Origin of the sequence: Desulfuromusa kysingii, assembly GCF_900107645.1 — a bacterium.
Lineage (GTDB): Bacteria > Desulfobacterota > Desulfuromonadia > Desulfuromonadales > Geopsychrobacteraceae > Desulfuromusa > Desulfuromusa kysingii.
The window spans coordinates 1-57,671 of sequence record NZ_FNQN01000010.1 but is presented as its reverse complement, the minus strand read 5'-3'; the positions used below and the strand labels follow the sequence as shown (position 1 = coordinate 57,671).

Annotated in this window: 52 protein-coding genes (1 of these 52 running past the window's edge); 14 read left to right on the top strand and 38 right to left on the bottom strand. The window is 47.4% G+C overall.

Translation table 11 applies throughout. The features are described 5' to 3' along the window. Nucleotides 1–615, top strand: the 3' portion of a protein-coding gene (locus BLU87_RS14610) for a sulfite exporter TauE/SafE family protein (RefSeq protein ID WP_175498413.1). The gene continues 129 nt to the left of window position 1, outside the view; only the last 615 of its 744 coding nucleotides appear in the window; its start codon lies off the left edge, out of view; it ends in the stop codon at nucleotides 613–615. Between the two features lie 227 nt (nucleotides 616–842). Then, nucleotides 843–1,175: a YegP family protein gene (locus tag BLU87_RS14605; RefSeq protein WP_092350141.1), complete on the top strand. Its 333-nt coding sequence runs from the start codon at nucleotides 843–845 to the stop codon at nucleotides 1,173–1,175. 154 nt (nucleotides 1,176–1,329) lie between these two features. Here the strand turns inward: BLU87_RS14605 and BLU87_RS14600 are convergent, their stop codons facing one another. The 13 genes from BLU87_RS14600 to BLU87_RS14540 form a co-directional block, all read right to left on the bottom strand. Then, a complete protein-coding gene (locus tag BLU87_RS14600) occupies nucleotides 1,330–1,830 on the bottom strand; it encodes a tetratricopeptide repeat protein (RefSeq protein ID WP_092350139.1) in 501 nt (166 codons plus the stop codon). Between the two features lie 411 nt (nucleotides 1,831–2,241). Beyond that, nucleotides 2,242–3,747 (bottom strand): sodium:proton antiporter NhaD, encoded by a 1,506-nt coding sequence (nhaD, locus tag BLU87_RS14595; protein WP_092350137.1) that lies wholly within the window; start codon nucleotides 3,745–3,747, stop codon nucleotides 2,242–2,244. 464 nt (nucleotides 3,748–4,211) lie between these two features. Next, entirely contained in the window at nucleotides 4,212–4,424 is a 213-nt protein-coding gene (locus BLU87_RS14590; protein ID WP_092350135.1) for a 4Fe-4S binding protein, read from the bottom strand. Nucleotides 4,425–4,513: 89 nt separating this feature from the next. Next, nucleotides 4,514–5,293: an enoyl-CoA hydratase gene (locus BLU87_RS14585; RefSeq protein WP_092350133.1), complete on the bottom strand. Its 780-nt coding sequence runs from the start codon at nucleotides 5,291–5,293 to the stop codon at nucleotides 4,514–4,516. Between the two features lie 103 nt (nucleotides 5,294–5,396). Further along, on the bottom strand, nucleotides 5,397–6,338 hold the full coding sequence (locus BLU87_RS14580; RefSeq protein ID WP_092350131.1) for an MBL fold metallo-hydrolase: 942 nt from the start codon (nucleotides 6,336–6,338) through the stop codon (nucleotides 5,397–5,399). Between the two features lie 113 nt (nucleotides 6,339–6,451). Next, complete coding sequence (locus BLU87_RS14575; RefSeq protein ID WP_092350129.1) at nucleotides 6,452–8,230, bottom strand: acyl-CoA dehydrogenase family protein; 1,779 nt, start codon at nucleotides 8,228–8,230, stop codon at nucleotides 6,452–6,454. Between the two features lie 32 nt (nucleotides 8,231–8,262). Further along, complete coding sequence (locus tag BLU87_RS14570; RefSeq protein ID WP_092350127.1) at nucleotides 8,263–9,435, bottom strand: thiolase family protein; 1,173 nt, start codon at nucleotides 9,433–9,435, stop codon at nucleotides 8,263–8,265. A gap of 91 nt (nucleotides 9,436–9,526) precedes the next feature. Next, nucleotides 9,527–11,914: a 3-hydroxyacyl-CoA dehydrogenase/enoyl-CoA hydratase family protein gene (locus BLU87_RS14565; RefSeq protein ID WP_092350125.1), complete on the bottom strand. Its 2,388-nt coding sequence runs from the start codon at nucleotides 11,912–11,914 to the stop codon at nucleotides 9,527–9,529. Continuing rightward, nucleotides 11,901–13,781, bottom strand: a complete 1,881-nt coding sequence (locus BLU87_RS14560; RefSeq protein ID WP_092350123.1) for an AMP-dependent synthetase/ligase — start codon at nucleotides 13,779–13,781, stop codon at nucleotides 11,901–11,903. Before BLU87_RS14560 ends, BLU87_RS14565 begins: the two co-directional genes overlap by 14 nt. A gap of 235 nt (nucleotides 13,782–14,016) precedes the next feature. Continuing rightward, nucleotides 14,017–16,350: an efflux RND transporter permease subunit gene (locus BLU87_RS14555; protein ID WP_092350121.1), complete on the bottom strand. Its 2,334-nt coding sequence runs from the start codon at nucleotides 16,348–16,350 to the stop codon at nucleotides 14,017–14,019. Nucleotides 16,351–16,371: 21 nt separating this feature from the next. Then, entirely contained in the window at nucleotides 16,372–17,343 is a 972-nt protein-coding gene (locus tag BLU87_RS14550; RefSeq protein WP_092350119.1) for a WD40/YVTN/BNR-like repeat-containing protein, read from the bottom strand. Between the two features lie 76 nt (nucleotides 17,344–17,419). Next, nucleotides 17,420–18,781, bottom strand: a complete 1,362-nt coding sequence (locus tag BLU87_RS14545; RefSeq protein WP_092350117.1) for a DUF1329 domain-containing protein — start codon at nucleotides 18,779–18,781, stop codon at nucleotides 17,420–17,422. A 22-nt stretch (nucleotides 18,782–18,803) separates the two neighbouring features. Then, nucleotides 18,804–20,825: a DUF1302 domain-containing protein gene (locus BLU87_RS14540; protein WP_092350115.1), complete on the bottom strand. Its 2,022-nt coding sequence runs from the start codon at nucleotides 20,823–20,825 to the stop codon at nucleotides 18,804–18,806. 475 nt (nucleotides 20,826–21,300) lie between these two features. Between BLU87_RS14540 and hemL the strand changes: the two genes are divergently transcribed. Continuing rightward, entirely contained in the window at nucleotides 21,301–22,584 is a 1,284-nt protein-coding gene (hemL, locus tag BLU87_RS14535; protein ID WP_092350113.1) for a glutamate-1-semialdehyde 2,1-aminomutase, read from the top strand. A gap of 126 nt (nucleotides 22,585–22,710) precedes the next feature. On the opposite strand, the gene mltG is transcribed toward hemL, so the two are convergent. From mltG to BLU87_RS17360, 4 genes are all read right to left on the bottom strand, one after another. After that, nucleotides 22,711–23,709, bottom strand: a complete 999-nt coding sequence (gene mltG, locus BLU87_RS14530) for an endolytic transglycosylase MltG (protein WP_092350111.1) — start codon at nucleotides 23,707–23,709, stop codon at nucleotides 22,711–22,713. Nucleotides 23,710–23,717: 8 nt separating this feature from the next. Next, nucleotides 23,718–24,305 (bottom strand): glycerol-3-phosphate 1-O-acyltransferase PlsY, encoded by a 588-nt coding sequence (gene plsY / locus BLU87_RS14525; protein WP_092350109.1) that lies wholly within the window; start codon nucleotides 24,303–24,305, stop codon nucleotides 23,718–23,720. Between the two features lie 5 nt (nucleotides 24,306–24,310). Continuing rightward, entirely contained in the window at nucleotides 24,311–24,688 is a 378-nt protein-coding gene (locus tag BLU87_RS14520; protein ID WP_092350107.1) for an iron-sulfur cluster assembly scaffold protein, read from the bottom strand. Between the two features lie 183 nt (nucleotides 24,689–24,871). Continuing rightward, nucleotides 24,872–25,018 (bottom strand): hypothetical protein, encoded by a 147-nt coding sequence (locus BLU87_RS17360; RefSeq protein WP_175498412.1) that lies wholly within the window; start codon nucleotides 25,016–25,018, stop codon nucleotides 24,872–24,874. 112 nt (nucleotides 25,019–25,130) lie between these two features. On the opposite strand from BLU87_RS17360, the gene BLU87_RS14515 reads away from it, so the two are divergent. The 3 genes from BLU87_RS14515 to BLU87_RS14505 all read left to right on the top strand — a co-directional run bounded on the left by BLU87_RS14515 (nucleotide 25,131) and on the right by BLU87_RS14505 (nucleotide 28,410). Then, nucleotides 25,131–26,087: a LysR family transcriptional regulator gene (locus BLU87_RS14515; protein ID WP_092350104.1), complete on the top strand. Its 957-nt coding sequence runs from the start codon at nucleotides 25,131–25,133 to the stop codon at nucleotides 26,085–26,087. Between the two features lie 25 nt (nucleotides 26,088–26,112). Continuing rightward, nucleotides 26,113–26,535, top strand: coding sequence for a hypothetical protein (locus BLU87_RS14510; protein ID WP_092350102.1), 423 nt, complete (start codon nucleotides 26,113–26,115; stop codon nucleotides 26,533–26,535). A 138-nt stretch (nucleotides 26,536–26,673) separates the two neighbouring features. Further along, nucleotides 26,674–28,410, top strand: coding sequence for a cation:proton antiporter domain-containing protein (locus tag BLU87_RS14505; protein ID WP_092350100.1), 1,737 nt, complete (start codon nucleotides 26,674–26,676; stop codon nucleotides 28,408–28,410). 60 nt (nucleotides 28,411–28,470) lie between these two features. Here the strand turns inward: BLU87_RS14505 and ybgF are convergent, their stop codons facing one another. From ybgF to queC, 8 genes are all read right to left on the bottom strand, one after another. Then, nucleotides 28,471–29,268 carry a tol-pal system protein YbgF gene (gene ybgF, locus BLU87_RS14500; protein ID WP_092350098.1) on the bottom strand — a complete coding sequence of 266 codons (798 nt, stop codon included), beginning with the start codon at nucleotides 29,266–29,268 and terminating at the stop codon, nucleotides 28,471–28,473. A gap of 78 nt (nucleotides 29,269–29,346) precedes the next feature. Beyond that, entirely contained in the window at nucleotides 29,347–29,907 is a 561-nt protein-coding gene (gene pal / locus BLU87_RS14495; RefSeq protein WP_092350096.1) for a peptidoglycan-associated lipoprotein Pal, read from the bottom strand. A 121-nt stretch (nucleotides 29,908–30,028) separates the two neighbouring features. Then, a complete protein-coding gene (tolB, locus tag BLU87_RS14490) occupies nucleotides 30,029–31,336 on the bottom strand; it encodes a Tol-Pal system beta propeller repeat protein TolB (protein ID WP_092350094.1) in 1,308 nt (435 codons plus the stop codon). Next, on the bottom strand, nucleotides 31,333–32,238 hold the full coding sequence (locus BLU87_RS17355; protein WP_175498411.1) for an energy transducer TonB: 906 nt from the start codon (nucleotides 32,236–32,238) through the stop codon (nucleotides 31,333–31,335). Before BLU87_RS17355 ends, tolB begins: the two co-directional genes overlap by 4 nt. Before the next feature lie 10 nt (nucleotides 32,239–32,248). Continuing rightward, nucleotides 32,249–32,671: a protein TolR gene (gene tolR / locus BLU87_RS14475; RefSeq protein ID WP_092350088.1), complete on the bottom strand. Its 423-nt coding sequence runs from the start codon at nucleotides 32,669–32,671 to the stop codon at nucleotides 32,249–32,251. Then, the gene (gene tolQ, locus BLU87_RS14470) at nucleotides 32,672–33,346 is read right to left on the bottom strand and encodes a protein TolQ (RefSeq protein WP_092350312.1); all 675 of its coding nucleotides are present in this window, start codon (nucleotides 33,344–33,346) and stop codon (nucleotides 32,672–32,674) included. Between the two features lie 292 nt (nucleotides 33,347–33,638). After that, on the bottom strand, nucleotides 33,639–34,409 hold the full coding sequence (gene folE2, locus BLU87_RS14465) for a GTP cyclohydrolase FolE2 (RefSeq protein WP_092350310.1): 771 nt from the start codon (nucleotides 34,407–34,409) through the stop codon (nucleotides 33,639–33,641). Nucleotides 34,410–34,437: 28 nt separating this feature from the next. Continuing rightward, on the bottom strand, nucleotides 34,438–35,109 hold the full coding sequence (gene queC, locus BLU87_RS14460; RefSeq protein ID WP_092350086.1) for a 7-cyano-7-deazaguanine synthase QueC: 672 nt from the start codon (nucleotides 35,107–35,109) through the stop codon (nucleotides 34,438–34,440). 193 nt (nucleotides 35,110–35,302) lie between these two features. Between queC and BLU87_RS14455 the strand changes: the two genes are divergently transcribed. Beyond that, entirely contained in the window at nucleotides 35,303–37,705 is a 2,403-nt protein-coding gene (locus tag BLU87_RS14455; protein ID WP_092350084.1) for a penicillin-binding protein 1A, read from the top strand. A 25-nt stretch (nucleotides 37,706–37,730) separates the two neighbouring features. Here BLU87_RS14455 and BLU87_RS14450 read toward each other — a convergent pair whose 3' ends face one another. The 7 genes from BLU87_RS14450 to BLU87_RS14420 all read right to left on the bottom strand — a co-directional run bounded on the left by BLU87_RS14450 (nucleotide 37,731) and on the right by BLU87_RS14420 (nucleotide 44,248). After that, a complete protein-coding gene (locus BLU87_RS14450; RefSeq protein ID WP_092350082.1) occupies nucleotides 37,731–38,087 on the bottom strand; it encodes a hypothetical protein in 357 nt (118 codons plus the stop codon). Next, complete coding sequence (locus tag BLU87_RS14445) at nucleotides 38,087–38,548, bottom strand: DUF302 domain-containing protein (protein ID WP_092350080.1); 462 nt, start codon at nucleotides 38,546–38,548, stop codon at nucleotides 38,087–38,089. Before BLU87_RS14445 ends, BLU87_RS14450 begins: the two co-directional genes overlap by 1 nt. Before the next feature lie 74 nt (nucleotides 38,549–38,622). Then, nucleotides 38,623–40,764 (bottom strand): FAD-dependent oxidoreductase, encoded by a 2,142-nt coding sequence (locus tag BLU87_RS14440; RefSeq protein WP_092350078.1) that lies wholly within the window; start codon nucleotides 40,762–40,764, stop codon nucleotides 38,623–38,625. A 115-nt stretch (nucleotides 40,765–40,879) separates the two neighbouring features. Further along, nucleotides 40,880–41,545 carry a TVP38/TMEM64 family protein gene (locus BLU87_RS14435; RefSeq protein ID WP_175498410.1) on the bottom strand — a complete coding sequence of 222 codons (666 nt, stop codon included), beginning with the start codon at nucleotides 41,543–41,545 and terminating at the stop codon, nucleotides 40,880–40,882. A gap of 52 nt (nucleotides 41,546–41,597) precedes the next feature. Further along, nucleotides 41,598–42,521: a radical SAM protein gene (locus BLU87_RS14430; protein ID WP_092350074.1), complete on the bottom strand. Its 924-nt coding sequence runs from the start codon at nucleotides 42,519–42,521 to the stop codon at nucleotides 41,598–41,600. Further along, nucleotides 42,502–43,161 carry a ferredoxin--NADP reductase gene (locus BLU87_RS14425; protein ID WP_092350072.1) on the bottom strand — a complete coding sequence of 220 codons (660 nt, stop codon included), beginning with the start codon at nucleotides 43,159–43,161 and terminating at the stop codon, nucleotides 42,502–42,504. Before BLU87_RS14425 ends, BLU87_RS14430 begins: the two co-directional genes overlap by 20 nt. A 256-nt stretch (nucleotides 43,162–43,417) precedes the next feature. Further along, nucleotides 43,418–44,248 carry a DUF547 domain-containing protein gene (locus BLU87_RS14420; RefSeq protein ID WP_217637527.1) on the bottom strand — a complete coding sequence of 277 codons (831 nt, stop codon included), beginning with the start codon at nucleotides 44,246–44,248 and terminating at the stop codon, nucleotides 43,418–43,420. Between the two features lie 186 nt (nucleotides 44,249–44,434). Here BLU87_RS14420 and BLU87_RS14415 point away from each other — a divergent pair, with 186 nt between their 5' ends. The 3 genes from BLU87_RS14415 to tsaA all read left to right on the top strand — a co-directional run bounded on the left by BLU87_RS14415 (nucleotide 44,435) and on the right by tsaA (nucleotide 47,044). Further along, complete coding sequence (locus BLU87_RS14415; protein WP_092350070.1) at nucleotides 44,435–45,115, top strand: Crp/Fnr family transcriptional regulator; 681 nt, start codon at nucleotides 44,435–44,437, stop codon at nucleotides 45,113–45,115. Between the two features lie 281 nt (nucleotides 45,116–45,396). Next, nucleotides 45,397–46,305, top strand: a complete 909-nt coding sequence (locus tag BLU87_RS14410; protein WP_245706597.1) for a DMT family transporter — start codon at nucleotides 45,397–45,399, stop codon at nucleotides 46,303–46,305. A 13-nt stretch (nucleotides 46,306–46,318) separates the two neighbouring features. Next, the gene (gene tsaA / locus BLU87_RS14405; RefSeq protein WP_092350304.1) at nucleotides 46,319–47,044 is read left to right on the top strand and encodes a tRNA (N6-threonylcarbamoyladenosine(37)-N6)-methyltransferase TrmO; all 726 of its coding nucleotides are present in this window, start codon (nucleotides 46,319–46,321) and stop codon (nucleotides 47,042–47,044) included. Here the strand turns inward: tsaA and BLU87_RS14400 are convergent. The 3 genes from BLU87_RS14400 to BLU87_RS14390 form a co-directional block, all read right to left on the bottom strand. Continuing rightward, the gene (locus BLU87_RS14400; RefSeq protein WP_092350068.1) at nucleotides 47,038–47,373 is read right to left on the bottom strand and encodes a hypothetical protein; all 336 of its coding nucleotides are present in this window, start codon (nucleotides 47,371–47,373) and stop codon (nucleotides 47,038–47,040) included. The genes tsaA and BLU87_RS14400 overlap by 7 nt on opposite strands. A gap of 87 nt (nucleotides 47,374–47,460) precedes the next feature. Next, nucleotides 47,461–48,819, bottom strand: a complete 1,359-nt coding sequence (locus BLU87_RS14395) for a multiheme c-type cytochrome (RefSeq protein WP_092350066.1) — start codon at nucleotides 48,817–48,819, stop codon at nucleotides 47,461–47,463. Nucleotides 48,820–48,841: 22 nt separating this feature from the next. After that, the gene (locus tag BLU87_RS14390) at nucleotides 48,842–49,408 is read right to left on the bottom strand and encodes a cytochrome c3 family protein (protein WP_092350063.1); all 567 of its coding nucleotides are present in this window, start codon (nucleotides 49,406–49,408) and stop codon (nucleotides 48,842–48,844) included. A 287-nt stretch (nucleotides 49,409–49,695) separates the two neighbouring features. Here BLU87_RS14390 and BLU87_RS14385 point away from each other — a divergent pair, with 287 nt between their 5' ends. The 3 genes from BLU87_RS14385 to BLU87_RS14375 are packed head-to-tail and all read left to right on the top strand — an operon-like array spanning nucleotide 49,696 to nucleotide 52,925. Next, nucleotides 49,696–51,249, top strand: coding sequence for an ATP-binding protein (locus BLU87_RS14385; protein WP_092350061.1), 1,554 nt, complete (start codon nucleotides 49,696–49,698; stop codon nucleotides 51,247–51,249). After that, on the top strand, nucleotides 51,246–52,592 hold the full coding sequence (locus BLU87_RS14380) for a sigma-54-dependent transcriptional regulator (RefSeq protein ID WP_092350060.1): 1,347 nt from the start codon (nucleotides 51,246–51,248) through the stop codon (nucleotides 52,590–52,592). Before BLU87_RS14385 ends, BLU87_RS14380 begins: the two co-directional genes overlap by 4 nt. 57 nt (nucleotides 52,593–52,649) lie before the next feature. Then, nucleotides 52,650–52,925, top strand: a complete 276-nt coding sequence (locus tag BLU87_RS14375; protein WP_092350058.1) for a YciI family protein — start codon at nucleotides 52,650–52,652, stop codon at nucleotides 52,923–52,925. 185 nt (nucleotides 52,926–53,110) lie between these two features. Here BLU87_RS14375 and BLU87_RS14370 read toward each other — a convergent pair whose 3' ends face one another. From BLU87_RS14370 to BLU87_RS14360, 3 genes are all read right to left on the bottom strand, one after another. Beyond that, nucleotides 53,111–53,614 carry a PaaI family thioesterase gene (locus BLU87_RS14370; protein WP_092350056.1) on the bottom strand — a complete coding sequence of 168 codons (504 nt, stop codon included), beginning with the start codon at nucleotides 53,612–53,614 and terminating at the stop codon, nucleotides 53,111–53,113. Nucleotides 53,615–53,635: 21 nt separating this feature from the next. Further along, nucleotides 53,636–54,256 carry a LysE family translocator gene (locus BLU87_RS14365; RefSeq protein WP_092350054.1) on the bottom strand — a complete coding sequence of 207 codons (621 nt, stop codon included), beginning with the start codon at nucleotides 54,254–54,256 and terminating at the stop codon, nucleotides 53,636–53,638. Nucleotides 54,257–54,802: 546 nt separating this feature from the next. Next, nucleotides 54,803–56,020 carry a Fic family protein gene (locus BLU87_RS14360; protein ID WP_245706595.1) on the bottom strand — a complete coding sequence of 406 codons (1,218 nt, stop codon included), beginning with the start codon at nucleotides 56,018–56,020 and terminating at the stop codon, nucleotides 54,803–54,805. Nucleotides 56,021–56,590: 570 nt separating this feature from the next. Between BLU87_RS14360 and BLU87_RS14355 the strand changes: the two genes are divergently transcribed. Further along, nucleotides 56,591–57,671: IS256 family transposase (locus tag BLU87_RS14355; RefSeq protein ID WP_092350052.1), on the top strand; the 1,081-nt coding region annotated here is incomplete at its 3' end.

Below are 57,671 nucleotides of genomic sequence, written 5' to 3'. Positions count from 1 at the left end.
CTCAAGACGGCAACTCCTCTCGTGGCCTTAATCGCCTTTACTATCGCCACCATCATCCTACTTAGTACCTGGAGGAGTCTGAAAGTCAGATCAGCTTTTCGACTCATTATCTCAACGATGGTGGGGATACCACTGGGCATTGTCCTCTTAAAAGGGGTGGATGAGAGGATTATGCAATTTCTGCTGGCCTGCGTGCTCCTGCTGTTTTCAGGTTTTAACCTCTCCAACCTTGTCGTGCCTAAGTTAAAAAGCGAAAAAAGTTCCTATCTTTTCGGCTTTGTCGCTGGGCTCCTTGGTGGGGCCTATAATACCAATGGACCTCCGGTCGTCCTCTTTGCCTCCATGAGGGATTGGCCTCCTGCCGAGTTTCGCGCTACCCTCCAAGGATACTTCTTCGTCACAGGATTCATGCTGCTAAGCGCCCACGCTCTAGGTGGCCTTTGGAATCAGCGAGTCTTTACCCTCTACGGGTTATCACTGCCGGTCGTCATCATCTCTATTTGGCTCGGATCGAAGCTTCACAAAAAGGTTTCTCCTGAGAAATTCCGTAAGGCAATCCATATCCTCTTAGTTCTCATAGCTGCTATGCTGTTGTTCAAAGCGCTTTCAGGATAATCAGTAGCAAAAAAAGCCAACCGTTACACCGCCAATCATGATGTAACCGAAAAGATTGGGCAAATGACAGATGGAGCCATGACTGATCTCCCTTCAAAACGGAGCATCTCTCAGCCAACAAAAAATCTTTTCCTGTTTGACATTTTCACCGTTTTGACGATAATTGACCATATTGGTCATATATTACAGAAATACGAATTGATTTATAAATCATGAGGAGAAAAGTTATGGCAGGCAAATTTGAACTCAAAACAGCTAAAGACGGGCAAATAATGTTCAACCTTAAGGCGGCAAACGGTCAGGTGATCCTCACCAGTGAACGCTATAAGCAAAAAAGCAGTGCGGAAAAAGGGATTGAATCTGTCCGCAAGAACGCCAACCGTGATGGCGCTTTTGAGGTGAGAGAGAATTCCAAGGGAGAACCCTATTTCATCCTAAAAGCTACAAACGGCCAGGAGATAGGGCGCAGTGAATACTACTCTGCAAAAGCAGCGATGGAAAACGGGATTGAATCGGTAAAAAAGAATGCTGCAGATGCAAAAGTTGATGACGCAACCTGAGAGATGACCGAGGAGTCCTCTTCTGAAAGGGCTCCTCTTTCTCCCCAGTGCTGATCCCTTTTTGGTAGCCCTCTTCATGGATGCAGCACATCGCCATCAGTCCATGCTGTGTTTTGCGTAAGACCTGAAACCTTAACACTGCTTCAACGTAACGTTACCGGCTTTCGATTTCGTTCAGCTTGATACGAGCCAGTTCATTATCAGGATCCTCTTTGATGGCCAGAACCAGCTCATCAATCGCTTTATCTCTCATCCCCTTGCGGTAATACTCCATGGCCTGATGATAATGAGAACTGGTCATCTCTTTTTCCCGATTTCTGGCGGTAATATATTTATCATGGGCTTCAGTGTTGGCAGGATCAATTTTAATCGCCACCTGATAAAAGAAAATCGCATCGTCAATTTCATCCTTATTGAAGTAGGTATCGCCAACCTTCATGGCGTCCATTGAGTCTTCAATGTTCCATTCTTTCATCCGATCCCGTTCCCGTTGCTGCAGTTCAAAATCAAAATCCTTCATTTTATTGACTTCATCGGCAACACCGGTTCGATCGTGTTTGAAGATGATATTGGTGTCCTCACCGCTAACCGGCCCAGCAATCAGAAAAAGGGCCAATAGGCTGATAATGATCAAATTTGTTTTTTTTATGTTCATTCGTCTCTCCACTATTTTAAGCCAAGGTCAATAACCATCCAGCTGTTGAGGTCAGCACTGTATACCTCCTCAAAATTTTCCCATACTTCATAGAGTTGAGTCTACATTTTTGCGGTCAATCAACGACCAAACGGTTGTCCAGGAAAGACAATCTGCAGAAATAACTGTTGAATCAGAATTGAGTCCAGAAGTTCTTTTACGCTAGTAAATTTATTTGCTCAAGCATCATGCATCAATACTTGTTATCTCCTCCTGCAGTCACCCCCGATCACTTTAGGCATACAACGTTTACCTCAATCACTTACACGCAGACCCAGTTGAAATCGAAGCGGAAGGAGATAACTATAAACTAAAAATGCCCCCTGAAGACAGAGGGCATTTTTAGTTTGCTACTTAAATGTTAAGACAGAATCAGAAATGGCTCGCATTGATATAAATATGAGCGATAATACTTGCTGCATAGCCAAGAGCGATAGCCCAGGTCCATTTGAGGTGAGATCCAAAGGTATAGATTCCACGAGCAGAGCCCATCAGAGCAACGCCTGCGGCAGAGCCAATTGATAACAAGCTGCCACCGACACCGGCAGTGAGGGTGACCAACAACCACTGCCCGTGTGACATATCTGGATTCATGGTTAAAACAGCAAACATAACCGGGATATTGTCAACGATCGCAGAAAGCGCACCAACCAGAACGTTTGCACTGGTAGCTCCCAAACCTTCATACATCGCGTGTGATGCCATAGCTAAATAACCAAATTGCCCGAGTCCGCCAACACAGAGGATGACTCCATAGAAAAACAACAGCGTATCCCACTCGGCACGGGCTATCTTACGGAAGAGATCGAAACCAATCACACTACCATGGCCGTTGGATACTGGTGCTTTGTGATCATCGGGGTTGTGACCGATCATATCAAGAGGGTGGTCACCTGTACCACGACGATGCTCCTGACCTTTCAACCAGTAACCAAAGAAGCCCAGGTAACCGAGGCCAAGCATCATCCCAGCTGCGGGTGGCAGATGGAGAAAGTTATGAAATGAGACTGCGGTGGTGATGGTGCAAAGAAACAAGAAGATCACCCGTTTGCCACCAAGCTTCATTTTAATATTTTCATCCAAAGCCTCTGGTCGCTCTTTACTCACAGTCATACTCATGATCGCTGCCGGGATTAACCAGTTGATAAGGGACGGGATAAAAATCGCGAAGAATTCGGCAAAGTCAACCATCCCCTTTTGCCAGACCATCAAAGTTGTAATATCGCCAAAAGGGGAGAAGGCACCACCGGCATTGGCTGCGACAACAATATTGATACAAGCAACGACCATAAACTTTTTGTTGGTACCACCAACAGCCATTGCGACTGCACCCATGAGTAAGGCGGTGGTCAGGTTATCTGCCAGGGGGGAGATCAGGAAAGCCAAAAGACCGGTGACCCAGAACACTGCTCGTAAAGTGAATCCGCGACCGACCAACCATGAACGTAGGGATTGAAAGACGTTACGTTCATCCATGGCATTGATATAGGTCATTGCTGCCAGGAGAAACAGAAATAACTCTGCATATTCAATCAGGTTATGTTTGATGGCATCGTGGGCGGTATGGGTATCTCCGATACCAATATAAGCAAGTGCAACAAGAACCCAGATAATTCCCGCTGCCAGCATGACTGGCTTGCTTTTACGTAAGTGGAGTTGTTCCTCAAAAATAACCAGAGAATACGCAGCGACAAAAAGTATTAATGCAAATATGCCGTAAAAGGTCCCGGTCATATTTTGTGGTTCGCTGCTTGCAGCTGCAGAAGCAAAGGCGGATGTCACAGGAGCGCTCAGGATAAAGATGCTGAGAAGGAGATACTTGATCCAGGGATAGCTCTGCAGTTTGTAGCTAAGAAACGTTCTCTTCTGGGAATTCATTGCATCAGACTCCAATATAAGGTTTGATTGCTCTCGGGTTAATTTACGGGAAATCTCACATTAAAGGTGAAAACCTCGCATATGTAGCATGAGCGTGACCTCATGGTCAACCGCTTCGATCATTAAAACGCTGTTTTTTTCAAGCAAATAAATTCCCCTTAAAAGCGGATTGAATACTCAATTTAAAAGTGAGCGGTAACAAAGGATTAGGCCCCTGTTAGATCCAGAACATATCAGAGAAAGGCCAGTGATTCACTAAACTATTAATCATAATTCCGATCAAGCATACGTGAGTATATAATCTCTGAAATTTTTATCCAGATGAATTTTAACCATCGCCTCTTGAGGAGCAAGAAAAGCAACAAAAAGTGCTTAAAAAATAGCAGGTTGGTCAGTAGCATAAATCTAAAAATTTTGTGGGAAGCAAGTGCAAAGTAACAACACTTTGATTATAGCGAGCGACTTTATTGCTTTTGTTGGGGCAGGAAAACCAGCGCCAGATGCGGACAAACGGAAATACAATTGCCACAGATGTGACATTTTTGCTTATTGACGATCGCCCGTTTACAGCAGAAACCATTGGCGTGTTCGGCTTCCAGCGTCAGCGCAGATAGTGGGCAGCTGGCCACACAGGCGCCACAACCAGTGCATTTATTCAGGATAACTACAGCCGCCATACACTCACCGGGTCAAAACAATAATTTCTGTCATTATCATAATAATCGATATCAAAAGGCTCTGCCATCAAACAGTAAACACGCATTCATCAGGAAAAGCGTGAAAAGTCGGCTGGCCTTTTTTCTGTAAAAGCCTTAATCGCTTCTTGTGCCTCAGGTTTAGCAAGCTGCTGGAGGAATAATGCTCCTTCTTTACTCATCACCTCGGCCACTTGCTGAGCTTGACTTTCTCGCAGTAAGGATTTGGTCAGGCGAACCGAGGCAGGGGGTTGTTTCGCCAGTCGCAGGGCCTTATCCATAACATGTTGCCGCAATTTATCTTTGGGAAAAACTTGATTGACCAATCCAAGCAACTCAGCCTTTTCAGCATTGATGCATTCCCCCAGCAGCAATATCTCAGATGCACGTAAAAAACCCACTAGCTTTGGCAGCAGATAACTTGAAGCCGCCTCGGGGCAAAGGCCAAGGGGGACAAAGGGGAGTTGAAAGTTGGCGGTTTGATCAGCATAAACCAGATCACAGTGAAGGAGCATGGTGGTACCGATACCCACGGCAGCACCACTGACCATGGCAATAATCGGCTTATTGGCCTGACTGATCGCGCGGAGAAAGTGGAAAACTGGGCTCTCTTCCCCTTGCGGGGGATGCGTGGCAAAATCATTTAAATCATTACCGCTGGTAAAGCACCCCTCTGCTCCGCACAACAGAATGACCCGGATTGCAGTATTCATCTCCGCCTCGTCCAAAGCTGTTGTCAGGGCAGTATACATAGCCAATGTCAGGGCATTCTTCTTTTCCGGTCTGTGAATGGTAATTTGTAAAATTCCCCGATCTATTTTGGTTCTCACTAACTCGGTTCTATTTTTCATATTTTAGTCCTTGTAGTCACAGAGATTCTGAACAGCAGACCAGCCGCATCTGGAGCAAATCAACAGCGGAAAAAACTGAGTGCATGCCCCAAAACTTAGACCATCATGTGATGGCATAAGTAAAGCTATCTGCTACCTGCGGATATAGACCGATCTCAATCAGGGTTGCCTTTAACCGTTCAGGATGAGCCATAAAATCCTGTAAAAAAACAATTTCAGAGGCTTTTAGATAACTGACAAAGGGATGCTTAGTGTCATCGTTTAAATGATTAATGACAATGTCTGCGGCGTTCATGTTCAACAACAGGTTTTTAATTCGCCCTGCCCGCACCAGCAGTTTGCGGAGATAAAAAAGGAGGCAACTGTCCACGCTTTCAATAGTCTCCCGATGGCCCGGTAGGATGATTTTATCCCGCAAGGTGACCAGTTTTTTTAAACTTTCACAGTAGGCTGCATAGTTGTGAAAACGCTCTCCAGTCAACAGGTCAACGTCAAGCAACGGGGTCTGAAAAATCGCTTGTAACATCACATCCCCGGTAATCGCCCAATCTGCGGTAGTGAAAACCATATCGCTTTGAGAATGTCCAGGGCAGGACTGAGCGGTTAACCCCAGTTCTGGCGGCAATCCATCTTCAATAATCTTAAATTTTTCTGGTAATGGCGGGAAAACTGTTCCATCCCCCATATTGGCGCGAAAGCGATCTAAAAAGTCAGGTGCAAAGCCAATCTGCAAGATCAGGTCGTACATCAGCTCTAACCGCTCCGCATGCCGGGTAATTTTTAGATGATCCCGGAACGGAAGGTAGATGGTGGCATCGGTCTGCTGACTCAGCCAGTTGGCTAACCCATAGTGATCAATGTGACAATGGGTAATAATGACATGTTGCAGACGCTCAAACTGAAGATTGCTTTGCAGATATCGTTTAGCTTCATCGGATGGTGGCCCGGTATCAAAGAGAACCAGTTGGCCATTGATTTCGCTACTGTAGCAATGGACCGGGCCAACGACATAGGCGGTATTGATGGTGTGCTGTATCGGTGTCATATAATATGATTGCCTAAAACGAAACGCGGGAGCCCACAGAGAGGCTCCCCCAACACAATAAATAGTCAATGACGTTAAGAACGGGTCTCTGTCCCCGTTGCGAATGTCCAGAATCAGAAAATATACTTTTCCACCTCGATAGCTGCCTGAGCAAGGGTGCGCTTGGCTTGCAATAACCCGGTGGCGTCATATTTGGTGAAACGACGTACCCCGGAGAGGATCATGGTTAGGGTATCACCTTCCTCGACCATATAGGCGCCTTTTTTTGCAGCGCTGGCGGCGATTTCGGTGGCGTTAAAGGTGGCAACCTTGACCGCAGCACGGAGTTGCTCCTGCTTGGCCGGGCTCAGCGAGTCAATAATCTTTTCTGCCCGGAGAACCGCACTTTCCATGGCAAAAATCTGGATAGCAATGTCGGCTGCAGCCATGAGGATTTCCTGTTCATCGGCCAATTTGTCCATGTATTTCTGCACGCCAGCACCGGACAGGATCAGGAACAGGGTTTTCAGGTTTTGGATCGTGGTTTTCTCGGCAATAAAAGGGATCGAATCATCGACGTCTTCAAACGAAGGGGTCATCAATGCTTCAAATGCCTTCATGGATTCTGCCTGTAAAGGGAGTTCACCCTTCATAGCCCGTTTGAGGATCATCCCCGAGGTTAACAATCGATTGATTTCATTGGTCCCTTCAAAAATCCGATTGATCCGTTCATCCCGATAATAGCGCTCAGCAGGGTATTCGCTGCAGAACCCATAGCCGCCGTGAATCTGGACAACTTCATCGACGGTTTTGGCCAGCACATCGCTACAGAAAACCTTGGAGATACCACACTCGGGAGCATATTCCTCTATCCCTTTGAGATATTGCTCATAGTAGTCATCGGCTCCCTTTTCGATGGTTGCAAGTTTATCATCAAGGAGACCCGCCAGGCGGTAAACTAAAGATTCCGACGCATAGATCGAGGCCGTTAAATCGGCAATTTTTTCTTGTATTGCACCAAAGGAAGAGATCTGCCGACTGAACTGTTTACGTTCATTGGCGTAACGAATCCCTTCAGCGAGGGCCATTTTCGCTGCACCTGTAACCCCCGCACCAAGTTTGAACCGACCGATATTCAAGGAATTAAAGGCGATTTTATGGCCTTTGCCAATGTCTCCGAGAACGTTTTCAACAGGGACTTTGCAGTTATCAAGGATAATCTGCGTAGTTGAACTCCCTTTGATCCCCATTTTTTTCTCTTCGTTGCCAACGACCAGACCTGGGAAACTTTTTTCTACCAGAAAGGCGGTAAAGTGTTGCTTGTCAACCTTGGCAAAAATGGTAAAGAGTTCGGCAAAACCACCATTTGTAATGTACTGCTTGGTGCCATTGAGGATGTAATGTGTCCCGTCTTCGGAAAGAATGGCAGAGGATTGTGCCCCCAGGGCGTCGCTCCCCGATCCGGGCTCTGTCAGACAATATGCCGAACACCATTCACCGGTAATTATTTTTTCCAGATATTTTTTCTTCTGCTCTGCGGTTCCGTAATAGATCAGAGGCAGAGTGCCGATTCCAGTGTGGGCGGCAAAAGCGACAGAAAAGGAGCCGCTGGTGGAAATCTTTTCGCCCACCAACATGCTGGTGGCTTTGTCCAGTTCCAATCCTCCCTCTTCTTCCGGAGCATCCATCATTAACAGCCCGAGTTCACCACATTTGCGCATCCCATCGATAACGTAATCGAAGTTTTGCGCTTCAATCTCATCCTGATGGGGGATGATTTCATTCTCGACAAATTGTTCTGTTGTTTCAGCTATCTGCCGCTGCTCATCAGTAAAGTCTTCCGGAGTAAAAATATCCTGACAGTCGGTTTCGACAATTAGAAATTCGCCACCTTTCATAATTTTTCCAGCCATAATCTCACCTCCTCTTATCTAAAGAATTAAATTTAAATCTTTTCAAAAATTCCGGCAGCCCCCATACCACCGCCGATACACATAGAGACCATGCCGTAGCGCAATTCACGCCGCTGCATTTCGTGCAATAGAGTTGCTGTCAATTTCGCTCCTGTGCAACCCAGCGGATGTCCAAGGGCGATCGCGCCTCCGTTGACATTGAGGGTCTCCGTATTTAAGCCGAGTTCTCTGATAACCGCTAGCGATTGTGCTGCAAAGGCCTCATTCAGCTCAATCAGACCAATATCGCCAAGTTGCAGTCCCGCGAGTTTTAGAGCTGCAGGGATGGCCTCAATAGGGCCAATTCCCATAATTTCAGGTGGGACCCCTTTAACCGCGAAAGCAACAAAGCGGGCCAGTGGTTCACCACCGATTTGTTTGATAAAGTCTTCAGAGACCACCAGAGCTGCCGCAGCGCCATCGGTCATTTGTGACGATGACCCTGCGGTGACTGACCCCCCTTGCTTAAAAGGGGTTTTAAGTTTGGCCAACCCTTCAAGGCTAGTGTCGGCGCGAACGCCATCATCGATGTCAACAAGTTCAGTTGTTTTCTGAATCTTCCCTTTAACAATGGCGGTTTTTTCAATCTCTACAGGGATAATTTCATCACTGAAACGTCCTGCTGCGATCGCTGCAGCCGCTTTTTGATGGCTTGCGACCGAAAAAGCATCCTGATCCTGACGGCTGATTTGATATTTTTCCGCGACTAATTCAGCGGTGACTCCCATAGAGGCGAAGGTTTCAGGCCACTGTGATACCAGTCCGGGGTTGGCACTGTATTTATTGCCTCCCATAGGAACCGTGGTCATGGATTCGGTCCCTCCGGCAATGATGCAGTCGGCAAATCCTGCCATGATCCGTTCTGCTGCCAGGGCAATACTCTGTAGACCAGAAGAGCAGAAGCGGTTAATTGTCTGAGCCGGCACCTGGTAAGGGATCCCTGCTTTCAGCGCAGCGACCCGGGCAACATTCATCCCTTGTTCCCCTTCCGGAAAAGCACAGCCGAGGATCACGTCATCAATCCGCATAGGGTCAATCTTGGTCCGTTCAATCAAGCCGGCCAAGGCCGCTGCAGCCAGATCATCGGGACGCATATCTTTGAATTTGCCTTTGTTGGCGCGACAGCCAGGGGTGCGGTAGGCGGCAAGTATATAAGCTGTTTTCATCGTTTATTCTCCGTCTGTAGGAGCGCATCTGTGTGTACGCCCTTGCGTATGGCAGGACAGACACCGAAGTCTGCCCCGACAAAGATTTCATTTAATTGCGCAGCGGTTTGCCTTTTTTCAACATATGTTGAATCCGCTCGGCGGTCTTCTTATTGCCACACAATTTGAGAAACGCCTGCCGTTCCAGTTGCAGGAGATACTCTTCTGAAATCGGCGTCCCCGGAAGAACATCTCCGCCGGTAATGACATCGGCAATAACGCCACCCATTTCAGCTTCGTATGCAGTGACAAAACCACCCATCTTCATATTCCACAGCTGACTTTTGATGCTGGCAGCGATGCTCCGGCCAGGGGCGGGGACATCTTCCGCAGGTCGTTGAGGTCGATAGTTGGTTGCCAGCGCCAGAACCTTCTGTTTCGCATCAGCAAGAAGACGATCAATATCCATACTAATACTATCGCCGTTGCGCATATACCCCATTCCCTTGAGTTCAGCGGCTCCCATGGAGACTTTGGCCATGCCGATCTGCTGAAAGTTTTTGAAGATAAAGGGGGTGACATCGGTATCATATTGGTTGGCTAATTCCACAGCACGGAGACACATCTCCTTAGTCCCGCCGCCTGCTGGAATGAGCCCCACACCAATCTCAACCAGCCCCATGTAGGTTTCTGCGGAGGCGTTGATGGCATCAGCATGGAGTGAGAATTCACAACCTCCACCCAGAGCCATACCGAAAGGGGCAGCAACAACAGGGACTTTGGCGTATTTCACTGCCATGGTGGCTTTCTGGAAGGCGCGGACACTTAAATCAATATCTTCATAAGCCCCTTCAGCCAGAGCAACCGCCAACAACATCAGATTGGCACCGACCGAAAAATTGCTCCCTTGATTGCCGATCACTAGCCCAACACCCTCTTCTTCCGCCCGTTTTATGGCCTTGTGGGTCATGGCCAGAATGTCACCACTGATAGAGTTCATCTTCGAATGAAATTCCATCCCGAAGACACCATCGCCCAGATCGACCACTGAACAGTTTGCCGTTTTCTCTACCACTCCCGAGGTTTTCTTAAGAATTTGCAGATTGATCTGCCCCTCTTTTTGCGCCATCAGATGGTAGTTTTTTGCTTGTAAGTCGTAGTATTCCTGCTGTCCGGAATCGTTGTAGCGGTAGAAGCTGGTGACCCCTTTCAAGCTTTCAGGAACCGCGACGCCATCTTTTTCTGCCCGTTTGACAAAACTTTCAACACCAATGGCGTCAAGCATTTCAAAGGGACCGATTTCCCAGTTGAAGCCCCACTTCATGCCATTATCGATATTGACAATGTCGTCAGCAATTTCAGGGATACGGTTGACGGTATAGATCAGTGAATCACGCAAGGAACGCCAGGCAAACTCAGCCCCTTTGTCCTTGCCATTGACCACCATCTTCACCTTTTGCGCCGGATCATCAACCATCTTGACGGCGACGACGGATGGGAATTTCGGTTTTTCTGCAAGTTTATATTCACCGCTGGTGTAATCGTAGTAATAGATCTGTCGCTGACCGTCACGTTGCTCTTTCTTGTAAAAGCCCTTTTTGCTTTTATTTCCATGCAGTCCTGTGTCCACCATCTGTTGCATAAATTCAGGAATCTGGAAGGTTTCACGACATTCATCGTCAGGAAGTAACTCATAAGTGTTTTTACAGATGTGCACCAAAGTGTCGATGCCGACCAGATCACTGGTGCGGAAGGCAGCAGATCCCGGTCTGGCCGTAGCTGGTCCAGCGACACTGTCGACCTCTTCAACCGTCATCTCCAGATCGAGCATGTGTTTAATGCCATTGAAAATGGAGAAAACCCCAATCCGGTTGGCGATAAAGTTGGGGGTGTCTTTAGCGTAGACAATCCCCTTACCCAGTTTGCGGCTGATGAAATCGGCCAACTCAGAGACAATAGCCGGATCGGTATATTGGCTGGGGACAATTTCCAGTAAACGCATGTAACGCGGAGGATTAAAAAAGTGGGTGACAAGAAAATTCTTCCGCATCTCTGCAGGGAGAACTTCGGCCATTTCATTCACCGAAAGACCGCTGGTGTTGGTTGAAAGGATGGCCCCAGCCGCTAAATTCGGAACCAATTTTGACAGCAGATCTTTTTTGATCGGCATGTGCTCAATAACAACCTCAATAACCCAGTCACAGTCCTTCAGCTTTGCCAGATCATCATCCAGATTTCCGGTGCTGATCTGTTTCGCGTATTGCTGTAGATAAAACGGTGCTGGCTTCATTTTTAACAGTTGTGCCAGACCGGCATTGGCGATGCGGTTACGGACTTGGGGGGATTGCAGGTTCAGCCCCTGTGCTTCCTCTTCGCTGGTGAGTTCTCGCGGGACGATATCCAACATCAGAACTTCCAGACCCGCATTGGCAAGATGGGCCGCGATAGTGGCGCCCATAACGCCGGCCCCAAGCACGGCAACACGATTAATTTGCCTCATTTTTTCCTCCATTTTCAGATTGTGGCTGGGAGTTTTGCCCCTCACCATTGTGCTGATAGAGTTGTTCGATTTTATCTTTATAGGTTTTATAGATCTCTTTGCGTTTCAGTTTCATCGTCGGGGTTAATTCCCCACCCTCTGTCGAAAATTCACGGGGGAGCAAGATGAATTTTTTGATCGTCTGATAGGACGCAAGGTTTTTATTGAATAGCGCTATCCGTTCAGCAAACAGTTGTTTCACCTGTTCATTAGCGACTAAATCGTCAACACTGAGATAGTTGATGTGTTTTTCGTGCCCGAATTCAATCAGTCGTTCAAAATTCGGGGTTAATATCGCGATCAAGTAGGGTTTAGTGTCCCCATGGATATAGGCTTGAGAAATATATTTGTCGAGCTTTAAAGTGTTTTCCAGAGGTTGAGGGGCGATATTTTTCCCCCCAGCAGTGACAATAATCTCCTTTTTCCGATCAACAATATAAACATAACCCTGTTCATCAATATGGGCGATATCTCCAGTTTTAAACCAGCCGTCGACAAATGCGTTAGCGGTCGCTTTTTGGTCCTGATAATACCCGCGCATCACTGCCGACCCTTTGACCAGCAGTTCACCATCCTCTAACAGTTTAAACTCGGTGTCACCCAACGCTTTGCCGACAGAGCCAAAACGATTTTCATGCAGACTGTTCAAGGCAATCGCAGGGCTGGTTTCGGTCAGACCGTAGCCTTCAAAAACCGGAATACCGATAATCCACATAAATTCATTGATGGTTTTATCTAGAGGGGCACCCCCACAAATAAAGAATTTCAGCTGGCCACCAAAACGGGAACGAATTTTACGAAAGACCAACCGATCATATATCTTGTATTTGAGGCCGAGGAGTCCTATGGATTGGTGCCGAATATATTTGGCGTGGATATATTTGTGTCCTGTGGCGATGGCACTATGAAAAAGTTGCCGTTTAACCGGGCCCAACAGGTGGATATTTTCATAAATCCGCGAATAAATTTTTTCAAATAGGCGCGGGACACTGATCATGGCTGAGGGTTTGACCTCAAGGATGTTTTCAACCACTTTATTCACATCTTCAGCAAAAGCGATATGCCCGCCACCCATCAACACAGCATAGTATCCAGCGGTCCGTTCCAGAACATGGCTCAAAGGGAGAAAACTTAAAAACGTTCCGGTCATTTGTGCTTCACCTGCCCGCTGGATACCATCCCATGCGTTGATTGCCATGTTATGCTGGGTCAACATCACCCCTTTGGGGATTCCTGTGGTTCCAGAGGTGTAAATAACAGTGATTAGGTCGGTTGAATCAATCGACGCTATCTGCTCTTCAATCTGTTGTTTTTCTTTATCTTGGATAGGATAAGAAATTTCAGACAGCTGGTAAAGAGTATGGACTGGCAGATTTCGCTCCCCAAGAAAACGCTCAAACGAGAAAACCATCTCCACTTGGGGAATTTGATCGCGGACGGCAAGCAGTTTTTCGTATTGGCTGCGATCAGAAACAAAAACGATTTTAGAGCCACTATGGTTAATAACATATGCAGCCTGCACCCCGGTATTGGTCGCGTAGACTGGAACGCTGATCCCGAGAGCGGCTTGAATCCCCATATCTGCGATAACCCAGCCGGCCCGGTTTTCAGAAAAAATCGCCACCCTGTCACCAGCTTGCATCCCCGCTTTACGCAACCCGCGGGCTGTCATTAGAATCCGGGAATAGAACTGTTGATAGTTCAGAGTGATGTATCCGCCCCCTTTTTTAAAACTGATCGCTGGCCGGTCAGCATATTTTTCTGCGTTGACCTGCATCATTTGCGGAATGGATCGATAGGGAAGTTTTTTGGCTCTGGCTTCAGTCATCGTCATTTCCCTTTTAACCAGGTTAGGTCAATTAATGATAATGTCTTTTCGACTATCTGCAACCCAAGCTGCGATTAAGATTTATTTTAAAGATAGAGTCTATATTCTACTTACTTTTACGTTCGGGTCAACCTAAAATATAAAATTGTTCTATTTTTGAAGCTATGGAGAAGAGAGTCGTTCTTGGGCCATCTGTTGACAGATGGCCCTAAGTAAAAAGGTGCTGATACAAGGGTTATTTCGAGAAGATATTTCTCGATTTTGGCAGTAAAAAGCAGGCTAAGGCGGGAAGCAGCAAGATAGCTCCAAGCATGTTGACCAGAAACATAAAGGTCAGCAGGATTCCCATATCGGCTTGAAATTTAAGTGGTGAAAAAATCCAGGTCGCAACGCCGATAGCGAGGGTTACCCCGGTAAACACAACCCCGTTTCCAGTAATCGCCAAGGTGTGCAAGTAGGCTTCCTGCAAAGTCTGACCTTTGCGCAAGTAGCTGCGTAAACGGCTAAAAATATAGATACCGTAATCAACCCCAACCCCAACCCCCAAAGCAACAACCGGGAGAGTGGAGACTTTTAAGCCAATCTCCAGAATACTCATCAAGGCATAGGCCAGCAGAGATACCAGCGCCAAAGGTAAGATGATACAAAGGACCGCCCTTATGGAACGGAACTCATAGAAGCAAAGGAGGGTCACAGCACCAAAAACATAGAGGAGGATGGGAAACTGTGCAGCGGAGACTTCTTCATTGGTTGCTGCCATCACCCCGACATTACCGGAAGCCAGTCTGAAGGTGACATTCTCAGAAACATGCTGTTCACGGTAACTTTTGACTTCTGCAACAATATTGGCGATGGTTTCTGCTTTGTGGTCTTTCGTGAAGATGGCCACCGGCATAACACTGCAATCGGAGTTCAACAAACCGCTACTGGTTGGGATATAACCAACGGCCTGAACCATGGTTGCTTGATTCCGTGGCAAAACCTGCCACTTTAAGCTCCCCTCATTCCATCCGGCATTAATAATTTTGGCAATACCGGGAAGTCCGATGACCGACTGGACACCATCAACATTGTTCATATGCCAGGCAAAGCGATCAATAGCGGTCATAATATCGTAATCAATACAGCCGTCTGGTTTGGTTTCAACAATGACGGTAATCAGATCGACACCGATAGAAAAGTTTTCAGTGATGACCTTACTATCCTGGTTATAACGGGAATCGGTCCGCAACTCAGGGACGCCGCGGTGCATGTCTCCCATCTTGATATCGGACCCTTTCCAGAGGCCAAAACCGAGAAGAATGATGGCGATCGCGATAATGACTGTCGCAAACTTGGGTTCTGCGGCCCGTTCAAAGAAATTCCAGATCGGTTTCAGCGTTCGGGTCTGCTCATCGACCCGGCGTTTGTAACGGCGCCCGGTTTTGACATAAGAGAGGAGGATTGGCAGCAGGATCAGATTGCTGAGAATAATGACAGCAACACCTAAGCTTGCAGTAATCGCCATCTCCTGGATGACCTGGATTTCAATCAACTGAATCGTAATGAAACCAATGGTATCGCTGGCCAGAGCGATAAAGCCGGGAATCAGCAGTTGCCGAAAGCAGGCTTTGGCCGCTTCCAGACGGTCTGCTCCAGCACGCACTTCAGCAGTGTTGGCTGTGATCATCTGTACTGCGTGACTGACCCCGATTGCAAAAATCAGAAACGGCACCAACAATCCCATCGGATCGATACCATAACCGAGAATTGGTAAGAGCCCCAGTTGCCAGATAACTGCAATCAAGGAGCAACCTATGGGAATCAGGGTGAGGATGAAAGAGCGGGTGTAGAGGAAAACCAGCAAACTGGTGATCGCAAAGGCAATGCAGAAAAACAGGATAACCCGTTGTGCCCCATCGGCAATATCACCAATGACCTTGGCAAAGCCAATGATATGAACGCTGACCTGATCGCTCTGATACTTATCCCTTATCCGTTCTTCAAGCAGATGTGAGACCTTGATCAGGTCGAGCTTTTCACCGGTTGCCGGATCGACATCCAGCAATTGTGCACTGATTGCCGCCCCGCTAAAGTCATTGGCGACCAGGCGTCCGAGAATCCCCGCTTTGAGGATATTTTTGCGGACTTTCTCCAACCCCTCTGAGGTCGGCTCAAAGTCTGCAGGAACAACATTGCCTCCAGAGATGCCATCCTCAACGACTTCGGTAAAACGGACGTTGGGAGTAAACAATGATGTCACCTGGGCACGATCGACTCCAGGGATAAAGAAGACATCATCTGTGGCATTTTGCAAGGTGGTGAAGAATTCGGGGGTGAAAATATCCCCCTGCTTGGACATCAGTGCAATCAAAATCCGGTTGGCACCGCCAAACTCCTTGCGGTGTTCAACGTAGGTTTGCATATACTCGTGTTCAAGCGGCAGCAGTTTGTTGAAGCCCGCGTCGATGCGCAGGCTGGTGAGAGAATAAGACATAAGCAGGGTGACCAGGATAAAAAAGCCCAGCAAAATACGCCGATTGTTAAAAATGAGCTTTTCAAGCCCCGTTCTGAAGGCATTCAGTTTCATCTAAATCTCCTGCTTTTTCCGCTACTTAATCATAAAAATTTGTTGGGAAAGCTTGGTTACACCAAAATTACCGATTGCGATAATAGTCTCGTCTGCTGCTTGTAATAATTGACTGAAGCCTTTGCGCTCCGGATCTTGATGGAGAGCAAAGGTAGAGCCATTGTCGTGACTGGTTAAAATCACCCCGGCGAGACCGGTTATGACGATGGAGCCATCGTCAAGCCGGATGCCACTGGTTAAACTCGCCTCTGTGCCTGTGGTCGTAGTCGACCAGGTTTCCCCGGCGTCATCAGAGAGAAACAGATGTCCACGCAGGCCGAATAACAGGAGTCGGTTATGCTCGGCAGGGAAGATCGCAAAAAAGGATCCCTGATAGTCAGGGTCCAGCAGCGTCCAGTTTTGCCCCTGATCATCGGAGCGATAGGCAAAACCGGCTTCAGCTGCAATAAACAGCTGGTCTCCGACTGCAACGATCTGGTTTAAATGGAAATCATCCTCACTGATCCAGCGCCCCTCCCAACTGCTGCCAGCATCAAAAGACTCCAGGAATTGTCCATATGCACCAATGGCATAGCCGTGGTTGTCATCAAGAAAAAGGATGTCTAACAAAGGGCTTTGGGCTTCCGGATTTTCATAAACAAGCTTCCAGCTGCTGCCACCGTCTCTGGTTCGCAGGATAACCTGATCATGACCGACCACCCAACCATTTTGACGATCAATAAAATAGACCGCGGTCAAGGTGGCACGTGTCGGGACCTGACATTGCATCCAACTGCTGCCATTGTCTTCACTGATGAGAATATGGCCACGCTCACCAACGACGACCAGGGTATCGTCGATGCGTTGACCATCAAGCAGCAATGACTGGGTTGCCAGTGGAGCAATCACTGCGGTATCAGCGCTAATAACTGGGGAAGCACTATAGAAAATGACCAGCAGGCTGACGCTGATAGCGAGGGCAAGGTCGCTGAATTGTGCAAAAATTTTTATCATATCCAACACTCAGAAAAGGCATAAAAAATGGCCGAGCCGTTGCCGACTCGGCCAAGACTAAATGGTTGAAGACCTATTAACGACGGCCAGCCCGACGCAAAGCCCCGGGAGAATAGTCCTGATCGGTCCGTTTGATACTAAAATCGTACATTTCCGCTTCATTGTCCAGCCCAAGAGCCAGATAGCGTCCAGATTGCAGGTCGTAATGGGTTTCTAGCGTTGTCCAGAAGGTTGGAACTTCGTAGTAATTGATGGAATGACCTTCAGAAACCCGCCACAGTTGGTCACGGTTATCGTAATGTTCGGCAACCATAATCTGCCAGGAGTCTTCATCAATATAGAAAACTCGCTTTTTATAGAGGTGACGGGCCCCTTCACGCAACGTGGCTTCAATCACCCAAACCCGATGGAGTTCATAGCGTAAATAATCCGGGTTTGCATGTAATGGGGTGAGGATATCTTTATACTTCAATTTATCGCTGTGAAGCAGGTAGTTATTGTAAGGAATATAGAGTTCTTTTTTGCCAATCAACTTCCAGTTGTAGCGGTCAGGTGCGCCATTGAACATGTCAAATTGATCCGCCGTCCGCAAGCTGTCCGCAGCTGTCCCCGGGTTGTCGTAAGCAACATTCGGAGCTCTGCGAACCCGCCGTTGACCAGGATTGTATACCCAGGCAGCACGTGGTTCAGTGACTTGATTCATGGTTTCATGAACCAGCAAGACATTACCTGCCAACCGCGCTGGTGCTGTCACCTCTTGACGAAACATCAGAATCCGGTTTTTTAATTCTTCTTCAGTCATCCCTTCTTGTGAATAACTCAGGCTGAACTCATCATCAAACTTAACCAGGGTATAACTTCCACCACGGGTCATCGGTGCCTGGGCAATTTTACGTGACGCGGCATCACCCCGATAACGCAGCATGTGGTTCCAGAGAACCTCAATCCCGGATTCAGGAATGGGAAAGGGGATGCCGTTCACGGTACCTTTGACTCCATCACCACCATTAATCAGTTCGGCGGTTTGGGAGACTTTTTTGGTCATGTCATAGATGCGTTGTGGCGATGAGGCGCTACGATGTGTTGGGTAGATGTTCATCTTGAAGCTATCGTAGGTTTTAAGCATGGCCTGATGTCCGGCGGTCAACCTGTTCTTATACTGATCCATGTTGGCAGCAGTAATGGTCACCAGAACTTTATCATCAGCATAGGGGTCAGGGTGATGCATCCCCTTGGTATAACCTTCAGGTGGAGTGGTGATGCCACCGTCCCAGGCGGGAATGGAACCATCCGAGTTTCCCGCTTTTTCAGCGCCGACCGGAGTCAGGTCTTTACCCAGACGGGCGGCTTCATCAGCAGTAATGGCGGCAAAAGAAAGCCCTGCCAATGCCGTGATCAGTAATAGGGCAAAGGCCCCAGCTAATGCGTTTTTCAGCATAATATTTGCTCCCTGTATCAATTTAGAATGAATATTTGATGTTAAATGCCAAGAAATCCCGATCATTGATCAGATTATATCGGCCTGCACCAAAAAAATCGGTATAGCTCAAATCAGCAGTCCACTGATTTTGATAGTTAGCTTCGAGCCCTAAAGTGACAGTCTTCCGACCATCAATGAAATTACCACCGGGGCCAGGGGTGGTACCGTTGACATCATGGGCCCAGGCAACCCGCGGTGACAGAGTGACAGCGCCGATAGCGTTGTTGAAGTCGAGCTTGGCAACCAGACGGTAGCCCCAGGAAGTGGCATCGGCAAAAGCTGATGAGGATTCAGTTTCATCATAGTGGGAGCTTGCAAGAAGCGCATTACCACTGATTGGGGTTCCTACTCCATCCATACGTAAATCGTCTTTATCCGGCATCCCATGAACATGCGTCAAGCCAACTTCCCCAACCAGGACAAATTGATCAGCGCCAAAAGTGGGACCGAGAAGTTTGGTTGCTGTTATCTGGGCCTGAGTGACGTCCAGGCGTTTGTACCCCTGAATATAATATTCATACTGTCCCGTCGCATCGTAAATTTGGTTGTATGTTGCCAATCCCGGACTTATCGGCCCAAGGGCCGCAAAGATAAGCTCAATATCATCCATCTGCAAGGGAACATCCAATCTGTGGGACACTTCTCCCTGCAGGGCAATACCACTGGCAGGCAAGGTGGTGTTAAAGCTGACCCCAAACAGTTGAATGTCTTCAGGGTACTCAATCATGTATTCGGCGGTCTGGGCATATTCATTGACCGCATATGCAGAGGCTAAGGCACTTCCCCCTGCGGTTGCTGCATTTATGGCACCGGTCGCAATAGCTTGAGCTTCAGCGACATCAAGACCACCCGTTACGCCAGTTGTTGTTCCAGCCGTTACCCCCGCAGTTATGGCAGCTGTTGCCGACGTAGGGTCTTGAGGATCGTAGAGTGCCGCAAATGTTCCAGCAGCCGTAGCTGCTGTTGTCGCTTTAAGCGCACCAACTGCAGAACCAGTTCTCGCGCTGAGAACTGGAAGGCGACTATGGTAGTTCATGTAATAAAAACCGAATTCAGTATCATTCAGGTTGGCGGCATAGACACGCATGGCGACACCATATTGACCATCATCATCGGCGTAGACATTTGATCCACGGGGGACCATATTAAATCTTTCATCTGAATCTTCGTACAATGCCCCTGTCCAACTTTCACCTTGATCGGACCACTGCCCAAAACCGAGCATAACCTGATCGCCACCCTCACCAGCGAAATCATTCGTGCTCCAGTAAGAGCCTGGCGGATCAATCTTCACCTCTTGCCAATCGTACTGGTAAAAACCTTCAAAAGTTATATTTTCCGTTGGGCTGATAGAGGCAGACACCATGCCGACAGGGATTAAGCCTTCCTTCAACTCCGCCCCGGCAACGCGTAGCTTGCTGACATCGAAAGGGTTGATGACATTGATACCATTTTGGATAAAAGTACTTTCTCCCCAGCTCAAAACCTGGCTACCAACGCGAATCTGGGCCGGCATTTGCGCAACATCAAAATCCCAGGTGATGTAGGCATCAAGAAGTTCAGCGTCTTTGCCGACCATATCCAAAGTTTCGTCGCTAAGATCGGTTCTGGCACGGTCACCATCATTGTTTTCAAAATCATAAAAAGCGCTACCGCGCACGAAAAGACCAAAACTTTTATACTGAAGACCAAGTTCACTAGTAATTTTTGCAGTATTGTTGATCAGATCCCCTTTATCATAATTAAGATCGCCATCATCAAAGTTCAGGGAATAGGCATTCCCACCATTGGCAACACCTATCAAGTCGGAATCCTGATCGGCCATCCGCCAGGCAAGACCATAAGAGAGGGTCGAGTCAAAGCTACCGGTGAGATCTCCAGATCCAAACTGAAAGGCAAAAGATGGTGCTACAAAGGTAGCAGTCAATACCAAAGCCAGCAGGGTTAGGCAAGTGCTTCGTACCCTTAATTTAAATTTTATTTTCTTCATTCTGATTCCCATGTGTCCTCCTTGGAGCGCGTGATTTAATCAACAACCTCAGTAAACAAGTCAACTCGTCGGCATTGCGTAGAAAAAATCAACAGAAATCGATATGGGGTTCATAGCAAGTTCTGTCTGCCGATTTATGAATTTTTTGTCGATACTAGCTCCGACCTGTCTTGATCGCAAGAATAAAAAGGTGTTTTGAGCATTTCCAAAACGTATTTATTCTTCTCTTGGTAAATTTTATCCTTTTGTTTCAAGGAGAATCGCTGATTTGTTTTTAAGAAACATGATATCAATCTCTTTTTATCGTACCTTTACGCGAAGGTCAATCTTATTTTATAACACTGTTCGTTTTTCGCGCCTAGAGCTGAGAGACAATAACAAACATTCTATTCATTTTTGCGAGTGGCGTATCTATGCTATATAATGACTTGTTTGTAAATATCGATATTCCTTTTAACCGCTTCTTTCAAAGGAGTCAGCAACCGCTATGAATCATACAAAATCTGAAGAGTTATTTGTCAAGGCAAAAGCGATTATACCCGGTGGAGTGAACAGCCCTGTCCGGGCTTTTAAATCGGCAGGCTGCAATCCAATTTTTATTGCTAAAGCCGCTGGAAGCAAGATTTACGATGTCGATGGCAATGAATATATCGACTACGTTGGATCGTGGGGACCGATGATACTGGGGCACTGTCACCCCAAGGTTGTGGAAGCGATTCAAAAGACCGCAGCAAGTGGTGCTTCTTTTGGAGCCCCAACACCATTAGAAACCGAACTTGCTGAGATCGTATGTGAGGCTTATCCGAATATCGAAAAAGTACGCATGGTTTCATCGGGGACCGAAGCAACCATGAGTGCCATCCGCTTGGCGCGTGGTTATACCGGTCGCGATAAAATCCTCAAGTTTGATGGCTGTTATCACGGTCATGCGGATTCCCTCCTGGTTAAAGCCGGCAGTGGCTTAGCAACATTTGGGGTACCAACCTCACCAGGGGTTCCTGCGGATTTTGCCAAATATACCTTAACGGCAAACTACAATGATCTGGCTAATGTTCAGGAGCTCGTCGCTGCCAACAAAGGAGAAATTGCTTGTATTATCCTGGAAGCGGTTGCTGGAAATATGGGCTGCGTCCCTCCGGTTAAAGGCTTCCTTCAGGAGTTGCGGGATCTCTGTACTGCTGAGGGGATCATTTTGATCATTGACGAAGTGATGACTGGATTCCGGGTCGCATACGGTGGAGCACAGGAACGCTTTGGCGTGCGTGGTGACTTGGTCTGTCTCGGTAAAATCATCGGTGGTGGATTACCTGTAGGGGCCTTTGGTGGCAAGCGCGAAATCATGGATAGCCTTTCACCGGAAGGTGGCGTTTATCAGGCAGGGACGCTATCGGGTAACCCTCTAGCGATGAGCGCAGGGATTGCGACGTTGAAACTTCTCCAGCAAGAAGGCTTTTATCAGCAGTTAGAGGAGAAAGCTGCTTACCTGGAAAAAGGGGTACAGCAGGTCGCAGGTAACAGTCCGATTGCAACATGCTGGCAGCGCGTCGGCGGCATGTTCTGTACCTACTTTCAAGAGGGACCGGTCAATAACTTTGACGCTGCATTGGCAAGTGATACTGAGGCCTTTGGTCGTTACTTCCGGAGTATGCTAGATCAAGGGATAAATCTGGCCCCAGCACAATTTGAAGCTGGATTTATAAGCATTTCGCACTCAAAGGAAGATCTGGATAAAACTATCGCTGCACTAGAAAAAGCGTTAGCTACGGTTTAAGAATATCCGGTGGGGCAGGTTTTCATTACCTGCCTCACCTCCCGATACAGATATTAATCATACTGACATTTCCCCTCAACTCGCTTACATCCCCCTTCTCCCGACTGAAGAAGGATTCAACCTACATTATTTCCGTTTGCGCAATTGATACTTCCGTACCGCAGCATTATGTTCCTTGAGTGTTTTTGAAAACTGGTGACTCCCATCGCCTCTGGCGACAAAATAAAGCAGTTGTGTGATTGCTGGGTGCGCTGCGGCATCAAGGGCCGAAAGTCCAGGATTGGCAATCGGTCCCGGCGGTAGCCCTTTGGTCGTATAAGTATTGTAGGGGGTTGGTGTTTTCAGATGCTTACGGGTGATGTTGCCATCGAAGTCATCAATCCCATAGATGACTGTAGGATCTGTCTGTAGTGGAATATTGCCTCTGAGCCGGTTGTGAAAAACCGAGGAGATCAAAGGCATCTCGGTAACGATTCCCGTCTCCTTTTCAATGATCGACGCTAAGGTGACCCACTGATGCTGGCTTAGTCCTAATTTTGCAATATCCGCCTTGAATTTTGATCCAGTGTGATCAAAAAACTGGGAGACCATCATCGTCAACAGCGCCTTTTCATCAATCCCCGGTGCAAACAGATAGGTTTCAGGGAACAGATACCCTTCCAGACTATTGGCTTCAATCCCTAAAGATTGAATAAATCCTTTGTCTGTCGCCAGCCTCTGCAGGCGTTCACTTTGACCGAAACCCTTTTCTGCAATTCTGGCGATGACCTGCTTCAGAGTAAACCCTTCAGGGACTGTCAGGCTGACTTTTTCAACATCTCCTTGAACCAGACGATCAAGAACTTTTTCCGCAGATGCCGGATTTTTAAAAACATAGTGCCCTGCTTGAATCTGACCCGTCTGTTGTTTCCAGCGAGCTAGCAATTTGACAGCCAAGGCATTACGAACCACCCCTGTCTTTTGCAGACTTGCGGCAACCTGATTGAGACCAGTGCCCGGTTGAATTTCGAACTGGACGGGACTTTCCGGGGTCTTAGGGCTGAAAAGGAGAGCATAGGAGACGAAGGCAACGACAGGAATAAGGAGAATGAGGAGACTAACAAAGGATAAGAGATATCGACGCATAGGTTTTCTCAGACCTTGAATTTACTTTCTGTGCCATTGCGAAGTCGTTCAATGTTGGCTCGGTGTCGCCAGATGACAATCGCCACAATAATCAGGGCTGTCACAAACAGAGGATAAGAACGCTCAAAGAACAGAACCGGCAGGGGAATTGCCGCAGCAGCCGAAAGCGAGGCCAGAGAAATATAGCGCCAGATGCTGAGAGCCAAAATGAAAATGAGAAGGACACAAAGAACAGAAAGGGGAGACAAAACCAGAAAAATCCCTAATGCCGTGGCAACTCCTTTGCCACCTTTAAATCCGAGATAAACCGGGTAACAATGACCAATAAATGCTGCCAGTGCGACCAGAGCAATTCCCTGCTCTGAAAGATGGAAACCATGCTGGGCTATCAACAGCGGAACGACCCCCTTCAAACAATCACCAAACAAGGTGACAATTCCGAGTTTGCGCCCTGCAATTCGATAAACATTGGTTGCACCGATATTACCGCTACCGGTATTGCGGATATCGTGGTTCCCAATCAAGCGGGTGAGAATAACTCCCGTTGGGATGGCCCCGATAAAATAGGCAAGGATAAGAAGCAAGTAGAGGGTCATGCAGACTATGCCCTTTTTAATGCGGACTTACGGTATTCGTTGATGGCTCCGCGCAAAGCTCCTGCGGCTAAGTTTGAGCAATGGTTTTTCTCTCCCGGAAGGCCTCCAAGCGCCTTAGTGATCGCTTTCTCATCAATCTTTAAGACCTCATTGAGGGTTTTTCCCATGGCCATTTCACTGGCAATCGAAGAGGTCGCAATCGCGGCAGCACAACCATAAACCTTATACTTTATATCAACGACCCGATCTTTTTTAATCTTTAGAGATAAAAGTAGGGTGTCTCCACAATCAGGATCACCAACTTGAATAATCGCAGTTGGATTTTCTATGACTCCGATATTACGTGGATTTTTGAAATGCTCCATCACTGTCTCAGTGTACACTGTTTACTTCCCTTTCTCTTTTGAAACTGGTCATCGCGGTGCTACGATTCGCTAGTGTACAGCTGCTTAAAGGTTGAGGGCAAATGTAAATTTGCTTTTAACTTATCCTCAACGCAAAAAAGCAGCCGTTAACGGCTGCTTTATAAATTAAGTCAATATCATTGCTTCTGTGCGAGCGCCTAACTATGCTCCCCAGCGGGAAATAAAATGAAATTTCTCATCATCTTCTAACCAGTTGGCGTTAACCATTCGTCCTTCACCTTCCCAACTTCCGAGGGTGATGAGTCCAAGGATGATTGCCCCAAATACAGCTAAAAAAATATAAGTCATAACGATTCCCTCACAGAAGATAGGACAAAACATGTTGTCATGGCTTGCATGTTAGCCAGAATCGAAGTATAAGTAAAATTATTCATTATTAGCTATAGGATAAGTTTTAATTATGCTGCCAGATTTTAATCGCCTTAAAGTTTTTTATCATATCTATACGCTGAACAGCATCGTCGGTGCGGCAAATAAGCTGCATCTATCTCAACCGGCGATCAGTCAGCAACTGCAGAAGCTCGAGGCAGAACTGAAGGTTCCGCTATTTACCCGATTGCATAAGAAGCTGGTTCCTACGGCGGCAGGGGAACGGTTATTTACTTTGGTTGAGCCGTTTGTAGTTAAGCTGGAGGATGAAATTTCTTATATCCGGCAACCTTCAGACCGGCCAGCTGGAACCTTACGGATAGGTGCTCCCAGGGAGTTTGGTAAAGAATACCTGCCCCGATTTTGTCATGAATTCCGGCGACTCTATCCCGATGTGATGTTTAAGTTAAAGTTTAAAGAATCAATTCCTCTGCTCACCATGATTCGCGAAGGGAAGTTGGATTATGCCCTGGTCGATGTCTATTTTAATCAGGTTGAATTGCCCAGTTTCCCCGATATTTTTAGTATTGATCCTCTCCTCAAGGAAGAGATGGTGCTGGTCTGTTCGAAAGAGTATTATCAAGAAAGGATAGCAGGCGATCACTCCTTTAAGAATCTTCTTGATAAGGAATATATCACCGATGAAGATGATCCCTCAATTCTGGCGTTATGGTTCAAGCACCATTTTCAGAAAATTCCGGAGAGTCTCAACGTTGTGATGACCCTTGATAGTCATGAAGCCTTGATTTCAGGGTTGAAGTTAGGGATGGGGCTAGGAGTGGCGACATCCTATCTCATCTGGGAAGAGATTCAGAAGGGTGAGATTATCCCTATCGCGACCACTAAAAACGTTATGGTCAATATGATTTCACTGGTGCAACTACAAGATAAGGTTCCAACTTTGACGGAAAAAACCTTTCGTGACTTCATGATTGCCGGGATGCAAAAAAAACAGGTTCTGGAACGGTTTCAATGTATCGGTTCTTGAACCGGAAAAATACTGGAGAGCTATCATGTCTATTCCGATAATCACTCTGGATTTCTGTAGTGAACCCGTTGATCTGCACTGTCCCGTCTGCGGCCAACTTATCTTTTCTCTCGGAGTTCAGCAAAATATTTGCCCGCATCTGCTGTTTTGGGGAGATTCTGCGGCTCAGAGCTATGCATGGCAACAGGATCAAGATGCCCAACAGTTCAAACTGGTTCTGAAAAAACGCTACGAAGAGGCGTGCAAGAACGGTTTTTATGGCACGATAGAAGACTATACGGCCTCTGTTCGGATTGAGAAATGCGCAACAATCGCTGCTGAAATTGTGGCGACAAAGACTGCTTTCATGTTCGCCATCTCAACATCAGATATTGGTTGTGGAGGGATGCACAATGGGACGATTTATGCCCTTTTTGCGTATCAACAAAAATCGTGTCAACTCAGATAGATGCCTCCCCTCTCTGATCTCAAAAAATAGTTTAAAAAAGGGTTAATTCAGCAGCGCAGTTTTATCTACAAATTGTCATCTTGATGAAATACTATGATAAGATTATTAATTTTAATGATTCTTTAATTACGGTTCCCTATGCCAGCTGATTCATTTCACATCATTTTTTCTCTTGCGGTGATCTTGACCGCAGCACTGATAGGCGGGCGCTTTGCGGCGTTCTTTCGCGTCCCTCGGGTCACGGGCTATCTGCTGGCAGGGTTGCTTGTCGGCCCCTCATTTGCCGAACTGTTGAATCTTCCAGCCCTCGTCTCGCATCCTGACTTGGATGAATTACGCCTGATATCGGATATCGCTTTAGCATTAATCTTGATGAACATCGGTGGTCAGCTCCGGACCGAGAATTTGCGTCGCTGGAAACAGCGCCTGCTAATTTTTTCATTGACCGAAACATTGTCTACCGGACTGCTGGTTGGAGCATCCGTTTTTGTGGTCAATTATTTTATCGTACAGCAAACCGTGACGGGTTTGAGTCTGATCCAGACATCATTCTTTTTTGCTGTATTTACCGGAACCATTAGCATTGCCACAGCACCAGCAGCCACTTTGATGGTGATCCGTGAATATGAGGCAGAGGGGCCCATTACCCGCTTGGTGTTGACGCTGGTCAGCCTGAATAACTTGTTTTCAGTGTTTGCTTTTTCGATAGCTGCGCAATTATTAGTCACCCCAAATGGTGGAATAATATCCATCATTTACCAACTTTGTATCCCTTTGATTCTGGGAGGCAGTGTCGGTTTTGTCATGTCGTTGTGGGCACAGCGTATGGAACTGCCCAGTGAATACAAGATCTTGCTGCTGGGAGGAGTTACTGTTGTGGCCGTGATCAGCCGCTATCTTGGTATCGAACCTCTCCTCTCCTGCATGGCATTGGGTATGATCCTGGCTGATAGTTCTCCTCGTTGGAATCGTCTCCTCAAAGCTCTCAATGAGGTCGATTATCCCCTCTATGTGGTCTTCTTTGTCCTTGCTGGCGCCAATCTCCATATCGAAACCTTAGCCCGCATTGGTTTGTTAGGGGTTGCCTATGTGCTGGCGAGAACCATTGCAAAACTGGCGAGTGCTTCTTTGGGTGCACACCTAGGGGGCTTTGGTCAAAGAGAGCAGAGGTGGGTCGGGATGACTTTGCTGGCACAGGCCGGGATGGCTATCGGTCTTGCAGCCACTTTGGCAAAACAATGGCCAGAAGGGGGGAAACTGGTTGAAACGGTGATCCTGGGTTCAGTCGTTGTCTTTGAACTGGTTGGACCATTGGCGGTCCGTTGTGGATTGGTCAGAGCAGGTGAAGTGCCATTGCTCTCGTTGTTACGCAAGCGGGCTCCCCAAGGGGGGATGGAAGGGATGCACAGTGTCGCTAACCATTTTCGCAATAACTTGGGTCTTCCTGCTGGTCACAATTTGGATAATCCCGGCGATATTTTGGTGCGTCATGTCATGCGCCTTAATGTTGAGACCATTCACCATGGCACTAAATTTCAGGAACTATTGAATATTATTGCCCATAGTCGCTATGACCGTTTTCCCGTTGTCGATGACGAACAGAACTTTATCGGCATCATCAACTATACAGAGATCCGCAATCTGTTGTTTGACCAGTCCCTTTCAAGTCTCCTTGTTGCGCGGGATCTGGTCTCATCGGCACACCACTCCATCCCACCAGACACCCCACTCCGTATCGCCCTAAAAACCTTTCAGAAGAAACGGAATATCAGTTATTTCCCGGTTATTGATCCCGATGAACCGCAAAAGTTACTTGGGATTCTCAGCCAGAATGACGTTCTTGCTGCTTTTCGCCGGATTGATCTGGAAGAATAAAAAAAGCAGGACAAGCCATCACAGCTGTCCTGCTTTTTTTGAATTGAAGTTCAGGGCTGGTTAACCCTTTTCTAAATAGCTTTTTGCTGTCGTGGCCTGAGGAGAGTCTGGGTATTCAGCCATCACTTTCTGCATTGTGGTTCTTGCATTTTCTTTGTCTCCCAAGGCATCAAAGGAGAGCGCCTGCTTCAACATTGCCGCCGCAGCTTTGGGGTGCGAAGCATACTTACTGATCACATCCTGAAACTGAAGGATGGCTGATTCGTATTGCTTCTCACCATAGTAAGCTTCCCCAATCCAATACAGGGCGTTGATATATAATTCATGCTTTGGGTATTTGCTGACAAAGGATTCCAGCATCTTGCGACCAGCAGAATATTTGTCCTGATTGCGAATAGCATCAAGGGCATCCTGATAGAGCTGTTCTGCTGTCGGTTCTGGCTTAAGGTTCTGTTCGGGCTGTTGTTGTGCGGATTGCGTCTGCTGGGTAAGGGCCTGACCTTCCAGTTCGGCGACCCGATTCGTCAATGAAGTAAGCTGCAGCCCCATATCATCTTTGATCAATTGGAGCTCGTTGGCCAAAGCTCGGTTTTCTTGCCCGAGGTCATCCATGCGACCATTGACCGACTGAAATTCAACGCGCAGATTATCAACACCTGCCAACAGCTCTGCCGCTTGCCGTTGCTGAGTATCTCCACCAGCGATTTTGGCTTGAGAAGTCTCGACTGTGCGCACTTCTAATTGGGCCAGACGACGCTTCATTTCTGCCAGATCCTTTTCCATCCGCAACTGATTCTGACTAGGTGGTACACACCCAGACAATAACAATAAACTCAGTAGTATGAATATAAAGCGCATTGAATATCCTCCTGAAGATCTGAAACAAAAAGGGCCGCTCAAGGGAAATGAGCGGCCCGGATAAACTATAGGCTCGGATTAACGTTTAACCTTGAAAGCTGCACGACGGTTTTTAGCCCAGGCATCGACATTATGTGCTGGATCAATCGGCATCTCTTCACCATAGGAGATGACGTTTAGTTGACCAACTGAGACACCGAGGGAAACCAGATAATTCTTGGTTGCCAGAGCACGTTTTTCGCCCAAAGCAAGGTTGTACTCGTCAGAACCGCGCTCATCACAATGGCCTTCGATGAGAACATTAACCTTAGGAGCTGCCCTGAGCAAACCAGCGTTGCTGACCAATGTGGCCTTGGCTGCTTCAGTTAAGGTATATTGGTCAAAGTCAAAGTGGATCATTTCCAAACCTTTGGCTGCTGCAAGTTCAGCTGCTTTTGCGACAGCTGCAGCATCATAGGCAGGTGCCATTTCGGTCACTGATTCTTCAACAACGACAGCAGGCGCTTCCTGTTGCATCTCAACAGCAGGTGCTTCCATCATTGCAGGTTCTTCGGCAACCGGTTTTTTTGCACAACCTGAGGCCAACAGGGTCAGGGCAAAGAGCATCACCACCAGGCGGGTAATGGTTGATTTCGTCATGATTAAAGACTCCTTTCGCATTAGCGATTTGATTACAGATTTATATTCTACACATATCTTACTTATTATACAGAAGCCGCGCATAAAAACAACAGCAGTTTGATGGAAGAATTGTATCATTTTACCAACGACCGGACCACGCCGGATGAGAATCATTGCTCCTTGGGGCTGAGATTCGTTTCGCTCCGGTGCCGTCAGCACGCATAACCCAGATCGATTTGTCGCCCCCACTCTGATCCACAGAGTAAATCAGAAACCGTCCATCAGGGCTCCAGCGCGGATGTTCTTTGCTCCCCGAGCCAAAGGTCAGTTGCCGCTCATCGGTGCCATCTTCCCGAATTGTAAAAATATTAAAGACACCATCAACCATGCGAGAGAAAGCAATCTTGTCCCCTTTTGGACTCCAAGCTGGGGTCACATTATATTTTCCTTCATAAGTCAGGCGACTCACTTCGAGGGTGCGAATATCAACAATAAAAACGTTGGGATTCCCACGTCGGTCAGAAACGAAAGCAATCTTGTTCCCCTTGGGACTCCAGCTCGGATCGACATCAATACTATAATGGTTGGTTAAACGTTTATGAATTGTCCCATCTGTACCAATCAAATAGATCTCTGAGTTCTTATCCTTGGAGAGGGTGATGGCAATCTCGCGCCCATCCGGGCTATAGCGACCACCTATGTTTAAACCTTGTTTCAGGGATAAGCGCGATTCGCGTCCCGTATAGACCTCCTTGCGGTAAAGGTCTGGATTATCCTTACTGTAAGAAGTAAAGATCAACTCCTTACGCATAGGGGAAAAGTCGGGGTTGAGAACAATCGAGCGATGGTTGGTCATCTGTTTCGACTGATGACCATCAACATCCATCAAGTATAGCTCTTTGTGACCCGTCCGCTTTGAGATATAGGCAATTTTGGTCGCAAAGGGGCCTTTTTCACCAGTTAAACTCAGGAGTATTTGATCGGCAAAGGTGTGAGCAATCTTACGGATATCGGCCAGTTTACCGGTATAACGTCGGCCAGTTAATAATCTCTGCGTAATGACGTCAAAAAGACGCAGCTCAACGGTGACTTGCCCGGAAGAGACACTATACCCCCCCTTGATGAGGGTTTCAGCTCCGAGTATTCGCCACTGCTGAAAATCGATATCAGTTCTCCGCAAACCAAGCTTTTGAGCGTCACTCAAAAAAGAGGCGGGATTGACGAGGTCGAAAAGACCTGAGAGTTCCAGATCGCCTTGTAACACCTGCTGAAATTCTGCTGCCACTGCTGGTTGCACCGATCCGACACCCATGGAGACTAAACGGGGCATGGCGAGAGGAATGGTCTGTTCTCCCGGCGCACTGATTTCAATTCTGGCTGCAAAAGCAGTAGAACCGAGGAACAACAGGATCAAGATGATGAAAAGATTAGCTTTAAAATACTTCATGGCTTGTCCATCATGTCTTTAAGATTAAAGAAAATATGAAATTCCATCGCTTCTGGAAGCGTTTGGTCGAGCTGTTTGGATTTAACAATGGCTCGAGTCAGAGATTCATCAAAGGCATTATTACCCGATTTCTTTTCAAATTTATAATGAAGTAATGTCCCTTCAGCACTGTAAAACATTTTCACTTCAGCTTCTGGATTTCCAGCGGCCTGGTATTTGGCAAAGCTCCACTGTTGTTGAATAAACTCTTGAACATAAGCGACAGCACTAACTCCAGCTTCATCCCCTTTACCGTCTAACACCCCAACCGGAGCGTCAGTGATTGGTGATGTGATTTTGTTGCTTTCAGCCAGCGCCGCTGCTTTCAGAGCGGCAATTTTATCCTTCCGAGCCTGCTCACTCGCTTTTCTCTCTTGAGCTGCTCGCATCTGTTCCAATCGCTGCTGCAGCGAATTCTCCTGAGCCTGAGAAACTGCTGGCTTCGGCTCAGGTTTGGGCTGCGGTTTCACTTTTATTGGCTCAGGCTTGGGTTCGGGTTTCGGTGCCGGCGGTTTCGGTTTCGGCTTGACCGGTTCGGGTTTCGGTTTTGGGGGAATCGGTTTTGGTATCACGACTGGCTTGGGTTCAGGTTTTGGTTGTGGCTTTGGTTGTGGTTTCACCACTGCCTTCTTTTTTACCGGAGCCGCTTCAGGTCGGCCAGCCTGTGGATTCTTAACAATTTTATTGACGAGGTTAACGCGATATACAGGGGGCTTTTCGATAGCGCGTTTAGGGAAAAAAGGGGAATAGTACAGAATCGGCACCAGTAAATGGAGCAGGACCGAAATCAATAACATCTTCTTAAAACCGGGTTCAAACACCGACTGTAGCTGCTGCCAGCGTTGTTTACGAGGAGATTCCATGCTCAAGCCGTTATTCCTCAGGGAGGCGGGTGACCATGCCGAGCTTTTCTACCCCAGCTTTTTTAACTGCTGCCATCACCTGTACAACCCGACCGTAGGGGACCTTTTCATCGGCTTCAAGGAAAACTTCACGATCGGGTTTGCCCTTCAATGCTTGTTGAATCACGGGGCCCAATTTTGAGAGTTGGTCAATCTTTGCCTTGCCGATTAAAATCTGACCGCTGCGTTCCAAGGTAACCACTAACGGCTCTTCTTGGGCTGGTAACCCCGGCGCTTCAGCGACCTCAGGGAGGCTCACTTCGACACCCTGATCCAGCATCGGTGCGGTCACCATAAAGATAATCAAGAGCACCAGCATGACATCCACAAACGGAGTCACATTAATCTGCGAGAGGCTACTGCGCCGGCCCCGAGACGGGCTTCCTGTGTCCATCTAGTTTCCCTGCTCCATCCGCCCGACGATATTGAGGAGTTCCTGACTGAAATTATCCATTTCACCAATCAGAATATTGACCTTGTTGAGAAAATGGTTGTACCCCATAACTGCGGGGATCGCCGCGGCCAAACCAATTGCCGTGGCAATCAGAGCTTCTGAAATACCTGGGGCAACCACAGCAAGTGAGGCGCTCCCTGTGGTTCCGATTCCATGAAAAGCGTCCATGATTCCCCATACGGTTCCGAATAGCCCGATAAAGGGGGCGGTGGAACCGGTTGTGGCCAAGAAGGTGAGGTACTTTTCCAGTCTCTGAGTCTCTTGGGTTGTGGCGCGACGCAAGGCCCGACCAACCATTTCGGTGGTCTCCATTTTTAAAGAAAAGTCACCAGATTCAGCAGGGTCGGCAGATTTCTTTTTGAGTTGCAGCATCTCATGATAGCCCTCGCGAAAGAGGATGGCGATCGGCGAGTGGCTAAATTCCTTGATCCCTTGACCAATGAGATCAAAGCGCTTCTTGGTCCAGAAAAAATCAAGAAAACGGTCAGATTCTTTAATCGCACGTTGAATCACCGCAACTTTGTAAAATATGATTGCCCAGGAGACGAGCGAAAAATAGAGCAGAATCAAAAGAACCAGTTTGACCACAGGTCCGGCGCTAAATATCAGGTCCAGCAAAAGTTTTCTCCTTTTAAGGGGGTACGGTAAACAGCTAGTGGAATTGTCAACTTTACAACAAAAGTCAGTAGTTGGTAAAGCCATGTCAGCTTGGCGGCAAATTATCCGGTAGTCGCAAAGCCAAGTCAAGCAGTCAACCGGATTCAACAAAAAACTAACAATGTGTTGAGCGAATAGTGATCCTGTCTCTATCTATTTTGCGGCGGAGAACTTGTTAAAAAAGTCTTTTTTAAATGAAAATCCTTGTGTTTTCTGAAGTTATCCACTTTATCCACAGGCTTATCCACATTTAGTTGTTACCCCCTTCGACCATGGCGTAAGCGGAGTGATTGTGGATGGATTCAAAATTCTCACATTGTATCTTGAACCAACTTATCTGTGGAATAGAACGTAACTTTTGGGTCACCGCACGGACCATATCTTCGACAAACATGGGGTTGTCATAAGCCTGTTCAGTGACAGCCTTTTCATCCTCACGTTTAAGGAGTGCATAAACAGGGCAGCTTGCACAGTCTTCAACCCATTCGATCAGGTCCTCTAACCAGATGTGTTCGGAGTACCTGATCTGCACGGTGACAATGCTGCGTTGATTATGGGCACCGCGTTCGCTGATCTCTTTGGAACAAGGGCACAGTGATGTCACCGGAATGCTTGCTTCGAGAATAAAGTCATAGGTTTCAGCTTGAGTCCCAATCATCCGGCACTGGTATTCCATGAGACTCCGCGCCCCAGAGATGGGGGCCCGTTTTTCAATGAAATAAGGAAAATCAAGTTCCAGATGGGCTCGGCCAGAGCCGAGACGGGATTTCATCTCCGTCAGGATGGTCTCCATGTTTTCAACACTGATACCAGCATGATGTTGATTGAGCACTTCAATAAAGCGGCTCATATGAGTCCCCTTAAAGTGTTCGGGGAGATCAACAAACATATTTATCCTGGCGACAGTGTGCTGCTTCTCCCGGTATTTATCCATCACCACAATTGGATAACCGATATCCTTGACCCCGACTTTGTCAATCGCAATGTTTCGCGTATCACGGCTTTGCTGCATATCGGGCATGACAGCGGGGCGCTGTTGTTTATGATGATTAGACATAAGAGACCGGATCCTCCTGCCCAGCGTCGGCAAATCCTTTTAACCGCAGGCGGCAGGAATCACACTGACCGCAGGATAATCCCTCCGGTGTCGGGTCGTAGCAGGAGTGGGTGAGTTGATAATCAACGCCCAGAGACAATCCTTGTTGAATAATCTGTGCTTTGGTCAAATTAAGTAATGGGGCGTGAATCTGGTAGGGATGACCTTCGACCCCGGCTTTGGTTGCAAGGTTTGCCATCTGCTGAAAGGCCTGGATGAATTCGGGACGGCAGTCCGGGTAACCGGAGTAATCCAGGGCGTTGACACCGATATAAATATCGCTGGCTCCGAGCACCTCGGCCCAGCCGAGCGCAAAGGAAAGAAATATGGTATTTCGCGCGGGGACATAAGTCACCGGAATCTCATCTGCACAGACACCACTTTTGGGCACATCAATATCTGCGGTTAAAGCGCTACCACCCATCTTGCGTAGATCGATATCAATGACCATATGTTCTTCTGCGCCGATCAATGGAGCATATTTACGCGCCTTATCCAATTCAACCGTATGTCTTTGACCATAGGCAAAACTGAGGGCATAGGGCTGAAATCCTTGCTCCCGTGCAATTGCCATACAGGTCGTAGAATCAAGGCCTCCACTATAGAGGACGACCGCTTTTTTCATTGCCAACCTTCTTTCGTCTTATCACAATCCTATTTTAATATTGAATGTCCATAACCAAAGGTGAAGAATAAGCCGAACCTTATGGTGGGTCAAGCCTCCAATCAGTTGCTCCTATATCGGCTGCATGTTATAAAACCAAGTTGATTTTCTTCGTTTCAAAGATCAGTACTTACCATTTAAAGAAAAGATATAAATGAATAACTACATAAAGTATTTTTTATTTTTGTTGTTCGCAACGCCTTTGCTTGCCGCAGCATGTCTTATCGGGGCTTATTTCTTTGTTTCGACCACCTTACCAAAAGTAGAGACCCTCTCCGACTATCAACCCCCGTTGATCACCCGGATCTATGCCGATGACGCCTCTATCATTGCAGAATATTCACGTGAACGACGGATTCTGGTCCCTTTTGAGAAGATGCCAAAAACCCTGGTACAAGCTTTTGTTGCTGCGGAAGATTCAAGCTTTTTTAAGCATCAAGGGATTAATTTTGTCTCTATCCTGCGGGCAGCAATTAAAAATGTTAAAGCCGGGGGAATTGCTCAGGGGGGAAGTACAATCACCCAGCAGGTGGCAAAAAAACTGTTACTGACTTCAGAGCGGACCTTCACGCGTAAATTTAAAGAGGCCATTCTGGCCTGGCGGATGGAGAAAGCTCTGACCAAGCAGGAGATTCTCTATCTCTATCTGAATCAGATCTACCTTGGGCACCGTGCTTACGGAGTTGAGGCCGCCGCAGAAAATTATTTTGATAAGAACGTGGAAGAATTGACTTTGGCAGAATCGGCAATCCTCGCCGGATTACCTCAGGCCCCGAGCCGTTACTCTCCCTATCGACACTATGAGCGTGCCATGGAGCGACAAAAATATGTCCTTGAACGGATGGTGAAGGAGGGCTTCATCACTCCTGAGGAATATGTCCAGGCCGCACAAGAAGAGGTCGCAATTAAACCCCGCCTCAATAATCTGTTGGATGTGACCGCCTACTTCAATGAGCAGGTCCGTCGCTATCTCGAAGAACGGTTCGGTGAAGAGGTCCTCTACACTGGCGGGCTTCAGGTAGAAACCAGTATTAATCTGCCGATGCAGAAGGTTGCACAACAGGCCGTCAAAAATAATCTGCGTCATCACGATAAGCGTCGCGGTTACCGTGGGGCACAACAAGTCCTTGATGATGCAGGAATAGCCGAATTTCTCACCAAACAGGAAGAACAATGGGCAACAGAACCACTGGAGAATGGCCGTGTGACCGAGGCCATTATTGTCGGCCAAGAAGGGGATTCGCTGCTGTGTAAAATTGGTTCTCGAGAGGGGACAATCTCAATAGCCAAGTCGAAATGGGCTGCTCCGATTAAATTTACTCAGAACGATACCGAACCTCTCGGCAATGCCGGAGAGAAAAAGGTGACCCTCTTTCCTCGCGGTTCAGTCGTCGAGGTCGAGGTTCTTGATCTTGAGTCTGAAGTGGTCAAACTGAGCCTGGAACAGACACCTCTGGCTCAGGGAGCATTGGTTGCTGTAGATCCTTTCAGCGGGCAAATTAAGGCGATGGTGGGTGGCTACGATTTTGCTGTAAGTCAGTTTAACCGCGCCATTCAAGCCAAACGGTTACCCGGTTCCGCAATTAAACCGCTGATTTACGCTGCAGCCTTAGACCGGGGCTATACGCCTGCCAGTATCCTTCTGGATACCCCACTTATTTATGAAAACATCAAAGAAGAAACGGGAAAGCTGGAAGAGTGGAAACCCAGAAACTACGAAGAGAAGTTTTATGGTCCAACCCGGTTTCGTGAAGCTCTGGCCCATTCCCGCAATGTGGTAACCATCAAAATCCTTGAAGATATCGGTGTCAACTATGCCGCCAATTATATAAAAAAACTGGGATTAGAAACGCCTCAACAGCGCGATCTGTCCATGGCGCTGGGCTCCACAGCGGTGACTCCCCTTGAGATGCTGACGGCCTATACGGTGTTTGCTAATGGTGGGGTTTTGGTGCCTCCAACCTATATCACCAGAATCCGTGACCGGAATGGCCGGATTCTGGAGTCGATCGATCCAGCGGATTTTGCGACAGGGATGGCTGACGACCAACGTTTGATTCGAAAACCGCCACGTCGGGTCATCTCACCAGAAACAGCTTATTTGATCACCAATATTATGGAGAGCGTCGTCAGAGAAGGGACCGGCTGGCGTGCCAAAGCTATCAATCGCCCTTCAGCGGGTAAAACCGGGACAACAAACGATCTGAAAGACGCTTGGTATGTTGGTTTCATCCCCCAGCTTGCTTGTGTCTCCTGGGTCGGATATGACCAAGAGCGGCCTTTGGGGAAAAGTGAGACAGGCTCACGCGCCGCAGCGCCAGCGTGGGTTGACTTTATGAAAGAGGCGTCGAAGCAATATCCGGTTGAGAATTTTCAGATTCCCGACAGCATCGAATTCCACGCCATTGATAAAAAAACCGGCTTGCTTCTGCCTGAAGACGATAAGAATGCCTATTTTGAGGTCTTCGCTCCAGGGACAGCTCCAACCCGCTACAGCGGTGAAGAAAAGCTGAAAGCCAAAGATTTCTTCCGCTTGGATATGGAAGGGACACTGTAACGGTAGCCACTCCACAATTCATTGTTTACTTGGGGAGCATCACTGTCATCTCCTCTCCACCATAGCCGTGCACCAGATCGTGGGCGCGAATAATTACTGAGCTGATTTCCGCTGCGATCTCAACGCCAGACAAGCTACGGGTAAAGGGTTGTTCATTGACATGCGGATGATGCAGCACCCGGGTCGCGAGAACCTGACCATCGGCCGTCACAACCTCCCACTTATTGGCGTAGTGTTGCCAACCCTCATCGTGGTGTTGAACGGTCACGTCAAATCGGTAGCCGCTGCCGACTTTGTCAACCTCGACTCTGACAACATCAGCTTCATTGGCCATTAATATTGTCGGCAGCAACAGAAAACCTAACACCAAAAGTGCTTTCATTACATGGCCCCAGCCAGAGCAGCAGCCGATAACCCTGCCAAGGCTTTACTCAAGTTTACGGCAGAAGGACATTCTGAGACACCATGCCGCGCAGCTAAATAGGCCGGATCATTATAACCGAGCCATACTTGTCCAGTGCTATCTTCCCAAACCAGCACCTTGAGTGGCAGATCAATCCCAACGGTCTGTGCACACTCCATAAACGGGGTTCCACCTTGGGGGTTACCAAAAATCAACACTTCCGTCGGACGCAATGATTTGCCAATCTTAGCCGCACCAGCGGTGTGGTTGACGCGGGCAAAAATATTCAACCCCTTTTGTTTGGCAATCGCTTCAAAGCGGTTCATGGTCTCTTCTGGAGAATAGGAACTTTTGAGAGCGATTAGACCGTCGGCAGCAAAAACTGATGAAGTACTGATGAGGAACAAACATAGTGTCAGGAACCAGCTAATCTTTTTCATTGGTAACTCCTTTAGCTTTAGTTGTTGAAACTGCAAATGCAGAAGTTGTTTCGCAAGTCTATCCATTGCTAAGACTATCCTCTTCGCCAGGTGTGGTATTTTTCAATCCAACTTAACAGTTTCTCTGGGGCATGAGCCCGTTTCCACTCGCCAGCCGCAAACTTGTTCATCTCGGATAAGGTCGGATAGGTATGAATCGTTCCGAGAATTTTATTCAAGCCGAGGTTATATTTCATGGCGAGAACATATTCAGCCAACAAATCTCCAGCATGGGTGCCAACAATTGTCACCCCAAGAATCTTGTCAGAGCCGGGCTTAGTAAGAACCTTGACCCACCCATCATCCTCACTGTCGGCGATGGCACGATCCAGATCCTCAATCCCGTAACGGGTCACTTCAACAGAAATATTCTGTTCTTTTGCCTCGGCTTCATTGAGCCCAACTCTGGCAACTTCAGCATCGGTGAAGGTGCACCAGGGGATGACCCGGTAATCGACTTTGAAACTTTTGAACTGTCCAAACAGCGCATTAACCGCAGCATACCAGGCCTGATGTGCCGCAGTATGGGTGAATTGATAAGGACCTGCGACATCACCTGCACAGAGAATATTAGGGAAATTCGTCCGCAGAAATGGATCGCTGGCAACGGTACCACGGGGACTAATTTCAACTCCAAGCTCTTCTAATCCGAAGCCACTGACATTCGCTTTACGACCGACAGCAACCAGAATCTGGTCAAATTCAATGGTTACTTTTTCTCCCAGGTGGGCACAAATTAGCCGTTTATGACCTGCATCCACCTGCACCTCTTGCGCCTGATGCCCAGTTAGGACTTGAATACCTTCTTCAATAAATTTTTTCTGCAGGTATTCACCGACCTCTGGATCTTCACGTCCGACAATTCGGTCGCCCATTTCAACCTGAGTAACGTGGCTGCCGAGGCGAGCAAAAGCCTGCGTCATCTCACTACCAATCGGCCCGCCACCCAGCACCACCAATTTTTCCGGTCGTTCACGCAGTGACCATAAATTGTCTGAGGTTAGATAGTCGATTTGCTCCAATCCCTTGATCGGTGGCACAAAGGGTTTAGCCCCCGTGGCAATAATAATACTCCGTGTGGTTAAGCTTTTTCCGTTGACCTCAACCATCCACGGAGAAGTGATTTTTGCTTCCCCTTCAATCACCTCAACTCCGAGGCTGGTATATCGTTCGATCGAATCATGCGGTTCAATTTGTGCAATTTTCTGCTGCACCCGTTCCATGACCTGGGCAAAATCGAAAGCAACCTCGGCTTTTTCAAAACCAAACTCTTTGGCCCGTTTGGCATAGGAAAGCATTTTAGCACTACGCAACAGAGCTTTACTGGGTACGCAGCCGGTATTCAGACAATCGCCACCCATTTTATGTTTTTCAATCAGCGCCACTTTAGCTTTGACCGCAGCAGCAATATACGAACTGACCAGCCCGCCACTTCCGGCCCCGATCACCACAAGATTGTAGTCGAACTTCTGCGGTTTCTGATACCCGGCGAATACCTTACGCGCTTGAAAAATGGCAACGATGCGCTTGGCAACCAAGGGGAATACGCCAAGCAGGGCGAACGAAATTAATAATCCAGGAGACAGAATCCCTCCGGCACTTTCCAACTGACCAAGTTGAGTTCCGGCATTCACGAAGACAAAGGTTCCCGCCAACATCCCAACTTGACTGACGATGTAATAGAGAGAGGTCTTTAGTGGCGTTAATCCCATCACCAAGTTGATGACAAAAAACGGAAAAAGTGGGACTAACCGAAGCGAAAACAGATAAAAAGCCCCCTCTTTTTCTACCCCCTTGTTAATTGCCTGCAGTTTGTCCCCAAATTTTTGCTGGACCCAGTCACGCAACAAAAAACGGGAAACCAGAAAAGCCAAGGTTGCACCAATACTGCTGGCAAAGCTAACAACAATGAGGGCTGTCCAGAGGCCAAAGAGGGCACCTCCGGCCAAAGTCATGACTGTCGCTCCTGGTAGAGAGAGAGCCGTGACGATAATGTAAATAACAAAATAACTCGCCAAAGTTGAAAAGCGGTGGAGTTGATAATAATTGTTAAATACCTGTTGCTGACTTTTGAGATAGGTCAAGGTTAAATATTGGCCTAAATCAAAGGCGAAAAAGCTGACAATCAGAACTAGAATGACAGCCAGAATTGATATTTTTATAGAACGATTCGTCATAACCTTCCTTTTTAGTCTGTTGTTGCGATGACCGAAGTTCAACCTGAAGTGTATCGAGTAATTTGTTAAATGCAGTAAAAACAGTTATAAACTTCAAAAAATGAACATTTCAGAGTCAGTTTTGTTGGAAATTTGCCCCTTCCCGACGCTTAAGATGGTGAGCAAGAGTAAAGCCCAAGACCATGAAAAAGATCGAAAGGGTCAAGACTAAGAAGCGGTGTTGAACGCCAGATGCGGCAATCCCCCCTAAAAGGACGAAGCCGACCAGCGATGGTAAAATGCCGATAAATGTTCCAATGGCGTAATCACGATGGCGAATGGCGGTGAGACCACAGCCAAAATTAACGGCATCAAAGGGGAGCATAATGAGTCGCATCGTCATGACTGTGACGATGCCGTTTTGGCGCAATTTTGTATCCCAATGATTAAGCCAACCAGTGGAATATGTCTCCACGGTTTTTCGACCAAACCAGTGACTCAGTGAAAAGCCCAGGTTGGCACTGGCATTTTCTCCCACAATTGTAAAAAGGGTTCCGAGCCAGGGGCCAAAGATAAGTCCTGAAGCAACCGTCAGGAGTGTTGCAGGAAACAGAATCAGGGGGCGCACAGCATAGATCAAGATATAGATAGAAGCCGCTTTGTACAGGCCGACATCATTCAGCAAATGCTGAAGTAATAAAGGAACTTCGACCAAAGTGATGGTTGATCTCCACCAGAAGAATAGCGCAACAATAAACAGGCTGAGCCAAAGGGTGCCGAAGATTAATTTTATTGGACTCACTGTTAATCTCATCATATGTTGCCTTGATTTCATTCCATAGGAGTAATGGCTGTTATTTTTTTTCTACCCCCTCAGAGCAACTGGCCCCGCCAGCAAAACAGGAGTAGCAACGGTGATGCCCCAACATGACACGTTGCTGCATCGCTTTGTGTAAAGTGTCGCCGAGATCATAGGCAGCAACATCATCAACCAGGGTGCAGGCGTAAACCCCGCATTGACCATTTATTTTCACAATCATCTTGCTGAAGTTACACATAAATGCGGCACGGCGTTCGGCGCTTAAATAGCGGGTCATACAGCCCTCGGTGATTTCTGTGACCTGCGGCAGTGAACCGGGGAGATGAAATTCCGGAAACTTGATGATGGTTAAATCGGCAGGCACCCCTGCCGTTTCAAAGTAGGGAGCATAGGCTTGATCAACTGCAGCGCTGTCCTCACCGGGAAGCATATGCCGAGCGATTGAGACCCCAAATCCTGCCTGATAGAGGCGCCCCAGAGTATCAAGGGCTTTGCGAAAATTCCCTTTACCGCGTGATTCATCGTGTTTGATCGGATCGGGATGATCGAGACTGACCCGAAAACTTAATGGGTTTGGCTGTTTTAATAATGGCAGAATCGCGCCCATCTGATTCATCAGTGGCTCAGTGGCATTCGTCAACACCAGACAGGGGCGGTGCGCCAAAGCGGCGGTAAGGATCGAAATAAATTCCGGATTGACAAAGGGTTCACCGCCGGTAAAGGAGAACTTTTTGACTCCAAGAAGCAGCGCTTCATCAATAAATTTCTGACTCTCAGTCAAAGTGAGAAATTCGATACGATTATCACCGGGCTTTGACCCTTCGAGGCAGAATGGACAACGCAGATTACAGTTAGTCCCGGTATGAAACCAGAGTTCATCAAGGCTTTGTGGCTGGATGTACCCCCGCGATTCGTTCTGACTGGTATAGAGCCACTGATCAGTGTTGTTCATCTTCATAAAAAAAGATCTCCCGGTGAATTTGTGTGTAGGCGACACCATGATTTTCCAGCCAGACACTGGTCTCAGCAATCATCGCATCGAGCCCGCAAAGATAGTAATGAATATCATCGGCAAGGGGTATCTGCTCCAAGAGTCCAGTCACTCGCCCATAAAAGTGGTCGTCGGTTTGTTCCTGAGATAAAGCCAGCGAAAAATTTTTAACCCGCTGAAGTTCCTCAAGGTTGAAAGCCTCGACGCATCGACGCACACCGTAAAGACAACATTCAGGTGGGGCTAGGGAGTGACTCCGAAAGTAACTTAAAAATGGTGCGATTCCAGTCCCGGTTGCGATGAATACTGAGCGTGAACCGATGGCTGCGCCAGGACGAAACCAACCAAAAGGGGCACTGACCTGCACCTTATCTCCCGGTTTTCGCAGTGCCAACCACTGACTCACGGTGCCATCGACAACCTGCCGGAGCAGAAATCGCAATTTGTCTTCCCCAGTTCCAGAAGCAATACTGTAGGGACGTGATTCATCATCGTTGAATAGCGCCAGACAAGAACCAGGTTCAAACTGGATCGTCTCGCGTTCAAGCTGCAACTCAAACAGCTCATCAGTTCTAAAGATGACTTTATGGACAGTCAATGTCTTCATGGTGGTCCCCCGTAAATTTCAATATAGCAGAGATTTCATTGTCATCGGTATTCCACAACGTAACTTTTCCTTTGTTGAGCCCGTTTAGCTGGATAGTTCAACCGCTACCAACTGCAGGGGATCTAATCTTCTTCAGGGTTGAGCAACAAAAACCATCCATCTGCAGTTCCAGCACTTTTAGCTTTAGGGATCGGCAACAATCGCAAGGTAATGCTCCATTGAAAACTCACGCCTTCGCTTCAGAGTGGACCCTCTCTTAAAATGAAGAGCGTTGTTCATTCAAATCCCAATTGTACTGATACGAAATTGTTCCTCGATAGGTTTTGAGTTTACTCGCCAGTACCGGTGTCGCAAACTGTTCCAGGTGAGAAAATAGAGCTTCTTTTGAGCCTCCAAAATCAACCAGGAACCAATCGTAGATACTTGAAAGCTGCAATGTTTCTTCAGTAAAGTTCACTCCTCGCAGGCTATTGATATAATCCTGAGCCGCTTTATCCAGCAAGCGCTCCATGTTGGCTGCAGTAAAAGGCTCTGCTTGCAGGTTCGGACACCCCAGACTGGCACAATTCACGGCATAATGAACGCGGTTGTCCTGCCAAATAGGGCGCAAGATACGATGTTCAATATCGTTGAGAGACAGTTCTATCCCTTCCACTTTAATAAGTTTCAAATCCCAGGGACCAGAGCTGAACCAACCTGAGCTTATTTTTCTGATGCTCTTTATTGGGTAATGTTCGAGAATAGTGAGAACAGTCAAAGAATTATAAAGGTTAACCCATAGTGCCTTTTGCTCAGCACGGTTCAATCTGGATATCGGTAAGGCGGTTAAGCTGGCGATATATTGTGTAAGGGCAGACTTGTCGTCAGGTTTGACCTCTGCATAGCGGACCAGGTTTGTAGATTCCGCTGTTCCGACCACCAGATACTGGTCCAAAAAATTCGCCCAAACGGCATGATCAATATGGGTACGGCTCTGGGGATCATTCGTTTGCCAACGTTGCCAGAGTTCAGCCTTTGGAGCGGCAAAAACAATTGCTGGCAGCAGCAGAAAGCTCATGATGAAAAAAAAGTTGCAGGTAGCACGCATGGTTTCTTTCCCTTTCAACCTAAAATCGAAGCGATATACAGGTAGTAAATCAGAAGTAACATGCTACCACTATAAGCTAGGTTACAATTAAGCCATTGTTTTGCGAAGAACAGAAAAAGATTTTTTTGCGACAGTTCCAGCCGGATATTGGTATGCTTAACAAACAGGAAATGAGATGGAGGGCCAATGGATCAAAAACTCTGGTATATAAAAAAATCTGGCGGTGTATTTTCAGGTCTGAATGAGTCAGAAATGCAAACCCTCGCAGATATTAGCAGAATGGTCGAGTGCCAGCGTAAACATCAATTTTATTTATCAGATGAGTTGAGCGACAAAATCTATCTGGTCAAAAAAGGAAAAGTACGTCTGGGAAAAGTCAATAAAGATGGAAATGAAATTACCCTCAGCGTGCTGGGACCTGGTGAAATATTTGGGGAACTCGCCATCACTGATGAACAACATCGATCTCATTTTGCAGAAGCAACCGAAGATACGCTTGTCTGTGTTTTCCCCCAGGATAAATTCCAAAAGTTTCTTGGAGAACACCCGATCATAACCTTTAAAATGATGAAGCTGATTGGTTTTCGCTTGCGTGAACTGGAAACACGCTTGCAAGATCTGGCTTTTAAGACGGTCGCCGAGCGTCTTCGTGGAACGTTACTGCACCTTGCTGAAAAATATGGATCTGCGGATAAAAACGGTCAAATAAAGCTCTCAATAACTCAAAAAGATATTGCTTTTCTTGTTGGTGCAACCCGAGAATCTGTCGCAGAAGAGCTTGCTACAATGAAACGGGCCGGGCTGGTGAAAACGGCTTATCGTTCACTTCTGCTTTCCAATCTGGATGCTCTTCGAGAACAATTTTAAATTTTATTTCCCCGTAGACTTAAACTTCCTCCTGCCTCTTTCTCCTAAAGTATTTTCTCCAATTGTATCCCGACTTACATCCATCTGTATCCTGTTCCTGTATCGTTACCCCAATGAAAAAAATTAAATCCAGAGGAATTCTGTTGGTTATGGTATTTGCCCCCTTGATTTATTTCTAGTCAAGGGGCTCATTTAAATACTCGGGGTGCATTTCGATTTTTCTAGCATCTAAATTCCCGTCAGCTTATCTTGGGTTCCATTTTTACTTATGGAGCCCCCTTTTGACCGACAAAACTTACAATCTACTGCCATCGATCAGCCTGATTATGGCGATGCTGCTCTGGTCCAGTTCCTTTGTTGCCCTGAAGATTGCCTTTCAGGGTTATCACCCGATGCAGGTGATTTTTGGGCGGATGTTTATTGCCAGCCTCTGTTTTGTTGCCTTCCTCCCCTCTTTCCGGAAGATCAACTGGCGGCGTCAGGATATTAAATATCTCTTGGTTATGGTGATCTGCGAACCCTGTCTGTATTTTATATTTGAGGCCAAAGCATTAGAGTTGACCAGCGCATCGCAGGCGGGGATGATCACAGCCATGCTGCCATTAATGGTGGCAATTCTCGCTTGGAGTTGGTTAAAGGAAAATATAGGGAAACAAACGTTGGCAGGTTTTTGTCTGGCAATTCTCGGTGCTTGTTGGTTGAGCCTGGCCAGTGAAGCCAGTACAAATGCACCGAACCCGTTATTGGGGAACTTTTATGAATTTCTGGCGATGGCCTTTGCTGCGGCATATACAGTTTCTCTGAAACGTTTGTCGAGCAATTATCCACCCCTGTTTATCACCGCACTACAAGCGTTTGTCGGCAGCCTGTTCTTTTTTCCCTTTCTGCTCCTCCCTGGAGTTGGTTGGCCCGCGAGCTGGGATTTCGCCCCAGCTTTGGCAGTTCTCTACCTAGGCACGATGATCACTTTCGGCGCCTATGGTTGTTATAATTATGGCGTCAGTCGGATTCCTGCCAGCCGTGCTGCTGGATATGTTAACTTGATTCCGGTGTTCGGCGTCATTTTGGGAATGCTGATCCTAGGGGATAAGTTGAATTTATCGCAGTGGTTTGCCTGTGGATTGGTGTTTTACGGTGTCTGGTTGAGCAGCCGAGGTGGTCGCTCCCTTAAACAACAGCCCGTCGAATAAACGGTAAGCTATGATAAATTATCCATTGGAACCAATCGCACTTATCCATACTCCATTTAAAGAAAAATTTGCGACGCCGCGACAACCGGGATTGGTCCCTTCTGTTCACGCTCAAATTGATTTTCATCCCGGCTTTGCGACGCCGGAAGCCATCCGTGGTTTGGAGGGTTTTAGCCACCTCTGGCTCATCTTTCTGTTTCATCAGAACTGGCAAAAAGGTTGGCAACCAACCGTTCGTCCTCCTCGCCTGGGAGGCAAGCAACGAGTTGGGGTTTACGCCTCCAGATCCCCTTTTCGACCAAATCCGGTCGGCCTATCAGCGGTTAAATTGCTGGATATCCATGTTGATAAAGGAAATGTCTCTCTACTCGTGGAAGGGGCAGACTTAATCGATGAAACCCCGATCCTCGATATCAAACCCTACATCCCTTACAGCGACAGTATCCCGGAAGCCCAGGGAGGTTTCGCCGAAAAGACTCCGCAAGCGACTTTGAAGGTGGAATTTACCGAGGTTGCCAGACAGCAATTGCAGCAATATTTAAGCGAGGCTCCAAGGTTAGAGTTGATGATTCGGGAAGTCCTGGGTCTTGACCCGCGACCTGCCTACCGCCGTGGAACCGAAGATTCACAAGAATATGGAGTGCGGTTCGACAACTACGAAATCCGCTGGAAAAATTTTCAAGAAAAACTCATTGTAGACAGCATCGAACCCGTTAATCAGGACCTCACAGCCTACTGACACTGAGCACTTCCTAGAACAACCCACTCCTCATGCTGTGCAAGTTTTTTGATATCGATAATCTGAATCGTGATATTTTTATCTACAATCTCTTTCTCTTTGATGATCTCACAAGCATGCTCTGCGTAGGAGTCATAACCGGTACTGTTATCGAACACACCAATTTTCAACAATGATTTAGATTCCCACATCGCATCGAGAGCGCCTGGTTCATCATCCCCTTGGAAAAATATGACAATCTCATCATACTTAGGCCCGAAGCTCTCTGTCAGGGCAAAGCAGGTAGTAGCAACAGACAACAGCAGAAAAATAATCAACAATCTCTTCATGATCTAACCCTTTTATTTGCTGGAATAAAGATTAAAAGCCCCTATCTTGCGACAGGGGCTTTTGTGCGTCTTAAGAAGAGATGATTGTTAAATCGGTCCAGTGCTCATAACCGTGCTCAAATCTTCAATCTTATTGTTTTCGAGGCGCCAATTATAGATACCTTGCATATCTTTAACGACTTGGAATACCTGGAAGAAACCATGCCAATGGGCGTAGTCAGGACCAAACATCGCGGTACCATGACGGGCACGACGGCCGGTGTGGTGCCAGAGGAAGTACATCAGCTCTTGGAATCCGTCACTCCATGGATCGTCACCAAGCAGACCCTTGGCGGCCAGTTCGGTCTTCATTTTCACCGCTTCATCCCAGTAGACATTATACAGGGCAACAGCACTATCCAGGGTTTGTCTGGTCTCATCGATATGAGATGGACCATGACAATTGATACAGACTTTACGCATCAACTTGTCCCCTTTGACTCCGTCCCCACGGACGCCGGTACGAATCTCACTGCGCTGGTGGACCAGGTCCCACTTGAGGCGTTCGTTGACGTTGTGGGTCGTCTGCAATTCACCAATACCAGACATATGGCAGGTGGCACAAGTTGGGGCGCGATAATCGCCGGGCTGCCAGGTTCCAGAGGCACTGTCCCATGTCCACTCTTCACCTTCGGTCAAAAAGATCTGGCCGTGCTTCGATTCATGATAAATTTCGATATGGGGATGATCTGGACCAAGATGACAGCTGGCACAGGCTTCCGGCTTACGCGCTTCGGCAACAGAGAAAGCATGGCGGGTGTGGCAAACAGTACAGGTGCCGACGGAACCATCTGGGTAGAGGGTACCGACACCGCCGGGCCAGGTGTTATTAATGGGTTTGTTGTCGGGGCCAAGTTCAACAACTGAACCATGACACACCTTACAACCAGAAGTACGAGCGGCCTGATTAGTCAGAGAGCCGTCTTCAACACCAAGAAAAGCCGCACCTTCATAATGTTCCTGTAGTTTGACCAGTCCCCCACCAGATTTATTTTTATCATAAACAGCAGCTCTGGACAGATCAGCATGACCACTCTTCATAAATTCATCAACTTCGCTCGGATGACAGCGAGAACAAGTTTTTGCTGAGACCATCGGCGAAATAAATATTTTGGTCCCCTTCAATCCTGAGCACTGACCGGCCATCGGTGAGTTAGACTCAACATTGTGGCAATCGTAACAGGAGACGCCAGCATTGGCCATTCTGCCGACCTTCCAGTCTTCATAAATTCCGGGAGTTTTTTCGGCATGACATTCAATACATTTTGCTGCTTCTTCAGTGTAGCCACGCTGGATCTCGATTTTCCGTGGTGCCAGATTGGGGGTGTCAGCGGCGATGGCCATCCCGGCCCAGACCAGCAGGCCAGCAAGGGTGATCAATCCAATCTTTCCATAAATGTGTTTCATCTTAAACCTCCTTCTCTCTCAATTATTTTTCCGCTGCATAAAATTTTTCGACCGTCTGCAACATATCTTTGTGACCTACGTGCATATGACATTCAGCGCACATCTTGTTTGCTTCACCTCTTAAATAGGATCGGTGAGCGATCAAACCACCACTTGATATGCCTGGTGGCGTCAGATTGTGATGACAGCGGTGACAGGCACTGTCAAAGGTAAACTTGAGACGATTTTCTTCGGCATTTGCAGCCCAATCGAAACTTTTCCCATCAATGAAGAAATTGTGATAGATATCACTTGTTCCGGTTATTGCCTTGGTGACTAAGTAATTCACGAAGCCGCTATGTGGCAGATGACAATCAACGCATTGTGCTGTAAACCCTTGTGGATTTTTGCCCCCGTGAACGGATGCTTGCCAGGCGGTCCTGAAGGGCTCCATAACGTGGCATTTTGAGCAGAATTCATCAGTGTTGGTTGATTCGACCATAAAGCCCGATGCCAGAACCAAAACCATTGCACCGACAACACCAAAAACGGCTCCTAGCATCCACATCTTTTTCGCCGTGGATATCCTTGGGGTCTGTCTACTTGACATTCAATCACCTCCTTACTTGAGTGGCAGTCTGTTATCCTTTCCATGTTGAGAATAATTTCATCATCAATAATCAATTGTAATAATTAAATCATAATAAAGCTCAATAACAAGCTCACCATCGATATTGTTTTGCAATGGGTGTGCCGTAAATAAAAACTCTATATTTCAGCAATATATAAAAGATAGAATGTTATTTTCGTTACCATCCGGTAGCTTTTGTGGCACTCTGTGTGTTACCGTCCGGTAGCAGCGGTTGCTCCTCTCACGATCAAGGGGGTCTCTTTTCTATGCAGTTAAAAACCAAGCTTATCCTGTTGATCAGTCTGGTGATCTGTATCTCTTACGGGATCACGTTCTATCGCACATCCAGCTTCCAGGAAGAGCTCGTTGTCCAACAAGCCACCCGGCAAGCCAAAATGCTTTTCAACCAGATCCGTCTGACGCGCCAATGGGTCTCCGATCACAATGGCCTCTTTCTGGTTAAGACTTCTGGCGTTGAAAGTAATCCCTTTCTTGAGGATGGCGAAATTCAAGATGATCAGGGGCACTGGCTGGTGAAGCGCAACCCGGCGATGGTGACCCGGGAACTCTCCTTGTATGCAGCGAAAGAGGGGATGGGACAGTTTAATGTGACCAGCTTACAACCAATGAACCCGGTAAATGCTCCCGATGCTTTTGAACGCCGTAGCTTACTTAAATTTGCACAGGGGCTCCCTGAAGCCGTAGAAATTGAGCAGCTTGGGGGAAGCTACAGACTCCGCTATATGGCACCATTGATCGTCGATTCCCAATGTCTGGTCTGCCATGATCAACAGGGTTACGCCCTCGGGGATATCCGTGGAGGGATGAATGTTACCGTGCCAATGGATTGGGCATACGCAGAAATTAAGGGGAATAACCGGATGTTACTTTGGATTGCCCTAGCGACCATTGTCATCGTCTCGTTGAGTATCTACCTGTTGTTTAATTTTCTGGTTGCTAAGCGATTGTCACTGCTTGCCGCAGCGATGGATGGATATCCGCAGCAATCCTTTCCTACTGTGGCTGAGCGCAATGATGAGATCGGGGTGCTAAGTCAGCACTTCCAGCGACTGTGCAACCGTCTAGAAACGTCGCAGAAGGACCTTGATGTCAGTCGTGAGCAGGTTTTCCAAAGCGAAAAACAGGCAGCACTTGGACGCTTGGTTGCCGGTATTGCACATGAAATTAACAACCCCTTAGGGGGGATGCAGAATTGTATCCAGACCATGCAGCGGAATATGGATCGGCCCGAATTGCAAGTTCGCTATATGGCAATGCTCGGTCAGGGAACGGAAAAAATCAAAGGGATCGTTCAGAAACTATTAAATATTGGCAGAAAAGAGCCTCTGGAGGTCAGTAAAGGTGATGTGGATCAAGTTATCCGCGATTGTCTGGAGTTATCTTGTGTCGGGCACAAAAATATTCAAACCAACCTGGATCTTGGCATCAATCAGCTGGTGACAACAGGGATAGAATCGTTACGACAAGTCATTATGAATCTCGCCGGAAACGCTGTCCAGGCGATTGGTGCGCACGAAGGGGAAATAAGGGTCAGCAGTCACTTGGATGACGAGAAGATTTTTATCGAACTGTCCGACACGGGACCAGGGATCAAGCCAGAGTATCTGGATAAAATTTTTGAGCCCTTTTTTACGACCAAGCAGGTTGGCGATGGAACGGGTCTTGGACTCTCGGTCTCCGCGGCTTTAATCAACCAGTTGGGTGGCTCGATAGCAGTAAAAAACAGACCCGCCGGTGGCGCCTGCTTTACTTTGCAGATTCCTGTAGCAGGGCATTCTTTGTTGAAGGGGGATGAATGAACACCCGAATTCTGGTCGCGGAAGATGAAGAAATCATGCGGATCACCGTGGTGGACCATCTCCGCCATCAAGGCTGGCATGTCGATGCGGCGACAAATGGGACTGATGCTTTAGAGTGCATCCAGAAGGGGAGTTACGATCTGGTTCTGTCCGATATCCGCATGCCGGGTTTGGATGGCGAAAAGCTGCTTTTAGAAGTGAAACAATGTGCTCCGCGAACAGAAGTTGTCCTGATGACGGCCTACGGCAATACCGAAAGTGCCGTCAATTGTTTGAAGCAAGGCGCGGCAGATTACATTCTGAAGCCTTTTGATCTGGATGATCTCACCTTCCGGGTGCAACGGTTGTTGAATATTCAGGCCATCAAGATCCGTTGTGTTTCTCTGGAGAATTGTTGTGGTCAACGGCAACCATTGATCGGATCCAGTGCGCCGATGCAGCAGTTACTCAATCTGATCAGCCAGATCACGCAAACGGATTCCACGGCTTTGATTCAAGGAGAAAGCGGCACCGGAAAAGAACTGGTCGCTGCCGCTATTCACTACGAAAGTCGTCGTGCTGATAAACCTTATATTCGAGTCAACTGTGCGGCGATTCCGGGAGAACTGCTGGAATCAGAGCTGTTCGGACATGAAAAAGGGGCCTTCACTGGCGCGGAGCAAACAACGCTGGGTAAGTTTGAATTGGCCGATCAGGGGACGATCCTCCTCGATGAAATCGGCGAAATGCCTCTTAATTTGCAGGTGAAATTATTACGCGTGCTACAAGAGCAAGAGATTGAGCGGGTTGGGGGCAACGCACCGATTCCGATTAATGTTCGGGTTCTCTGTGCCACCGCTAGAAATTTGAGCGAAGAAATCAAAAAAGGGACCTTTCGGGAAGACCTCTATTATCGCCTGCAAGTGATTCCCGTTACAGTGCCATCGTTACGGGACAGACGCGAAGATATCCCTGCATTGAGTCGTTATTTTCTGCAACAGTTTGGGCGGGAACGAGGCTTGACGTTCACCCTTTCCACTGAAGCTGCTGCAGCATTAAATGGCTATCCCTTCCCTGGAAACGTCCGCGAACTGAAAAATATTCTGGAGCGTTTAACGGTACTGGCTCCAGCTCCTCACATTCAGCTCTGGGATTTACCCGTTGAAATTCGTGGAGGCGAAGGGCAATCGACGGAAACCGGAGAGATCAACCTTGCGGCAGCTGTCGCTGTCGCAGAAAAGCTATGTATTCGCCGCGCCTTGAAAAAGACCAGTGGCAATCGTACGGCGGCAGCAGAGATCCTTGGGATCAGTCGTAAAAATCTGTGGGAAAAAATGAAGCAGTATGGGATAAAATCATCCTGAAAAGATTATTTGAAGATCATCAATACGTTAACTTATTTTCAATGGAGAATATCTGTCATGCTTTTTGTTGTACGTAGTGTCGATAAAAAAGGTCATTTACCTGTACGTTTGGAAAATCGTCCTGCCCATGTGGAATACTTGAAAGGATTTGGTGACAGACTTTTTGCTGCTGGAGCTCTTTTGGATGAAAACGAAGAGATGTGTGGTTCTGTTGTCATCGTTGACTTAGCAGATAAGGGGGAAGCTGAAACGTTTGCTGCCGGGGATCCTTATGCCCAGGCAGGTCTCTTCGAGCAACAGACGATTGATCGCTGGAATAAAGTGTTGCCATAAGCCGGAACAAGTGAACGTCCTGATAACAGTTGTTTTGTCTGTTGATTCTGTATTTAAATAATCGCTGATTGCAAATATATGAAAGTTGCGATACATTACCGTTCGCCAAAAAAATCCTCCCAAATGGTTATTTTGGCGCTGTGTAAGGGGATACGGCGTATCTCCTTACACTTACTCATCCCCCCTTACAGTTCTATCTCATCTGGAAGTTCACCTTCGGGAGAAAACCATTCTTCTTCAATAAAATTACTATCGGTGATTTGCTGTAAGGTCCTTTTCATGTATTTTCCCTGTGCCAGAACGGCAACGGTGCCGTCAGGTAAATAGAGCTCTCCGGTCCCTTCATACAAGCGTCCCCGGTCGTTAGTGACACGGCCAATCACCTTTAATTCAACTCCAAGGGGAACGGGCTTTTTATATTTGACTTGCAAATCGATGGTGACACCGAAAGTATCCTGATCATAATGTGCCATGATCGCCCTGCCAATCACTTCGTCCAGTAGAGCCGCTGACACGCCGCCATGGGCAATACCGGGATAACTTTGATGTTCGTTCCGTGGTGTGAACAGAGCGATGACCTCCTTCTCATCGGTTTCAAAAAAACGTGTTTTCAACCCGAATTGATTCTCGGTTCCGCACACCAGGCACTGCTTGGAAATATGTTGAGATTTAGTAATTTTATGGTTCATTGTGTCCTCTGTAAGTCGGTTTTAGGCTAGAATTTGTAACAGTTTCAGACCATCATAAAACAGCTTTCCTGCCAGAATGATGATAACGAAACCAAGACAACGAATGATAGCGCGATAACTGTTTCCTGTCAGGAAGGTTTTTGATTTTCCGGTAAGGATCGCAACGATCACTTTAGAGCCAACAAGACACACATAAAAACCACCGAGAAAAGCAGCCCCTGCAAGCGGCTGCTGGTTGACAGCTGAAACCATTGTTGGCGCGCCAACAGTAAGCCAGAACAGGTAAGGATGCGGACTCAAAAGGTTAGTCAAGATCCCTTTGGCAAGAGACGTTGGCCGCGTGTTTGTTGTCTCCAAGTTGATATCTGCCATTTTTAAGCTCTGGTAACCGGTCAACAAGAGAAAAAACCCGCCTCCCAGAGAAATAGCTCCCAACGCAGCATTGAAATCGGATAATTTTGCAAAAACAAAGAATGCAACCAAAATAATGGGCAGATCGGTCACTATGGGTGACAGGGCAACTTTAACGCCAGAGCGAATATTGTGGTGGAGGCTTTCAGAGATAACCAGTGCCAGCAATGGCCCCGGAGCGAACCCTGCAGATAATCCAAGAATGGTACCAATGGCCAAGAAGCTGATCATGATCTTTTCCTACCACAGGATCATCCAAGCCACCAAGTCAAAAAATATCATCTCCGTGTCAGAGAGCAAGTCGTTTAATAACTTAGCTACAAAGGGAAATATCGGTATCTGCTATCAAGGTGAGAGTTGATCACGATGATCAGAACGACACCACTAAAATGTCCCGGTGAGGTTGGTCGGTTTAGCAAAGCGAAAAAAAGGGGTCACACAATAAAGTGTAACCCCTTGAATTCTCTGGTGCCCAGAGACAGAATCGAACTGCCGACACGAGGATTTTCAGTAACTGGAAGATGGAGACAATGTAGTAGTTGTAGTTAGTTGCTATTAGGTTTTGTTGGCATTTAATGTTTTTTCGGGGAGCAGGGTTTTGGTTCTGCTCCCCATTCTTATGGCTGGTCAGATTCACGTTTAGTTCACGTTCGGATCAACGGAAACCAAGATGGCTGGCCCCTCCCCAAGAAAGTACCTTAGCTATGGAATCCCTAGCAAGGTAAGAACTTCCTTCGACTAGATACTTTCGGTTTGTATCGCTTGTCATCTAGAGGGTTATGCTTCCGTCATCTCCACCCCCTCTGGATAGAGTTGCGGAAAATAGTATCCAGCGACTTTGGTTGGGAATGCTAAACGAACAGGAGCTCTTTCCGAATCCGAAGTTAGGAGCTTCTTTTCAAGTAAATCTTTGAGAATACGACGTGCAGTTCGGTCGGGTTTGCCAGTAATGCGCGCAACCTCACCCCTTGGGACTTCTCCACGGAAAAAAGCTTCGCGTAGTAAATATTTTGCTTCCAGCTGCAATTCTCCAAAGCTTACCTGCCGATCAACATACCCATCTAAACGACGCAGAAAACCATCTAGCTCTAAGCGTCCTGACATGAAAGTAATCTGGTCTAGGGCCGTTCTTAGAAAGAATGTGCAGAAATCAAGTAGGCCTTTGTTGGACAGATTCCCTCTCCCATCCAAGTCGCCACGTCGGTGTTCGTCAGCACCAGCCAAAGCTTCCATATAGGCAGCTCGGTTTCGTGCAAGCCCCCTCGACACAGTCCACAATCCATGCCCATCTATGCGTGCTTTGACTAGATAGGCATGAGTAAAAAGCCGCGTCACTCTGCCATTGCCATCCAGAAAGGGGTGAATCCAGGCTAGGCGATGATGTGCTGCTGCCGCTGCTATTACCTTTCGTATCTCTCCCAGCTTGATATCTCCGTAGCAATCCTCGAAACGTTTCAAAAAAGAAACAAGTGTTCCTGAGGCAGGGGGAATATGTCGACCAACTTCGACCTCGTCCTCTCGCAACTTCCCAGGAATAACTATTTTGGTTTCTCCACTGGGTGCCTCGACCTCCCTGAACTCATCAGGGATACGCTCATAAAATTCTTGGTGAATCCAACATAAAAACGCATGGGAGCATATAGTTTCATTCGTATTTTCAACGAGCTTTTGTTCGATTAGTCGTTGTACGTCTATATGGGCAACACTCTCCACTTGTAGTGCGCGCTTTGCGGGCTCATGGGAATAGTCGCGAGCCATGGCCCGTTCAATGTCTGCAGGGTGAGTATTGTGTCCTTCAATTAGGTTGGAGTAGTAGCTGTTCATAGTACGCACAAGCTCTACAACTCCCCTGCGGGTCACCGGATGCAGTCTTTCCCCTAGTGCTGCAGACTGACGTATTACCTCAACAGAAAGATCACTTAGCTCTTCACCTTTGGAGGTAGGGAACATTGGCTCCATCTGTTGAATTTTGTTGTAGAGAACATCTTGGACCACAATGAACTCCTTTCTTTTTTGCTATCGTTAATGATAACAGAGCATAGCATGCAGAAAACAACTAGACTACTCATTTGGCCACTAGCTTGGCCACTAGCTTGGAAGATCAACTTGGAGCATCTTAGCTTGCCTAGCGAAGAAGGGCAAGTAGGATCTAGCTAGACAAGCTAGCTAGAGACGTTAGTTGATTGCGGTGATATGGCCACTATTTTGGCCACTAACTTATTAGTTGGTTGGGAGGTTTAACTTAGAGCTAACTAGCTTTTCTAGCGAAGGAAGAAAGATAGACCCTAGCTGGACAAGCTAGTTAGAGAAATTGGTTAGACAAGGTGGTTTGGCCACTAGCTTGGCCACTAACTAATTAGTTAGCTAGGAGGCTCAATTTTGAGCTGTCTAGCTTGCCTAGTGAAGGAAGATAGATAGGGGCTAGCTAGGCAGGCTAGGTAGAGACGTTTGTTAGATAAGGTGATTTGGCCACTATTTTGGCCACTAACTAGAAAGCTAGAGTGTGTAAAAAACTTTGTGTAAATGGTCACAGTCGGTTACAACTCGTAACCACTGGAGGCACTAATGACCATACCGAAAGACTTGCTCGATACCCTGATGAAGGACTACAAGAATCCTGAAGATCTCATCGGAGAAACCGGGCTGCTGAAGCAACTAACCAAGCAACTGCTGGAGCGCGCAATGCAGGCTGAGATGACCGATCATCTTGGTTATGAGAAGAACGCTCTTTCGAACAATAAAGCTGGTAACGCTCGCAACGGCAGTTACCAGAAGAAGATCAAAGGGGAGTTCGGCGAGCTTGATATTGCCGTTCCCCGTGATCGTGATTCCAGCTTTGATCCTGTAATTCTGCCCAAAGGTCAAAGTCGTTTCACCGGGTTCGATGATAAAATCATTGCGCTCTACGCTCGTGGAATGACCACTCGCGATATTCAGGCGCACTTGGAAGAGATGTACGGTGTCGATATTTCACCGACGCTGGTCTCTCAGGTGACCAAGGCTGTTCAAGAGGAGATAGCCCTCTGGCAAAACCGACCGCTGGATGAAGTCTGGCCGATTGTTTATCTTGATGCCATACGCGTCAAAGTGCGACAGGATAACCGAGTCATTAATAAGGCCGTTTATCTGGCCGTCGGCGTCAACATGGATGGCTTGAAAGAGGTCCTCGGTATGTGGACCGCCGAGACCGAAGGAGCCAAATTCTGGTTGCAGGTCGTGACTGAGCTAAAGAATCGGGGCGTAAAGGATATCTTCATCGCCTGCGTCGATGGCCTGAAAGGATTCCCTGAAGCGATAGAAACGGTTTTCCCGGATACGCAGGTTCAGCTTTGTATCGTCCACATGGTGCGGCACAGTCTGAACTATGTTTCCTGGAAGCAGCGCAAGGAAGTTGCCGCTGACCTGAAGGCAATTTACTCTGCTCCGACCATCGAAGAAGCTGAATATCACCTTGAAGTGTTCGAGGGAAAATGGAATGGTAGCCATCCGACAATTGGCAAATCATGGCGGAACAACTGGGAACGAATTACACCGCTGTTTTCGTATCCACTGGATATCCGCAAGGCGATCTATACGACTAACGCCATTGAGTCGGTCAATATGTCGCTGCGAAAGGTGACGAAGAATCGGGGCTCGTTTCCAAACG

Excerpts from the sequence above, each read along its gene's own strand:
- BLU87_RS14565 (WP_092350125.1), bottom strand. The coding sequence starts at position 11,914 with ATGAGGCAAATTAATCGTGTTGCCGTGCTTGGGGCCGGCGTTATGGGC.
- BLU87_RS14600 (WP_092350139.1), bottom strand. The coding sequence starts at position 1,830 with ATGAACATAAAAAAAACAAATTTGATCATTATCAGCCTATTGGCCCTT.
- BLU87_RS14570 (WP_092350127.1), bottom strand. The coding sequence starts at position 9,435 with ATGAAAACAGCTTATATACTTGCCGCCTACCGCACCCCTGGCTGTCGC.
- BLU87_RS14370 (WP_092350056.1), bottom strand. The coding sequence starts at position 53,614 with ATGAACCATAAAATTACTAAATCTCAACATATTTCCAAGCAGTGCCTG.
- BLU87_RS14580 (WP_092350131.1), bottom strand. The coding sequence starts at position 6,338 with ATGACACCGATACAGCACACCATCAATACCGCCTATGTCGTTGGCCCG.
- BLU87_RS17360 (WP_175498412.1), bottom strand. The coding sequence starts at position 25,018 with ATGACTTATATTTTTTTAGCTGTATTTGGGGCAATCATCCTTGGACTC.
- BLU87_RS14365 (WP_092350054.1), bottom strand. The coding sequence starts at position 54,256 with ATGATCAGCTTCTTGGCCATTGGTACCATTCTTGGATTATCTGCAGGG.
- BLU87_RS17355 (WP_175498411.1), bottom strand. The coding sequence starts at position 32,238 with ATGGAATCTCCTCGTAAACAACGCTGGCAGCAGCTACAGTCGGTGTTT.
- BLU87_RS14455 (WP_092350084.1), top strand. The coding sequence starts at position 35,303 with ATGAATAACTACATAAAGTATTTTTTATTTTTGTTGTTCGCAACGCCT.
- BLU87_RS14590 (WP_092350135.1), bottom strand. The coding sequence starts at position 4,424 with ATGGCGGCTGTAGTTATCCTGAATAAATGCACTGGTTGTGGCGCCTGT.
- BLU87_RS14605 (WP_092350141.1), top strand. The coding sequence starts at position 843 with ATGGCAGGCAAATTTGAACTCAAAACAGCTAAAGACGGGCAAATAATG.
- BLU87_RS14400 (WP_092350068.1), bottom strand. The coding sequence starts at position 47,373 with ATGAAGAGATTGTTGATTATTTTTCTGCTGTTGTCTGTTGCTACTACC.
- BLU87_RS14560 (WP_092350123.1), bottom strand. The coding sequence starts at position 13,781 with ATGACTGAAGCCAGAGCCAAAAAACTTCCCTATCGATCCATTCCGCAA.
- BLU87_RS14390 (WP_092350063.1), bottom strand. The coding sequence starts at position 49,408 with ATGTCAAGTAGACAGACCCCAAGGATATCCACGGCGAAAAAGATGTGG.
- BLU87_RS14380 (WP_092350060.1), top strand. The coding sequence starts at position 51,246 with ATGAACACCCGAATTCTGGTCGCGGAAGATGAAGAAATCATGCGGATC.
- BLU87_RS14385 (WP_092350061.1), top strand. The coding sequence starts at position 49,696 with ATGCAGTTAAAAACCAAGCTTATCCTGTTGATCAGTCTGGTGATCTGT.
- BLU87_RS14540 (WP_092350115.1), bottom strand. The coding sequence starts at position 20,825 with ATGGGAATCAGAATGAAGAAAATAAAATTTAAATTAAGGGTACGAAGC.
- hemL (WP_092350113.1), top strand. The coding sequence starts at position 21,301 with ATGAATCATACAAAATCTGAAGAGTTATTTGTCAAGGCAAAAGCGATT.
- BLU87_RS14450 (WP_092350082.1), bottom strand. The coding sequence starts at position 38,087 with ATGAAAGCACTTTTGGTGTTAGGTTTTCTGTTGCTGCCGACAATATTA.
- mltG (WP_092350111.1), bottom strand. The coding sequence starts at position 23,709 with ATGCGTCGATATCTCTTATCCTTTGTTAGTCTCCTCATTCTCCTTATT.
- BLU87_RS14375 (WP_092350058.1), top strand. The coding sequence starts at position 52,650 with ATGCTTTTTGTTGTACGTAGTGTCGATAAAAAAGGTCATTTACCTGTA.
- tolR (WP_092350088.1), bottom strand. The coding sequence starts at position 32,671 with ATGGACACAGGAAGCCCGTCTCGGGGCCGGCGCAGTAGCCTCTCGCAG.
- BLU87_RS14395 (WP_092350066.1), bottom strand. The coding sequence starts at position 48,819 with ATGAAACACATTTATGGAAAGATTGGATTGATCACCCTTGCTGGCCTG.
- nhaD (WP_092350137.1), bottom strand. The coding sequence starts at position 3,747 with ATGAATTCCCAGAAGAGAACGTTTCTTAGCTACAAACTGCAGAGCTAT.
- folE2 (WP_092350310.1), bottom strand. The coding sequence starts at position 34,409 with ATGCCCGATATGCAGCAAAGCCGTGATACGCGAAACATTGCGATTGAC.
- BLU87_RS14575 (WP_092350129.1), bottom strand. The coding sequence starts at position 8,230 with ATGGCTGGAAAAATTATGAAAGGTGGCGAATTTCTAATTGTCGAAACC.
- BLU87_RS14550 (WP_092350119.1), bottom strand. The coding sequence starts at position 17,343 with ATGATAAAAATTTTTGCACAATTCAGCGACCTTGCCCTCGCTATCAGC.
- ybgF (WP_092350098.1), bottom strand. The coding sequence starts at position 29,268 with ATGCGCTTTATATTCATACTACTGAGTTTATTGTTATTGTCTGGGTGT.
- BLU87_RS14515 (WP_092350104.1), top strand. The coding sequence starts at position 25,131 with ATGCTGCCAGATTTTAATCGCCTTAAAGTTTTTTATCATATCTATACG.
- BLU87_RS14510 (WP_092350102.1), top strand. The coding sequence starts at position 26,113 with ATGTCTATTCCGATAATCACTCTGGATTTCTGTAGTGAACCCGTTGAT.
- pal (WP_092350096.1), bottom strand. The coding sequence starts at position 29,907 with ATGACGAAATCAACCATTACCCGCCTGGTGGTGATGCTCTTTGCCCTG.
- queC (WP_092350086.1), bottom strand. The coding sequence starts at position 35,109 with ATGAAAAAAGCGGTCGTCCTCTATAGTGGAGGCCTTGATTCTACGACC.
- tolB (WP_092350094.1), bottom strand. The coding sequence starts at position 31,336 with ATGAAGTATTTTAAAGCTAATCTTTTCATCATCTTGATCCTGTTGTTC.
- BLU87_RS14430 (WP_092350074.1), bottom strand. The coding sequence starts at position 42,521 with ATGAAGATGAACAACACTGATCAGTGGCTCTATACCAGTCAGAACGAA.
- BLU87_RS14420 (WP_217637527.1), bottom strand. The coding sequence starts at position 44,248 with ATGCGTGCTACCTGCAACTTTTTTTTCATCATGAGCTTTCTGCTGCTG.
- BLU87_RS14440 (WP_092350078.1), bottom strand. The coding sequence starts at position 40,764 with ATGACGAATCGTTCTATAAAAATATCAATTCTGGCTGTCATTCTAGTT.
- BLU87_RS14585 (WP_092350133.1), bottom strand. The coding sequence starts at position 5,293 with ATGAAAAATAGAACCGAGTTAGTGAGAACCAAAATAGATCGGGGAATT.
- BLU87_RS14555 (WP_092350121.1), bottom strand. The coding sequence starts at position 16,350 with ATGAAACTGAATGCCTTCAGAACGGGGCTTGAAAAGCTCATTTTTAAC.
- plsY (WP_092350109.1), bottom strand. The coding sequence starts at position 24,305 with ATGACCCTCTACTTGCTTCTTATCCTTGCCTATTTTATCGGGGCCATC.
- BLU87_RS14505 (WP_092350100.1), top strand. The coding sequence starts at position 26,674 with ATGCCAGCTGATTCATTTCACATCATTTTTTCTCTTGCGGTGATCTTG.
- BLU87_RS14425 (WP_092350072.1), bottom strand. The coding sequence starts at position 43,161 with ATGAAGACATTGACTGTCCATAAAGTCATCTTTAGAACTGATGAGCTG.
- BLU87_RS14445 (WP_092350080.1), bottom strand. The coding sequence starts at position 38,548 with ATGAAAAAGATTAGCTGGTTCCTGACACTATGTTTGTTCCTCATCAGT.
- BLU87_RS14545 (WP_092350117.1), bottom strand. The coding sequence starts at position 18,781 with ATGCTGAAAAACGCATTAGCTGGGGCCTTTGCCCTATTACTGATCACG.
- BLU87_RS14415 (WP_092350070.1), top strand. The coding sequence starts at position 44,435 with ATGGATCAAAAACTCTGGTATATAAAAAAATCTGGCGGTGTATTTTCA.